The organism is Micromonospora sp. NPDC049282, assembly GCF_043197045.1.
In the GTDB taxonomy this organism is placed as follows: Bacteria; Actinomycetota; Actinomycetes; order Mycobacteriales; family Micromonosporaceae; genus Micromonospora.
Genome location: NZ_JBICSL010000008.1, coordinates 222,632 through 278,911, shown reverse-complemented (window position 1 = coordinate 278,911; position 56,280 = coordinate 222,632). Strand labels below are relative to the sequence as shown.

Below are 56,280 nucleotides of genomic sequence, written 5' to 3'. Positions count from 1 at the left end.
AGGCTCGATCTTCCCGTACCGCAACGGCTTCGCCGCGTACGTCTGGGTCACCAAGCCTGACGGCAAGCGGACCCGCAAGTACGTCTACGGCCAGACCCGGGAGGCCGTCCACGACAAGTGGATCAAGCTGCACCAGCAGGCCAAGGCCGGGCCGGTCGCCACCCGGGTCCCGACCCTCGGCGACTACCTGACCTACTGGCACCGGGAGGTCGTGCGCCCCAACCTCGCGCCGCTGACCTGCGCCACCTACGAGACGATCCTCCGGCTGTACGTCATCCCCGGGCTCGGCGGGAAGCGGCTCGACCGGCTCCAGGTGCGCGACGTGCAGACCTGGATCAACGAGGTGGCCCGCACCTGCCAGTGCTGCGCCCAGGGAAAGGACGCCCGCCGCCCGGAACTCAGGCGGCGCTGCTGCGCGCTCGGTCGGTGCTGCGGTGACACGCCGTCCGCCCGCACCGTCAAGGACATCCGGGGTGTGCTGCGCTCGGCGCTCAACCACGCCGCCACCGAGGAACTGGTCACCCGCAACGCCGCCGCCCTGGTCAAGCTCCCACCGGTCCGTCGCCGCAGGGGCAGGGCGTGGACCAGTGACGAGGCGCGTCGCTTCCTGGAGTCCGCGCGGGCCGACCGCGATCCGTTCTATGCCGCGTACGTGCTGATCCTGGTGCTCGGCCTGCGCAAGGGTGAGGTGCTCGGCCTCACCGGGGACGCCGTGGACCTGGCGGCGGGGGAGTTGTCGATCGGCTGGCAGTTGCAGCGGGTCGGCGGCCAACTGCTGCACCGCGAAACCAAGACGCAGACCTCGGACGCCACCCTCCCGCTGCCGGACATCTGCGCGGCGGCACTCGACCTCCGTCAGAGCGCGAGGAAGGCCGACCGTGACGAGGCGGGCATCGCCTGGCAGGGCTCGCCGCTGTTGTTCACCACCCGCTACGGAACCCCCGTCGAGCCGCGCAACTTCAACCGCTCCTGGGACGCCCGCTGTGTCCGGGCCGGGGTCCGGAAGATCACCGTGCACGACGCCCGGCGTACCTGCGCCACCCTGCTCGTCGACCTGGACGTGCACCCGCGCGTCATCATGCAGGTGCTCCGGCACGCCGAGGTGTCGGTGACGATGGAGATCTATTCGCAGGCGTCCTCGGACGCCACCCGCGACGCCCTCAAGCGCCTGGGCGAGAGCCTGCGCTGACCGCTGCTGCTGTACTCCACTGCTGTACAGAAGCACCAGAGGGCACATCCATGGCTCGGATGTGCCCTCTGACCTCTGTCGGGGTGGCCGGATTCGAACCGACGACCTCTTCGTCCCGAACGAAGCGCGCTACCAAGCTGCGCCACACCCCGAGGCGTGCCGACAAATAGTAGCCCACCCGTCTCCGGGGTCAAACTCGGTACCCCCTGCGCTGCCGGGCGGTCGGTTCAGCGGGAGATCAGGGTCAGGATGCTCGCCTCGGGTGGGCAGGCGAAGCGGACCGGGGCGGTCGGGTGGGTGCCCAGTCCGGCGGAGACGTGCAGCCAGGAGTCCGAGCCGGGCCAGCGGTGCAGGCCACGGGCCATCGACCGGGGCAGCCCGCAGTTGGTCACCAGGGCGCCGTATCCGGGCACGCAGACCTGCCCGCCGTGGGTGTGCCCGGCCAGCAGCAGCCCGAAGCCGTCGGCGGCCATCCGGTCCAGCACGGCCGGCTCCGGGGAGTGGGCCAGGGCGATCGACAGCGCGGCGGAGTCACCGACCGGCCCGGCCACCGCCTCGTAGTCGTCCCGTTCGATGTGCGGGTCGTCCACCCCGACCAGTTCGATCTCCCGGCCGCCGGCCTTGAGCGTGGTGCGGGCGTTGTTCAGGTCCACCCAGCCCGCGCCGGTGAGGATGCCGCGCAGCTCCTCGTACGGCAGCGGCACGCCCTCGGTGTACTCCCGGTCGGGCAGGAAGTAGGCGAACGGGTTCTTCAGCACCGGCCCGGTGTAGTCGTTGGAGCCGAACACGAACGCGCCGGGCACATCGAGCAGCGGCTGGAGGGCCCGCAGCACGGCGGGCACCGCCTCCGGGTCGGCCATGTTGTCGCCGGTGACCACCACCAGGTCCGGGTCGAGCGCCGCCAGCGAGGCCACCCAGTCCTGCTTGCGCCGCTGGTTGGGCATCATGTGCAGGTCCGACAGGTGGAGCACCCGCAGCGGCTCGGCGTCGGTCGGGAGCACCGGCACGTCGTACCGGCGGAGGGTGAACAGGTTGCGTTCGACGAGCGACGCGTAGGCCAGGGTCGCCGCGCCGGCGGCGACGGTCCCGGCCGTGAGCCGGAATAGTGTGCGCTTTCGCATGGTGTTCAGGGTAGTTTCACCGTCCATGAGCACGCTGAAGGACCGTCTCACCACCGACATGCGCGCCGCTCTCAAGGCGCGCGACGAGCTGACCACCTCCACGCTGCGGATGGCCCTGGCGGCCGTCGGCAACGCGGAGGTCGCCGGCCGCGAGAAGCGCGAGCTCAGCGACGACGAGGTGCTCGCGGTGCTGGCCAAGGAGGCGAAGAAGCGGCGCGAGGCGGCCACCGCCTTCGCCGACGCCGGGCGCGCCGAGCAGGCCGGCAAGGAGACCGCCGAGGGCGAGGTGCTGGAGCGCTACCTGCCGAAGCAGCTCTCCGACGACGAGGTGGCCGAGCTGGTCTCGGGGGCGCTCGCCGCGGGTGGCTTCACCGGTAAGGCGCAGATGGGCCCGGCCATGAAGGCGGCCCAGGCCGCGGTGGCCGGCCGGGCCGAGGGGGGCCGCGTCGCCGCCGAGGTACGCCGCCAGCTCGGCCTCTGACCGTACGTCGGGAAACGGAACGGGCGGGCCCCCGCTCGGGGTGCCCGCCCGTCGTCGTCGTTACCGGTCAGCGTCGTCCCGGCCGGCCGTTGCCGGGGTTCGGTGGCACCGCCGGCCCGGTGGCATCGCCCGGTTTCGGCGCGCCCTGGCCGGAGCTGACCTCGATCAGGACCACGCCGCCCTTGATGGTGCGCCCGTCCGGGCTGGTGCCGGCCGCGGTGCCCGCCGGGCACTCCGACGGCACCTTGTTGCTGGAGACGACCGGCTCGAAGCCGGCGCCGCTGATCCGCGACTTGGCGGCGTCCACGGACTGGCACTTCACGCCGGGGATCGAGCGCTGGTCACCCATGACGATCTTGCCGCTCGGCGGGGTGAAGTTCTTCCGTTCCTTGCCCTTCATGGCGTCCCGCAGCGTCTCGTAGACGGCGGGGTTGATGCCGTCCTTGACGTCGTGGCCCATCTTCTGGTTGGTCTGCGCCCAGTCCGGGTCGGCCATGATGCCGGCCACCGCGTACTGCTTGGTCATGGCGACCAGGGCCGACGTCTTCTCCGAGTCGGTGGTGCCGGACTTGCCGGCCACCGGCGCCTTGACGATCCCGCGGACGTTGCCGGCGGTGGGGGTGCCGCACTTCGAGGTGGAGGAGTGGTCACCGACCGGGCAGCGGGCCGCGTCCACGGCGGCGCGCGCCACCTCGGTGCTGACCCGCTGCTCGCAGTGCGGGTTGGCGATGTCGAGCTTGTCGCCGTCCGGCCCGCGGATCTCCTGCACCGGGATCGGCTCGCAGTACTTGCCGTCGGCGGCCAACGTGGCGTACGCGTTGGCCAGCTCGAGCGGGGTGGTCTGCGAGACGCCGAGGCTGAACGCGCCCCACTGGTGCGGGTTGGCGGCGAACTGCGCGTCGCTCGACGAGCGGAAGTTGATGCCGAGCTTCTGCGCCGCCTTGACCACGTTCTCCGCGCCGACCCGCTGCTGGAGGTCGATGAAGAACGTGTTCACCGAGAAGCCGAAGCCGCTCCACATGGTGTGCAGGCCGGCCATCGAGGGGTTGGCGTTCTTCGGGCAGTACTTGTTCGTGCCCGGGCAGGCGGCCGGTGAGTTGAACTCGACCGGGTAGTCGGACTTGAACATCGGCTGGGCGTTGATGCTGTAGCTGAGCGGGTAGCCCTTCTCCAGCGCGGCCACCAGCGTGAAGATCTTGAAGGTCGAGCCGGCCTGGTAGCCGGCGATGCCCGGACCGCCGGTGACCAGCGGGTTCACCGTGTTCGGGTAGTTGCCCCGGATCTTCTTCTTGGCCTTCTTCGGATCGCTGGAGATCTTGTTCTGCGGGTTCTTCGGGTCGTCGATCTTGAACTTGCGGTTCACCGCCACGGCCCGGACCCGGCCGGTGCCGGGTTCGATCACGGCCACCATCCGGGCCGCCTTGCTGCTGTTGCTCAGGTGGTTGCGGACGGCCTTGTCGGCGGCCGCCTGCGCCTGCACGTCCAGGCTGGTGACGATGGTGTAGCCGCCGCTCTTCAGCCGCCGCTCCCGGTCGTACGTGGTGGCGCCGAACGTCTCCTGCTGGAGCCACCAGCGGTAGAAGAAGTCGCAGAAGAAGCCCCAGGAGTTGGTGTTGGCCTGCACGCAGCCGTTCGGGGTGCGCTTGTCCTTCACCACCAGCTTGATCTTCTTGGCGGCGTCCGCCTCCTGCTGGCTGATCGCGCCGATCTGCACCATGTTCTGGATGACGTAGTCGCGCCGGCCGACCGCCTCCGGGTAACCGGACTTGGTGGTCGGGTCGAACGAGGTCGGCGCCTTGACCAGGCCGGCGAGCATCGCCGACTCCTGGATGTCGAGCTTGCTGGGCAGCTTGCCGAAGTAGACCTGACTGGCGGCGAAGATGCCGTACGCGCCGTTGCCGAACGCGGCGATGTTCAGGTAGCGCTCCAGGATCTCGTCCTTGGAGAGCTCCTTGTCGACCTGGAGCGCGAGGCTCATCTCGCGCAGCTTTCGGGTGCTGGTGTCCTCGGTGGCGGCGACCACGTCGGCCGGGTGGGTGGCCGAGTAGGAGATGGCCAGCCGGACGTACTGCATGGTGAGCGTGGACGCGCCCTGCCGCGAGGAGCCGGCGGACTGGTTGTTGACGAACGCCCGGGCGACGCCGTTGAGGTCCACGCCGTTGTGCTTGTAGAAGTCGTGGTCCTCGGCCGCGATGATGGCCTTCCGCATGTACGGCGAGATGTCCTTGAGCTTGACGTCCTTGCGGTTCTCGTCGTACATCGTGGCCAGCGGCGTCTTGCCGTCCGAGGCGAGCACGTTGGTGATCTGCGGGGCCCGGGCCACCGTCAGCTCCTTGGGCAGCGCGCCGAATGTCTCGGCGCCCGCCTTGGCGGCAAGTCCGGACATCGCTACCGCGGGGAAGGCCGCCGCGGCGACCACCACGCCGGCCAACAGGCCACAGATCAGCAGCGATGCGGCGTTGGTAAACACATTGTGGTCACGTTTCCGCATCCAGGTCACCTCGACAGGGTACGCGAGCAGGGATCGGCGGGCGCACGGGGAACTTTCCCCATTTCCATCACGCGCCGGCCTCGTTGTGCTAAACGCACGACCCCCGGGGCGAGGTTGCGTGAGATCCGCAGAAGTCTCCTCCGAACGGGGAAGTGGGGGTGGCGTTTTCCCGTACCGGGGCCGGGTAGACGGCGGATGAAGGCCCGGGAAGCCGGGAATGTCCGGAACGATGGATTTCGCCGACAACGTTGCGTAATCGGGCGACTACACAGCATGATGGTGGCGGCGATCGCAGCCACGCGTCGTCCGTGCCGCCCTGGGGAGGCCGGCCGGACGACCAGGGGGAAGTTCGGGGGCTGCTCGCGCGAAGTCGGTAGGTACTGCAAGGGGGGACGTGTACAGATGGGCATGATCACTGACTGGCCGTCGCTGGCGGCGTGTCAGAACGGGGACCCGGACGCGTTGTTCGTACAGGGCGCCGAACAGAACGTGGCGAAGAGGATCTGCCGGAGCTGCCCAGTTCGGTACGAGTGCCTGGCCGACGCGCTCGACAACCGGATCGAGTTCGGGGTGTGGGGAGGCATGACCGAACGCGAACGCCGGGCGCTGCTGCGCCGCCACCCGCAGGTGACCAGCTGGCGCAAGATGTTCGAGGCGGCCATGAAGAAGAACGCCAAGGAGAAGGCCGGCAAGGACAAGGTGCTCGTCACCACCGCCACCTGACCGGCGCGCCGGTAGGCCCGTTCACCGCCGGCTGATCGCCTCGCCGATCGTCCGCAGCCCGTCGACGTCGTGCACGTCGGCGGGCTGCGCCGTCACCGACACCGCCGGCACCGCCGGGAACGCCTCGGTGAACCGGGCAGCCACCCGCTGCTCACGGTCTGCCTGCTGGGCCAGCGCGGCGTGGGCACGCAGCACCTCGACGGTGCCCTCGTGCCCGCCGGAGCCCGCCAGCCGCTCCGCGGCGGCCAGGCTCCGCTCCGCGGACAGCCCCGGCGCGGCCGGCCGGTGCACCCGGTTGAGCACCAGCCCGGCCAGCGGCATCCGCTCGTCACGCAGCCGGCCGGCGAAGTAGGCGGCCTCCCGGACCGCGTCCGGCTCCGGCGCCGCGACCAGCAGGAACGCCGTCTCGCCGGCCTGCAGGATCCGGTACGTCTGCTCGGCCCGCTGCCGGAACCCGCCGAACATCGAGTCGAGCGCGGCGACGAAGCCGGACAGGTCGGTGAGCAGTTGCGCGCCGAGCACCTTCTGCACCACCTTGGAGAACATCCCGAAGCTCGCCGTGACCAGGCTGAACATGCTCCGCCCACCACTGCGCGCCGGGGCCAGCAGCAGCCGCAGCATCCGGCCGTCGAGGAACCGCGACAGCCGGGCCGGCGCGTCGAGGAAGTCGAGCGCGGAACGCGACGGCGGGGTGTCCACCACGATCAGGTCCCAGTCGCCCCGGGCGTGCAGCTGGCCCAGCTTCTCCATCGCCATGTATTCCTGCGTGCCGGCGAAGGTGGAACTCATCGCCTGGTAGAACGGGTTGGCGAAGATCTCCGCCGCCTTCGCCGGGTCGGTGTGCTGGAGCACCACGTCGTCGAACGTGCGCTTCATGTCGAGCATCATGGCGTGCAGCTCGCCGCCGCTGGCCTCGACGTCGAGGCCCTTGACCTGGCGGGGCGTGTTGTCCAGCTCGGTCAGGCCGAGCGACTGGGCCAACCGGCGGGCCGGGTCGATGGTGAGCACCACCGTCCGCCGGCCGTGCCGCTCGGCCGCCCGCAGCGCCAGCGCCGCGGCGGTGGTCGTCTTGCCCACGCCGCCCGCACCGCAGCAGACCACGATCCGCACGCCCGGGTCGGCGAGGATCTGGTCGACGTCCAGCGGAGGCGCCGCGTCTTCGGAAGGCACCAATCGAGCGTATCGGTCCCGAGGGGCTCTCTGCTCCGTGCCGGCCGCAGGTGTGAGTCAATCCGCCCGGACGAGCGCCTCGGCCAGCGTCGCCAACCCCGCCCGGTCGACCCCGTCGGGCAGCAGCGGCAGCTCGGTCAGGGGCAGCCCCAGCTCCACCAGGTCACCCCGGAGCGAGTCCTCCAGCTCCCGGCGTACCCGCTGGTCGCGTGCCTCTTCGGCGAGGCCGGCCACGGTCCGGGCGTCGGTGGGCAGGCCGGCGGCGGCCAACCCCCGCTTCAGCTCGGCCGCGGTCACCGGCCGGCCGGCCGGCACCGGCGGGCGGACGCCGTTCACGATCACCCGGCCGACCGGGAAGCCCAGCTGGGTCAGGTCGGCCACCGCGTCGAGCGTCTCCTGGACCGGCATCTCCTCCAGGAGCGTGACCACGTGCACGGAGGTCATCGGCGAGCGGAGCAGCGCGGAGACGCCCTCGCTCTGGGTCTTGATCGGGCCGACCTTGGCCAGCCGCGCGGTCTCCGCCGTGACGTTGAGGAAGCGGCCGATCCGCCCGGTCGGCGGGGCGTCCAGCACCACCGCGTCGTACGCCCGGCGTGACCCGACGGTGCGGGTGGTGGCCTCCTTGACCTTGCCGGTGAGCAGCACGTCGCGCAGGCCCGGGGCGATCGTGGTGGCGAAGTCGATCGCGCCGAGCTTGCGCAGCGCCCGACCCGCCGCGCCGAGCTTGTAGAACATGTCCAGGTATTCGAGGAGCGCCTCCTCGGCGTCGACCGCCAGGGCCCGCACCTCACCGCCGCCGGGGGCGTCGGTGAGGTGCCGCTCCTCGTAGGGCAGCGGGTCGGTGTCGAAGAGTTGGGCGATGCCCTGCCGCCCCTCGACCTCGACCAGCAGGGTGCGCCGACCCCCGGCGGCCAGCCCGAGGGCCAGCGCGGCGGCCACGCTGGTCTTGCCCGTGCCGCCCTTGCCGGTCACCACGTGCAGGCGGCCCCGCCATCTGCCGGCGGACTCGGCCGGCTGCTCACTCGCTGCCACCCGTCGAGCCTAACCAGCCGCCGGGATCAGGCGACCTCGCAGACCCACCAACCCGCCTTCCGCACCACGGTGAAGCGCAGCTCCTGGTCGGCGACCTTCTCGTCGGCGGTGGTCATGGTGACCCGGGTGGAGACCGTGGCCCGGTCCCCGGTCTGGTTGTCGACCGTCGGGTTGGTCCAGCGGAACCGCGGGTTCTGGTATTGGCCGGCGTACTTCTGCACCTCGGCGACCTTGGCGGCGATCTTCTCCTCGTCGCGGGCCGCGGCGCAGACGAACGTGGCCGCCTTCTCGACGTCCCGGTCCTGGTAGACGGCCTTGACGAAGCCGTCCACCGCCACCTGCGGCTCCTTCGCGCCGTGGCCGTCCTCGCCGTTGCGGAGGGCGAGGAAGGCGACCGTGCCGCCACCGCCGCAGAGCAGCACCGCCGCGGCCAGCACGATCGAGGCGATCAGCAGGGTCGGGCGTTTGCGCTGCGGCGTGCCGGACGGATACGGCGGATGGCCGGACGCGGGCCCCGGCGGCGGGGTGGCGCCGAGCGGTGGTTGGCCGGCGCCGGCCGGCGTGGCCCCGGCGGACACCGGCCGTGGGGTGGGTTCGCCGGGCGTGCCACCGGCGGGTGGTTGGGTCATCGATCTCCCCCGGGTTGCGGCGCGCCCGTCGCCGCCCCAGGCGACGGGCACGGGGTCGAGGTGGTGGGCGAGCGACCGCGCGCGCCCAGTCCGGAAGGGTAGCGGTCGGCGGGCCGCTTGCCAGCCCCGCGTGGGCGGCGTGCCGAACGCGATAAAGCCATCGCGTTCCCGACCAGCGTTGTGTCGCATATGTGACTTAAAGTGATCAGTCATGCGCGTCCCGTTGTCGGGACGGACGCCGCGTCCTACGTTCGTCGCGACGCGGTGGCCGGATCGGGGGACTCCGGGCCGCCCGGTGGTGTTCGTGAGCAGGTATGACGCCCGGAGGCAGCGGATGCGCGACGCGGAGAACATTCCCCGAGCCCAGTTCCCCCCCGGCGACCGGGCCGCGCGGCCCGGTGACGCCGACGGCCCCGGCGCCGGCACGCCGTTCAACGAGCGCTCCTACCGGCCCCCGGTCGAGGTGGTGCGGACACTGGTCCGTCCGGCCGGCCGCGGCCGGGACGAGGAGGAGCCCGGCTACGTCATCCACCTGCCGGTGCGGGTGCCCGACCTGGCGGCGGCCACCGCGCTCGCCAGCATCGTGGCCACGTCGCTGGGCTTCCTGGCCGAACTGGACGCCGGCGAGACGACCGTCTCCACCGCGGACGACCAGAACAACCGGCACCGGGTCTTCTGCGACCTGCTGCTGGCCGACCGCAGCCGCTGCCCCCAGCGCTACGAGCACCCGGGCCCCTGCGGCGAGCCGCCCGCGCCGGAGCAGCGTCCCGCGACTGGCTGAGGTCGCCGGACCGTAGGCTGTGCCTGACCGAAGTCCAAGCCAGGCAAGGGAGCCTTCCTCCGATGCAGAAGTGGGAATACGCCACGGTTCCGCTGCTGGTCCACGCGACCAAGCAGATCCTCGACAACTGGGGCGAGGACGGCTGGGAGCTGGTCTCCGTGGTGCCCGGCCCGAACCCGGAACAGCTCGTCGCGTACCTGAAGCGCCCGAAGGGCTAGACCACATGAGCAACGGACCCCACGCGAAGCTCGCCGAGCTCGGGCTCGAACTGCCCGAGGTGGTGCCGCCGGTGGCCAGCTACGTGCCGGCCGTCCAGTCCGGGCAGCACGTCTACGTCTCGGGTCAGCTCCCGATGGCCGACGGCAAGCTGCTCGCCACCGGCAAGGTAGGCAACGGTGTCTCCGCCGAGCAGGCCAAGGACCTGGCGCAGCGGTGCGCGCTGAACGCGCTCGCCGCGATCGACGCGCTGGTCGGCCTGGAGAACGTGGTCAAGATCGTGAAGCTGACCGGCTTCGTGGCCAGCGCGACCGGCTTCACCGGCCAGCCCGCCGTGATCAACGGCGCCTCGGACCTGCTCGGCGCCGTCTTCGGCGAGGCCGGCCGGCACGCCCGCAGCGCCGTCGGCGTGGCCGAGCTCCCCCTCGACGCCCCCGTCGAGGTCGAACTCATCGTCGAGGTCGCGTAACTCGCCGTTCCCGCGATCATGCAGGTTCCGCCCCGGCACAAGCCCCGAACGAGGACAAACCCCGGGCCGGACCTGCAAGATCGCGGGGGATGGCGGGTGGGGTCGTACGATCGCTGCCATGGGTGGGCGTGTGACCGGGGCCGCAGGGGCACTCGCGGAGGAACTGCCGGGGTGGGTCTCGCTGCTGCGTGCGCCCAACCCGGGGCCGATGACGCTCGACGGGACCAACACCTGGGTGCTGCGGGCCGCCCCGGACGCGCCGGCCGTGGTGGTCGACCCGGGACCGGCCGACGAGACGCACCTGGCCGCGATCGCCGCGCACGGGCCGGTCGGGCTCGTGCTGATCACCCACGGGCACCCGGACCACACCGAGGGGGCGCCCCGGCTCAGCGAGCTGCTCGGCGGCGTGCCGGTGCGCGCCGCGGACCCGGCGCACGCCCTCGGCGCTGCGCCGCTGACCGGCGACGCCCCGCTCGACGAGAGTCTCGGCATCCGGCTGCTGACGACCCCCGGGCACACCGCCGACTCGGTCTGCTTCCTGGTCGAGCACGACGGCGAGCGGGTCGTGCTGACCGGCGACACCATCCTCGGCCGGGGCACCACCGTGGTCGCCCACCCGGACGGGCACCTCGGGGACTATCTGTCGAGCCTGGAACTGCTCTCGACGTACCGGGGAGTCCCGGCGCTGCCCGGCCACGGCCCGGCGCTGGCCGACTGCGGCGCGGCGGCCGAGTTCTACCTGGCCCACCGGCGGGCCCGGCTCGACCAGGTGCGCGCCGCCGTGGCCGCCGGCGCCACCACCGCGCCCGAGGTGGTCGCCGTGGTCTACGCCGACGTCGACCGGTCGCTGTGGTGGGCCGCCGAGTGGTCGGTCCGCGCCCAGCTCGAACACCTCGGGGTGGAGCAGCCGTGACCTGTCCGGTGTGCGGGACCGTCGCCGTGCCGGGCGCGAGGTTCTGCCACAACTGCGGCGCGGCGCTGCCGGCCGCCGCCACGCTGCCGGCCGCCGAGCGCCGGGTGGTCACCGTGCTCTTCGGCGACCTCTCCGAATTCACCTCCTGGTCGGAGGACCTGGACCCGGAGCGGGTCGGCGCGGTCACCGACCGGGTGCTCGCCGCGCTGGCCGGCGCGGTCAAGACGTTCGGCGGGCACGTCGACAAGCTCACCGGCGACGGGATCATGGCGGTCTTCGGCGCGCCGGTCGCGCACGAGGACGACGCCGAGCGGGCGGTGCGCGCGGCGCTGTCCATGCAGCGGGCCGTCCGCCGGGTGCTCGACGACGAGCGGGGCGGCGGCGCGCCGCTGGGCCTGCGGGTCGGGCTCAACACCGGGGACGTCATCGCCGGCATCCAGGCCGCCATCGAATACACGGTCATCGGCGACACGGTGAACACCGCCGCGCGGCTCGCCGACGCCGCCGCGGTCGGCGCGATCTACGCCGGCGCGCGAACCTCCACGGCCACCCGGCACGTCGCCTCCTGGCGGGCGCTGCGCCCGCTGCGGCTCAAGGGCAAGCGCGAGCCGGTCGAGGCGTACGAGCTGCTGGGCCTGCTGGACGCGCCGGGCACCCGGTCCGGTCTCGGCGACGAGGCGCCCTACGTGGGCCGGGAGACCGAGATCGGCCGGATGGCCGGCCGGCTCGCCGAGGTGATCGACCGGGGTGAGCCCAGGGTGCTGCTGATGACCGCCGAGGCGGGCATCGGCAAGTCCCGGTTCGCGGCCGAGGTGGAGCGTCTCGCCGCCGGCTACGACGTCGGCGCCGGCCGGTACGCGGCGCACACCGGCGCGCGGGTGCTCTCGGTCCGCTGCGCCGCCTTCGGTGAGCGGCGCCGGCTGGCGCCCCTGGCCGACCTCGTCCGCGCCGCGGTCGGCCTGCCCAACGACGCGGCGACCGCGGTCACCCGGCCGGCCGTCGAGGAGCGGCTGCGCCGGCTCGGCCAACGCCTCGCCCGGCTCCCCGGCGCCCCGCCGCCGATCGCCGTGGACCAGCTCCTGGCCCTGCTCGGGTACGCCGAGCTGCCGCCCGCCGCGGAGAGCGTCGAGTGGAACGCCGCCACCCCGCCACCGGACGTCGAGGCGGTGCCGAACGCGGTCGCGGACCTGCTCAGCGCGCTCGCCGGCGAGGCGCCGATGGTGATCGTGGTGGACGACCTGCACGACGCCACCGCCGAGACGGTCAAGGCGCTCGCGCTGGCCCTCAACCGGCTCGCCGGGCCGGTGCTGGTGCTGCTGCTCGGCCGCCCCGAACTGGTGCGGACCGCCGGCGCGCTGACCCGGCTCGCGGACGCCGAGGTGCACGCGCTGCCGCCGTTGCGCGGCGCGGACGCGGCCCGGCTGCTCACCAGCTACCTGGCCGGGGGCCGGCTGCCCCAGGCCGACGCCGACCGGCTGCTCGCCACCGCCCAGGGCAACCCGTTCTACCTGGCCGAACTGGTCACGCTGCTGATGGAACGCGGGGCGCTGACCGCCGGGCCGGGCCGCGGCGCGGACGTGTCCTGGCGCCTGGCCCCCGGCTCGCTGGGCAGCCGGCTGCTCTCCCGGGACCTGGCCGCCGTCCTCGCGGCGCGGATCGACGCGTTGCCACCGGACGCCCGCTCGGTGCTGCGCGACGCCGCGGTCGTCGGCGACACGGTGGCCGCGGGCGCGCTGGAGGCGCTGCGCGAGCAGCGGGTCGGGCGGGACGGTCGCCCGGCCGCGGTGGCCGCGGTCGAGCTGGACCGGGCCGTCGAGGAACTGCTGCAACGGCGGATGCTGCACCGCACCCGCACCGGGTTCGCCTTCGCCACCCCGCTGATGCGGGAGGCCGCGTACACCGGGGTGAGCAAGGCCGAGCTGGCCGAGCGGCACGCCGCACTGGCCCGCTGGGCCGCGCCGGAGAGCGTGGTCGAGGCGGGCGCCCCGGCGGGCGGGTTCACCGAGCCGGCCCGGGACGACTTCGTCGCCGAGCACGCCGAGCGGGCGACCGCGCTGGCCGACGCGGTGAAGCTCCGCCCGGACGCGCCGGCCCGGGCGGTGGCCCCGCTGGGCGTGGCCGCACTGGGCCGGGCCGCCCGCCGGTCGCTGCGGCTCGGCGAGCCGGCGCTTGCCGTCGAGTACGCGGAGCGCGCGGCCGACCTGGCCCGGGGCGCGGTGCCCCCGGCCGACCGGGTGGTGCACGCCCGGGCGCTGCTGCAGATCGGCCGCCCGGCCGACGCGCTCGCCTCGGCCGAGAAGATCGCCGCGAACGCCGGCGAACCGGCCATCCGGGCCGCCGCGCTGCTGCTGGCCGGGCAGGCCCAGCAGACGCTGGGCGACGCCGAGCGGGCCGAGCGCAGCTATCAGGAGGCGTTGCAGGTGGCCACCGACGCCGACCTGCCGACCGTGCGGGGCTCGGCGATGCGCCGGCTCGGCATGGCCGACTTCATCGCCGGCCGACTGGGGCAGGCGAGCAGCCGACTCGCCGCCTCCTACCAGGTCAGCCTCGCGGCGCGGGATCCACGCGGGCAGGCGTGGTCGTTGCAGAACCTGGCCTGGGTGACCACCACCCGGGGTGACTTCGCCGGCACCGACGCGGTGCTCGGCCGGGCCGCCCGGCTCTTCGCCGAGCTGAAGGACCCGTACGGGCGGGCGTGGCTGCGCGGCACCACCGCGTTCGCCCGGCTGCTCGCCGGCCGGCTGCGGGAGGCGTGCCGGCTGGCCCAGGTGTTCCTGCCGTTCGGGGAGCGGGTCGGCGAGGCGTGGGCGGTGGGCACGCTGCGGGCGGTCGAGGCGTACGCCACCGCCGAGCTGGGCGACCTGGCCGAGGCGGACCAGGCGGCGCGGCGCGCGTACCGGGACTTCGCCGAGGTGGGGGACGACTGGGGGCAGGGCTTCGCGCTCGTGGTGCGCGGCGTGGTGGCCCGCGGGCTGGGCGAGCCGGAGCACGCCGCCGACCTGTTCACCGACGCGCTCGAGTACGCCGACCGCACCACCCACCCCCTGCTCACCGGGATGGTCGGCACGCTGCGCGGCTTCGTCGCGCTGGACATGGGCGACTGCGAGACCGCCGAGCGGGAGGCGCGCACGGTGCTGACCAGCGTGGAACCGCACAACCCGCAGGCGCCGGCCCAGGTCGCGCCGCGGGTGCTGCTGGCCATGGCCCGGGTCGCGGCCGGTGACGCGGGGACCGCGGTGGGGTTGCTCGCCCCGGTGGCCACCGGGGCGGCCGACGCGCCCTCGTTGCTGTTCTCCCGGCGCCAGACGATGGCCCGCTACGCCTACGCGCTGCTCGCACACGGCCAGCGCGAGCAGGCGCTGGACTGGGCGCAGCGGGCGATCTCCGCCCCGGCCGAGGACGTCCGCAGCCAGGTGGTGGCGCGACTGGTGCTGGCGGAGACGCTGGATGCCTGCGGCCGTCCGGCCGAGGCGCGGGCCAGCGCCGAGGAGGCGGTGCGCCTGGCGTACGCCACCGAGCAGCGCAGCGAGCGGGCCGCCGCCGACGCGCTGCGGGCCCGCCTCGTCGCGGGCTGAGCACTTCCGGTTCTGCCGTTTCCGGTGATGTGTTCGTCGGTGGAGCCGGTTAGCGTGGGGCGGCGGTGCGCATGGGCGATCACCGTCACCGGCGTGCATGGGGAGGAATGATGAGGCTGCCGCGCTCCGGCGCCGGCTGGACGATCGCGGTCTTCGGGCTGCTGGCGCTGCTGCTCGGCGCGCTGGGCCTGATCTGGCCGGAGACGCAGCTGCGCCTGCTCGGCTTCGAGGTGCCGGCCGAGCGTGCGCCGGGCGACTACACCGGCACGTTCCTCACCGCCTCCTCGATGGCCTCGTTCAACATGGGCGTCTACTACCTGCTCGCGGTCGCCACCGAGTGGCGGCCGTTCTACCGCTTCACGGTCTGGTTCCGGCTGGTCACGTTCACCGTGTTCACCATCGCGGTGCTCTCCGACGTGGCGCCGGGGCGGTTCTTCGGGGTGGCCGCGTGGGAGGGGCTGGGCGCACTGGCGACCGCCGCCGGCCTGTGGTGGGACGCGCGTCGGGCGACCGCCGATCCGGCCGGTCCGGTCGGGCCGGGCGACTCCGTGCCGACACCGGCCTCCGACGCGGCGCGCTGACCGACCGGGACCGTTGGGTATTTTCGAGCCGTGACCGAGACCCCGCCCGGCGCCCTGCGGCTGCCCATCGTGCCCGGTCTGACCGATCTGGAGGTCTTCGCCCGGGGTGGCTACGCCACCGTCTACCGGGCGACCCAGATCTCGGTGGGGCGGGAGGTGGCCGTCAAGGTCGAGAACCGGACGCTGGACAGCGAGCGCGACCAGGCCCGGTTCCTGCGCGAGGCCCGGGCCGCCGGCCGGATGTCGTCGCACCCGCACGTGGTCGACCTCTTCGACGTCGGGGTCACCGTCGACCAGCACCCCTACCTGATCATGGAGCTGTGCGACGGCTCGTACGCGGAGCGGATGCGCACCTCGCCGCTGGGCCCGCTGGAGACGCGCGACCTCGGCGTGAAGATCGCCGACGCGCTGGCCCACTCGCACGCGGCCGGCGTGCTGCACCGCGACGTCAAGCCGGCCAACATCCTGCACTCCGAGTTCAACTCGGCGGTGCTGGCCGACTTCGGGCTGGCGGTGCTGGCCGAGGTGCGCGACGCCTCGGTCACGCTGGAGGTCCTCACCCCGGCGTACGCGCCGCCGGAAATGTTCAGCCACAGCCCGCCCAGCCCGGCCGTCGACGTCTACGCGCTCTGCGCCACGCTCTACGCGGTGATGCACGGCCGGCCGCCCCGCTGGCAGTCCGAACGCAACCCGAGCCTGGTCACCGTGCTGGAGATGTTCCAGCACCCGATCCCCGGCCTGCCCGGGGCGCCCGAGGAACTGATCGACGTGCTGCGCCTGGGCATGTCCAACGATCCGGGTGAGCGGCCCTCCGCGGTGGAACTGCGCGGCATGCTCGCGGCGCTCCCGCTCGACCCGGGCGCCCCGGCGCACCCGTTCGTCGGCACCGGCGGCCCGTACGGCCGCACCGGCGGGCCGAGCCCGCGGCCGCCCGCGGAGGACGACCACCCGACCGTGCCGGCGCGGAGCCGGCGCTGGCCGCGGCGCTGGTTCCTCGGCGGGGCCGGCGTGCTCGCGTTGGCCGCCTCCGCCGGCGCCGGCGCCTGGCTGGCCGGCGGGCCGCCGCCGACGGTGTCGCCGACCGTGCTGGCCACCGGCGTGGCCGGGGCGACGCCGCTGCCCGGCTGCGCGTCCGCCGACGTCCGGCTACCGGCCGGTGCGCGCTGCGGGTCCGAGTTGGAGTGCTACGGCCCGGTGCGGCTGCGCCGCGACCGGGCCGAGGCGAGCCGGGTGCCGTGCGACGGGCGGCACACCTGGGAGACGTACGCCGCGGGTGACCTGCCGGCCGCGCTCGCCGGGGCGGCGCACGACGCGGTGACCGCCGACCCGGCCGTCCGCAAGGTCTGCAACACCGGCACGTTCCGGCTGGTCAGCGGCGTCGAGCCGGCGAGCGGGTGGAACCTGGAGGTGCTGCCGCCGGCCGCGACCGAGCCCGACCGCACCTACCGCTGCCTGGCCGGGCAGGGCGTGAACGGGCTCGCCGGCCCCACCCTCACCGGTCGCTGATCCCGTTCCCGGCCCGCTGCCGCACCGACCTCGGGTCGAGCGTCTCCAGCGTGTCCGCGTCGACCGGGTGGCCGCCCGGGGTGCGCAGGTTCCGCACCGCGCGCGGGTCGATCGCCTCCAGCGTGTCGGCGTCCACCCCGTACCCCGGATCGGGGACCGGCCAGCCCTCGGCCGGCGGGGCCTCGGCGCCGCCGGCCGACTGCCGGGCGGCGGTGATCGTCACTCCGGCGACCATGCCGAGTACGACGCAGACCAGGGCCAGCGCGACCGACAGGATGCCGGGCGGCCGCCAGACCGCCAGCGTGACCAGCGCGGCCAGCGTCGCCACGGACGCGACGACGGCCTTCGTCCGCGCATTCGACCTCGGGAACGAACTCACCCGACAAGCATGGCCCAGCACGTCGACCTGTCAACCGGCGACTCGGGACGGCTTCCCGTCACCGACGCGCTCCACATCGGATCGCGAAAAGCGTCGATCGAGAAAAAATCGTTACATCCGTTGGCCTTTTGCCTGGTTCGGTCCGTGTTTGGGGGGGGCACCTCCGATGGTCGCCGATCCCTAGAGTGACGGGGGTCGAGGTTTCCTCGACGGATCTGTTCCCCACCGGAAGGCAGCCACATGCCCCGAGTAGTCCGGTCCCTCGCCGCAACAGGGATCGCCGGGATCCTCCTCGCCGGATCGGCCGTCGCGCCCGCCGCGGCCGCCGCGCCGGTGTCGCAACCGCCGACGTACGACCGCACCAGTGCGGCCGAGGCGCGCCGGGTGGACCGCGTGCCGACGCCGAAGCTCGACTGGTACGCCTGCTACGACTACGCCGAGTGCGCCACGGTCCGGCTGCCGCTGGACTACGACAACCCGAAGGGCGCCACCACCGAGGTCGCGCTGCTCCGGGTCAAGGCCCGCGATCAGCAGCACAAGGTGGGCAGCCTCTTCCTCAACCCGGGTGGCCCGGGCGGCTCCGGCACGGACATCGCGCTCGCCGCGCCCTACTTCCTCGGCGACGACCTGCTCGACCGCTTCGACGTCGTCGGCGTCGACCCGCGCGGCGTGGCGGCCAGCGACAACATCAAGTGCTTCCCGTCGGTGAAGGACCAGACCCGGGCGTACGCCGGGCTGAACGTCGCGTTCCCGTGGACGAAGGCCGAGGAGAAGGCGTACGTCGCCTCGTCGAAGGCGGTCGGCAAGGCGTGCTCGACCACCGGCAAGCCGCTGACCGGCGCGGCGTCCACCGCCGAGGTGGCCCGCGACCTGGACGTGCTGCGCCGGGCGGTCGGCGACAAGAAGCTGAGCTACCTGGGCTTCAGCTACGGCACCGCGCTGGGCCAGTACTACGCCAACATGTTCCCGGACCGGTTCCGCGCGCTCGTCGTCGACGGCGTGCTCAACCCGAACGCCTGGGTCGGCCAGGGCAAGGCCCGCGACCAGGTCCAGGAGGCCCGACTGCGCAGCGCCGACGGCGCCTACAAGGCGCTGCACGAGATCCTGGTCCGGTGCGGCAGGGTCGGGCCCGAGCAGTGCGCGCTGGCCTCCACCGGCAACCCGGTCGCCGCCTACGAGACGGTGGCGAAGCGACTGCGCAAGAAGCCGGTGGTGATCGACGACCCGGAATACGGCTCGTACACCGTCAGCTACGCCGACTTCGTCGGCGCCACGCTCGGCTCGCTCTACGACCCGTACGGCTGGTCGTCCGTCGTGGAGATCACCGTCCAGCTGCTGGCCGCGACCGACCCGGCCGCCGGCAAGGCCGCCACCGCGGCGGCCCGCAAGGCGCTCGCCGCCCGCGCCGCGCAGGCCCGGCAGCAGCGGGGGTACGACTTCCCGTACAACAACGGGCTGGAGACGTTCCTGACCGTGGACTGCACCGACGCGTACCACCCGAAGAGCGCGGACGCCTGGCCGGCGCTGTCGGCCAGGGAGGACCAGCGGGCGCCGTACTTCGGTCGGGCCTGGGCCTGGGCCACCTCGCCGTGCGCCCGCAACACCTGGACGGTGCGCGACGAGGACGCCTACACCGGCCCGTTCAACCGCACCACCGCCGCCCCGGTGCTGGTGGTCGGCAACTACTGGGACCCGGCGACCAACTACCAGGGCGCGGTCAGCTCGGCCAGGCTGCTGCCGAACAGCCGGCTGCTGAGCAGCGACAGCTGGGGGCACACCGCGTACGGCACCTCGGCGTGCGTGACCGGCCGGATCGACGCGTACCTGCTCACCGGCAAGCTGCCGGCCAACGGCACGCTCTGCGTCGGTGACTCCCAGCCGTTCCAGGAGGAGTCGGCGCCCGACCGGGCGGACTCGTCCAAGAGCGAGTTGGCCCGCGCCGGCGAGCCGGGCCGGGGCGAGCCGAAGCGGCTGCCGCCGGTGGCCACGCCGCGGCCCGCGGTCGGCACGCTGACCGTCCGCTGACGGACCCCCGGGGTACGGCAGATGATCGGGCACTCGCCGTACCCCGGGCCCGTCGGAACGCAGCACATTGTGTGGTGGCAGCTACTCTGAGTGCCCTGTCGTCGTGTCCGTGATCGAGGTGCCCGATGCCCGAGGTCTCTCCCCGTCACCGGCTCCGCTCGCTCGCCACCACGCTGGCCGTGGCGCTGACGCTCACCCTGGCCGCCGCCGCCGGCTGCGACAACCGTCGCGAGCCCCCACTGCCCTCGGTCCTCGACAAGCTGCACGAGTCGCACGTCGACGGTCAGGCGAAGATCAAGATCGGGGTGTCCGAGACCGAGCCGCTGATGGGCGAGCTGCGCGACGGCGCGCACGTCGGCTTCGACGTCGAGATCGCCCGCTACATCGCCGCGTCGCTCGGCTTCCAGGGCGAGCAGCGCATCCAGTGGGTGGCGCTGGCCACCGAGGACCGCATCCCCGCGCTCCAGGGCGGCACCGTCGACCTGGTGGTGTCCAGCTTCTCGATGACCGAGGAGCGGGAGAAGCTGATCAGCTTCGCCGGGCCGTACTTCGTCACCACCCAGGAGGTGATGGTGCCGACGCGGCTGCGTGACCGCGTCCGCACCATCGAGGACCTGCGCCGGCCGGACCTGAAGATCTGCACCAGCGGCGGCTCCACCACGGAGGCGGAGCTGGAGAAGCACCAGGTCCAGGCGAAGGTGGTGAAGACCGTCGGGGACTGCGTGCGGGGCATCCGGGAAGGGCGCTACGACGCGGTCAGCTCCGACGAGACCATCCTGGCCGGCTTCCTCTCCCAGTACCCGACCGAGTTCGAGATCGTCGACATGCCCTTCGGCACCAGCGAGCTGCTCGGCGTCGGCGTGCCGATCGGTGACCCGGCGCTGCGCGACCTCGTCGCGTTCGCTCTCCAGAAGAGCTATCTGGAGGGGCGGGACGGCATCAGCAGCCCATGGCTGACCGCCTACAACCGCACGCTCGGGCCGTGGCTGAAGGCCGACAAGTCCCAGCCGCAGCCGCTGCACGTGCCGAAGCTCGTCGACTTCGACGACAAGGCGCCCCGGCGATGACCGCCCCGGCCGCCCCACCGGACAGCGCCCCACCGGACGCCGTCGCGCCGGACAGCGTCGCGCCAGCCCGGCCCGTACCCCCACCGGCCGACCCGGCCGCGCGCCGCGCCCGGGCCACCCAGTCCTTCTGGACCGCGGTGGTCGGGGTGCCGGCGGTCTTCTCGGTGCTCCGGCTCGGTGTCGAGGCGGGCGGCGAGTTGCAGACCACGCTGCTGCTGGTGGCCAACGTCGGCACGGTGAACCTGCTGGCCGGCTTCCTCACCACGGCCGCCGCGCTGCTCTCCACCGCCCTGGTCGCGGTCTTCGCGCTCGGCGCGGTGCTGCGCGTCAGCGTGGACCGGATGCCGACGGGCATGCGCCGCCCGCTCTTCGCCCGCTGGGTGGACAGCACGCCCGCCTGGTTCGCCGTGGCCAGCTTCCTGCTCGCGTTGGTCACCTGGCCGCTGCTCTACCTGCCGCTGCTGCTCCCGGCGTTCGTGGCGGCGTTCCAGCTCAGCCCGGAGCGGCTGCACGAGCAGCGGGCACCCCGCCTGCTGCTGCTCGCCGCCGGCTTCGCCGGGTACCTCTGGCTGCTCGGGCCCACCCTGCTCGACGCCGTCCGGCAGGGGGAGACGCTCGCCCTGGTGCTGTTGGTCGTACCCCCGGTGCTGGCGCTGTTCGTCACCGGCCCGCTGCCGGCGGCGGTGATCCGGCCGCTCGCCTCGATCACCGAGGCGGCGGTGCTGGCCATGCTGGTCTGGGCCGCGCTGCCGGTGATCACCACGCCGGTGCTGCCGCTGACCGTCACCACCGTCGAGTCGTCGCCCGGCGTCATGGAGGACGTCCGTGGTCACGTGGTCACCGTGGACGACGTCGACGTGGTGCTGCTCCAGGAGCGCGGTGGCGTCCGCTACCTGCCGGTCGGCCTGGTACGCGCGCAGGTGCTCTGCCCGAGCGAGGACGAGCTGCCCCGACGGCAGCTGCGGGTACGTGACTTCCACGTGGAGGACTCGCTGCTGGAGGGCCTGGGCCGCCGGGTCCGCCCGGTGCACCGGATAGACGCCGCCTGTCGCACGGCCGACTGACCGTCGCGCGCTGTTGGGGGCGTAGTGCGGTCCTGAGGACGAAGATGGATCGGCGGGCGGTCGCGTCGCCGCGCTCGTCGACCTGGTAACCGTCCAGCCAGACCCATCCGTCGTAGGTGGTCCAGTCGAGTTCGCGGATCAGCCGGAAGAGGATCGGCGTGACGAACTGCGGGCTGGCCGCACGGGTCACGAGGAGCAGGTCACCGGCCTTCACGCCAGCCAACCGAAGAACCGGCGATGGAGCGTGGCCGGCGCGGCCCAGCTCAGATCCTCCGACGCGGCGGCGAGGTGCGACGCCATGAGGAGCGCCAGGTCGCCGGGCGCGTGCGCGTACTCACCGAGCAGTTCCCAGCGGCGGGTGGGGCAGGGCCAGGGCCGCTGGCAGGCCGAGCAGATCCAGAGCGGCACGACCGGACCGTGCGCGGTCACCAGTGACCTCGGTTGATCAGGACGCGCTGCCTGACCCGGCAGGGCAGCGGTGACCCGCATGAACACATCCGCCTGGCCCGTCGCAGCGACCACACCGGACGGTGTTTGCGCGCCAGGTTCTCGGCCAGGGCGAGCAAGTAGTCGGCGTAGCTGAAGTGCCTGTTCATCCGCCACTCCTCAGGTGAGGGGCATGGCGGCCGGGCCATGCACGGTCATCCGACCACCACACTCGGTGTCATCGTTTACTCACTGGCCGTCAGATGCAATATTACATTTTGGATGAAGCGCGAGAGGGTCTTTCACATCGACGATCCCGATTGCTCAGCGTGGTCGACAGGTGTTACATATCGAGCGCAGGTTTCGTCTGGTATGTAGTCACGGAGGAGGAGTGCTTGGTGACGACAGATGCCGGCTCGACCGTCCCGAGGCGACAACTGGGGCGGTACCTACGAAAGCTGCGCGAGGAAGCGCGGATGACAGTCAAGGCGGCCGCGGACGCACTGGAATGGTCGACTCCGAAGATCTGGCGGATCGAGACCGGAGCTACGTCGATGCGATCACTCGACGTGGAAGCGATGTGCAAAATTTACCGAGCTTCACCGGACCTGACCGAGGCGCTGATGGGCCTCGCCAAGGAGACGAAGGGGCGTGGCTGGTGGCACTCCTACGGAGATGCCATCCCGGAGTGGTTCGAGTTGTACGTGGGACTAGAGGCCGCCGCCGCCCGCCTCCGCACCTACGAGGCGCAGCTCGTCCCCGGCCTGTTGCAGACCGAGGCATACGCCACCCGCGTTTTGGAGGTGGCACGTCCAGACATGAGCCACGGCGAGATCGAACGGCGCGTAGCCGTGCGTCGAGGTCGTCAGGCGCTTCTGACCCGGGCCTCACCGCGTGCGCCGCAGTTCGACGTCCTGCTGGATGAGGCTGTCCTGCAACGAGGGGTGGACGGGGAGCAGTTGGAACGCCTGATCATGGTTAGTCGGCAGCCAAACGTCTCGCTGCGGGTAATCCCCTCGGCCGTGGGTCTGCACCAAGGCAACATGACCAGCGGCACGTTCACCATCCTCGACTTCGAGGGAGGAGTGGAGCCGTCACTCGTGTACTCCGACAGCCTGACGGGTGCGCTCTACCTCGACAAGCCCGGCGAGGTGGCCACCTACGGGGAGGCGTGGGTCGCCATGGAGAAGCTGGCGCTGACCGCAGTGCAGTCCCGCAAACTCATCGCATCGATCGCGGAGGAACGGATATGACCACCCTCATCTGGAAGAAGAGCACGCGCAGCAACGAGGGAAACTGTGTGGAAGTTGCCACGCCCTCCCAGGCCGTGCTGGTCCGCGACAGCAAGGATCGGCAGGGTTCGACGCTGTCCTTCGCGACGGATCGGTGGACTGGCTTCGTCCAGGGGATCAAGTCGGGCACCTTCGACGCCTGAGGCGTCCTCGGCCCAGATCTCGGAAGCGGAGGGCCCTCTGGGGGCCGTTTGCTTCTGCCCGGCACCCGACGCCGACGCGAGCCCGCTCCGGAGTCGGCAAGCGGTCTGGTCAGCGCGTGCTCCAGAGCAGGTCGGCCAGGTCCGCCGCCCGACCAAGGGCGCCGCTCCACCGCCGTGACAGCCGTGGCGTTCCACTCATCGCGGGAGACGAGCGGGAGTGGAACGCCATGGCTGTCGCCGGCCCGATTTGACCTCCATGGCGTTCCACTCGCCGCCGAGAACGGCGGTCAGTAGGACTTGTCCTGGCCCAGGACGTGCTGGGCGACGAAGTTGAGGATCATCTCGCGGCTGACCGGGGCGATCCGGCCGGCCCGGACCGCGCCTAGCAGCGTCGCCACGCCGTACTCGGTGGTCATGCCGGCCCCGCCGAGCGCCTGGACGGCGGTGTCCACGGCGAGCGCGGCGGCCTCGCCGGCCGCGTACTTGGCCATGTTGCCGGAGACGCCGGCTTCCAGGTCACGGCCGGCGTCGTACAGCGCCGCCGCCTTCTGGATCATCAGGCGGGCCAGTTCCACCTGCACGGCCGCGTGCGCCAGCGGATGCGCCACGCCCTGGTGGGAGCCGATCGCGCGCCCGCCCCAGACCTTGCGGGTGGCGGTGTAGTCGGACGCCTTCTCGATCGCGTACCGGCCGGTGCCGGCGCCCATCGCGGCCACCGTGATCCGCTCCGGGTTGAGCCCGGCGAACAGCGCCGGCAGGCCGGCGTCCAGCGACTCGCCGACCAGCGCGTCGGCGGGCAGCCGGACGTCGTCCAGGTAGAGCAGGAACTGCTTCTCCGGGGACAGGATCTCCATGTCCAGTTTGGACTTCTCCAGGCCGGGCGCGTCGGTCGGCACGATGAACAGCGCCGGCTTCAGTTTCCCGGTGGAAGCATCCTCGGTCCTGGCCACCACCAGCACATGGTCGGCCTCGTCCACGCCGGAGATGTAGACCTTGCGGCCGGAGAGCAGCCAGTCGTCGCCGTCGCGGCGGGCCACCGTGCCGAGCCGGTGGAAGTTCGAGCCGGCGTCCGGCTCGGTGATCGCGAAGACGATCTTCTGGGAGCCGTCGGCGAGGCCGGGCAGGTGCCGCTTGCGCTGCTCCTCCGTACCGTGCTTGTTGATCACGGTGGCGGCGATCGCGGGGGAGACGACGAGCAGCAGCAGCGGGCAGCCCGCCGCGGCCAGTTCCTCGCAGACCAGCGCCAGCTCGGTGATGCCGCCGCCCCCGCCGCCGTACTCGGTCGGGATGTTGACGCCGAGGTAGCCGAGCCGGCCGGCCTCGTGCCACAGCTCGGTGGTGTGTTCCCCGGCCTTGGCCTTGGACACGAAGTAGGAGTGGCCGTACCTGCGGCCCAGCGCGCGCACGGCGTCGCGGAGCTGGTCCTGCTCTTCGGTGAGGTCGAAGTTCACTGCGGGTCCTCCTCGGGGTCGACCACGGCCAGTACCGCGCCCGTCTCCACCTGGCCGCCGGGCGGCACCGGCAGTTCCGCCACCACGCCGTCGGCCGGGGCGAGCACGGGATGTTCGAGCTTCATCGCCTCCAGCGTCAGCAGCAGGTCACCGGCGGCGACCCGCTGGCCGACCTCGACGTGCACCCTGGTCACCGCGCCGGGCAGCGGCGCGAGCAGCGACCCGGCGGCCAGCTCCACGGTGGGCGGGGGCAGCCGTGGCAGCTCGGTGAGGCTCGCCGCCCCGTCCGGGCCGTCCACGAAGACCGACGAACCCACCCGGTGTACGCGGAACGCGCGCCGAACCCCGTCGACGTCGAGCACCACCCGGTCCGGGGCGGCGGTCACCAGCTCCACCTGCGGCTCCGGCTGCGGCTGCGGCTCGGTGTCAAGCGGAGCCCCCTCCTCTGCCGAATGCGTCAAGAAGGGGCCCGCCCTTTCCCAAGCGGCGAGGGTGTTGGCGCGGGTGAGGCGGTAGCGGACCTCCAGGTCGCCGTCGGCGGTGGCGAAGCGGGTCACCTGCGGGACGGCCGGCACGTTGCGCCAACCCCACGGCAGCCCGGCGAGCACCGGCGCGGCGGCCCGGCGCGCCGCCGCACCGGCCAGCGCCGCCGCCAACGCGGCCAGCGGAAGCTGGTCGGCCGGCAGCAGCGGCTCGAAGACCTCGGGATGGCGGTCCAGGAAGCCGGTGTCGGCGTCGGCGGCGGCGAACTCCGGGCTGCGCAGCACCCGGACCAGCAGGTCCCGGTTGGTGGCCACGCCGTGCAGCTCGGCCCGGGCCAGCGCGCCGGCCAGGGCGCGGGCCGCCTCGGCGCGGGTGGGCGCCCACGCGACCAGCTTCGCCAGCATCGAGTCGTAGTGCACGCTCACCGTCGAGCCGTCCACCACGCCCGAGTCCAGGCGCAGCCCGCGTGCCGGCCCGAACTCCGCGGCGACCCCGGGGATCGCGAACCGGTGCAGCGTGCCGGTGGCCGGGCGGAAGCCCTGGGCCGGTTCCTCGGCGCAGAGCCGCACCTCGATCGCGTGCCCCTCGGCGGCCGGCGTCGCCGGGACCGGCAACGGCTCGCCCTCGGCCACCAGCAGCTGCAGCCGGACCAGGTCCAGCCCGGTGGTCAGCTCGGTGACCGGGTGCTCCACCTGGAGGCGGGTGTTCATCTCCAGGAAGTGGACCCGGCCGTCCGGCGCGAGCAGGAACTCCACCGTGCCGGCGCCGACGTAGTCGACCGCCCGGCCGGCCGCCACCGCCGCCTCGTGCAGCCGCTCGCGCACGTCGTCGGGGAGCACCCCCGGCGCCTCCTCGACGATCTTCTGGTGGCGGCGCTGGACGGAGCAGTCGCGCACCCCGAGCGCCAGCACCGTGCCGTGGCTGTCGCCGAAGATCTGCACCTCGACGTGCCGGCCGCGCTCGACGTACCGCTCGATGAAGACGGTGCCGTCGCCGAACGCCGCCGCCGCCTCGCGGCGCGCCCCCGCGACGGCCTCGGCCAGCCCGGCGGCGTCGCGGACCACCCGCATGCCCCGGCCGCCGCCGCCCGCGCTGGCCTTGACCAGCACCGGGAAGTCGGTGACCTGGCCGGGATCGGTCCAGGTGGGCAGCATCGGCACGCCCGCGTCGGCGAGCAGCGCCTTGGCGGCCATCTTGTCGCCCATCACGGCGATCGCCTTGGCCGGCGGACCGACCCAGGTCAGGCCGGCGTCGGTCACCGCGGCCGCGAACTCGGCGTTCTCGGCGAGGAAGCCGTAGCCGGGGTGGACGGCGTCCGCGCCGGACCGGCGGGCCGCGTCCAGGATCAGGTCGATGCGCAGGTACGTCTCGGCCGGCGTGTTCCCCGGCAGCCGGACCGCCTGGTCGGCCTCGGCCACGAACGGCGCGTCGGCGTCCGCGTCGGAGTGCACGGCCACGGTCGCCACGCCGAGCGCCCGGCAGGTGGCGAGGACCCGGCGGGCGATCTCCCCCCGATTGGCGATCAAAAGCCTCGTAATCATTCGCGCTGGGCCTGCCTCTCGTTCGCGACTGCGGGACTCCGCTTCGCTGCGTTCCTCGCGCTCACGGGGTGCCTGCCTCTCGTTCGCGACTGCGGGACTCCGCTTCGCTGCGTTCCTCGCGCTCACGGGTCACATCCGGAAGACGCCGAAACCGTCGGCGCCCCTCACCGGTCCGCTGTGGATCGCCGACAGGCAGAGCCCGAGGACGGTACGGGTGTCGCGGGGGTCGATCACCCCGTCGTCGTAGAGCCGGCCGGAGAGGAACAGCGCCCCGGACTGCGACTCGATCTGCTGCTCGACCATCATCCGCATGGCGGCGTCGGTGTCCTCGTCGTAGTCCCGGCCCCGGGCCGCGGCGGCCTGCCGGGCCACGATCGACAGCACGCCGGCCAGCTGCGCCGGCCCCATCACCGCCGACTTCGAGTTCGGCCAGGTGAACAGGAACCTCGGCTCGTACGCCCGGCCGCACATGCCGTAGTTGCCGGCGCCGTAGGAGGCGCCCAGGTTCACGGTCAGGTGCGGAACCGTCGAGTTCGACACCGCGTTGATCATCAGGGCGCCGTGCTTGATGATGCCGCGCTGCTCGTACTCGGTGCCGACCATGTAGCCGGTGGTGTTCTGGAGGAAGACCAGCGGGGTGTCGGCCGCGTTGGCGAGCTGGATGAACTGCGCCGCCTTCTGCGCCTCCTCGCTGAACAGCACCCCCCGGGCGTTGGCGAGCACGCCGACCGGCCAGCCGTGCAGCTCGCCCCAGCCGGTCACCAGCGCCGTGCCGTAGCCGGGCTTGAACTCGTCGAACGCGCTGTCGTCGAGCACCCGGGCCAGCACCTCGCGCGGGTCGAACGGCACCTTGAGGTCGGCGCTGGCGATGCCGAGCAGCTCCTCCGGGTCGTACCGGGGTGGCAGCGGGGACAAGGTGCGCGGCGGCGGGCCGCCCTTGCGCCAGTTGAGCCGGCGGACGCACTGCCGGGCCAGCCGGATCCCGTCCCGCTCGTCCTCGGCGAGGAAGTCGGCCAGGCCGGACGTGCTGGCGTGCATCCTCGCCCCGCCCAGCGACTCGTCGTCGGTCACCTCACCGGTGGCCATCTTCACCAGCGGTGGCCCGGCCAGGTAGACCTGCGACCGCTCTCGGATCATGATGGTGAAGTCGGACATGCCGGGCACGTACGCGCCGCCGGCGGTCGCGTTGCCGAAGACCACGCTGACCGTGGGGATCCGCGCCGCGGAGAGCCGGGTCAGGTCGCGGAACACCCGCCCGCCGGGGATGAAGATCTCCGCCTGGGTGGGCAGGTCGGCGCCGGCCGACTCGACCAGGTTCACCATCGGCAGCCGGTTCGCCAGCGCGATCTCGCCCGCCCGGCGGGTTTTCGCCAGCGACCACGGGTTGATCGCGCCGCCGCGTACCGTCGGGTCATTCGCCACGATCAGGCACTCCACGCCCTCGACCACGCCGATGCCGGTCACCGTGCTGGCGCCCACCGGGAAGTCCGTGCCGTACGCGGCCACCGGCGACAGCTCCAGGAACGGGCTGTCCTGGTCGAGCAGCAGCTCGATCCGCTCCCGGGGGAGCAGCTTGCCGCGCCCGTGGTGCCGGGTCACGTACTTCTCCCCGCCCCCGGCCCGGGCCTGGTCGAGCGCCGCGTCAAGCTCGGCGAGGCGCTCCAGCAGCGCCTCCCGGTTGGCTCGGAACACGGGAGAGGCGGTGTCGATGGCGGTGTCGAGTGTGCTCAAAGGCCCATGCCCTTCGCGATGATCTCGTTCATGATCTCGGTGGTGCCGCCGCCGATGCCGAGGATGCGGGCGTCCCGGTAGTGCCGCTCCACCTCGGCGTCACGCAGGTAGCCGAAGCCGCCGTGCAGTTGCAGCGCCGCGTCGACCACCTGATCGCAGGCGGCCACCGCCACGTTCTTCGCCATCGCCACCTCGGTCACCACCGGCTGCTTCGCGGCCACTCGCTCGGCCACCTCGTGCACGTACGCCCGGGCCGCCTCGGCGCGGGTGTGCATCTCGGCCAGCCGGTGCCGGACGAGCTGCCGGCTCGCGAGCGGACGGCCGAACGTGGAACGGTCCCGGCACCACCGCACGGCCAGGTCGACGCAGCGCTGCGCGGTCGCGTACGCCTGGGTGGCGAGCGAGAGCCGCTCGGCGGCGAACTGCTGCATGATGGCCAGGAAGGCGGTGTCCTCCGGGCCGACCCGGTTCGCCACCGGCACCCGGACGTCGGCGAAGGACAGCTCGGCGGTGTCCGAGCAGTGCCAGCCCAGCTTCTCCAGCCGCCGGCCCACGGTGAACCCGGGCGAGCCCTTGTCGATCACCAGCAGGCTCAGCGAGCCGGAGCCGGGAAAGTCGGTGCAGACCGCCGTGGTCACGAAGTCGGCCCGGACGCCGCTGGTGATGTAGGTCTTCGACCCGTTCACCACGTAGTGATCGCCGTCGCGTACCGCGCAGGTGCGGATGGCGGCCACGTCCGAGCCGCCGTCCGGCTCGGTGATCGCCAGCGCGCCGATCATCGTTCCGGCCAGCGTCGGCCGGACGTACTTCTCGACGAGATGCTGCGGGCCGCCGGCGCCTGAGCCGGCGGTGTCGCCGCAGGCGGCGACGATGTGCGGCAGCGCGATGCCGTGCGTGAACAGGGCGGCGATCAGCCCGGACGAGCCACCCGAGCGGATGATCTCCTCGGTGACCACGATCGAGTCGAGCAGGTCGCCCCCGCTGCCGCCCACCGACTCGGGGAAGCCGATGCCGAGCAGCCCGATCTTCGCGGCGGTCTCGTGCAGCGACCGGGGCACCTCGCCGGCCCGCTCCCAGTCCGCCAGGTGCGGCAGCACCTCCCGGGTGACGAAGGCGCGGGTCAGCTCGCGCAGTTGGCGGCGCTCCGGGGTGTCCACGATGGTCACGCCGACACCTCCGCCGGCAGGTCGACCACCCGGGCGCGGAGCAGCTCGCCGAGCGCCTTGGCCTGCGGGTCGAACCGGGTGGACGCGGCCACGCCCGGACCGAGCAGCCCGCGGATCACGAAGTTGACCGCGCGCAGGTTCGGCAGCTCGTACCGCTCGACGGTAAGTGTCGCCGTCTCCGGCAGCAGGTCCGCCAACCGCTCCACCGTGAGCCAGCCGCGCAGCCAGGCCCAGGTGGCGTCGGTGCGCGCCCAGACGCCGAGGTTGGCGTCGCCGGCCTTGTCGCCGGAGCGGGCGCCCACCACCTCACCCAGCGCCCCCCGCCGGGTGAGGTGCAAGGAGGGGCCCCCTGTCAACGCCTGGTGCATACCAGGGGGCCCCTGCAAACCACCACTCACCACGGGCGGCGGCGGGATCGGCACCCGCTCGCCGGAGGGGAGCACCGCGACGTGCGGCACCGCGTCCTGCGCGACGGTGTCGGCGGTGAACACCCCGTACGGCGCCGCGTCGCCGGGCAGCGTGGTCAACGTGCAGCCCGGGTAGGAGGCGAGCGCCAGCTCCACCGCGGCCGCCGAGAACGCCCGCCCGGCCCGCGCCTTGTCGCCGTCGCGCAGGTGTACGTGCAGCAGTGCGCTCGCCGTCTCGGTGTCGGCGGCGTCCGGGTGGTCGGTGCGGGCCAGCGTGAACTCCAGCCCGTCCTTGCCGACCGCCTCCTCCAACTGCCCCCGGACCAGGGCCGCCTTGGCCGGGATGTCCAGCCCGCACAGGACGAACGTCATCGAGTTGCGGAAGCCGCCCAGGTTGTTGACGCCGACCTTGAGCGTGGCCGGCGGCGGCGTGCCGCGCACCCCGGAGACCCGGACCCGGTCCGGGCCCGCCTGTTCCAGCCGCACCGTGTCCAGCCGCGTCACCACGTCCGGCCCGAGGTAGTCCGGCCCGCCCACCTCGTACAGGAGCTGGGCGGTGACCGTCTCGACGGTGACCGCGCCGCCGGTGCCCGGGTGCTTGGTCAGCACCGACGACCCGTCCGGGTGCAGCTCGGCGATCGGGAAGCCGGGACGGTGGCCGCCGTCCGGCAACTCGGTGAAGAAACTGAAGTTGCCGCCGGTGACCTGCGCCCCGCACTCGATCAGATGCCCGGCCACGGTCGCTCCGGCCAGCGCGTCCAGGTCGTCCCGGGTCCAGCCGAAGCGGGCGATCGCCGGCCCGACCGCCAACGACGCGTCGGTGACCCGGCCGGTGACCACCACGTCGGCGCCGGCGTCGAGGCAGGCCGCGATCCCGAACGCGCCCAGGTACGCGTTCGCGGTCAGCGCGTCCGGCCGCTGGAGCGCGTCGCCCTCGACGTACCCGACGCGCACGTCGAGGCCGAGCCGCGCGGCGAGTGACCGGACCGCGTCGGCCAGGCCGGCCGGGTTGACGCCGCCGGCGTTGGTGACCAGCGTGACCCCGCGTTCCAGCGCGGTGCCGAGCACGCCCTCCAGTTGCCGCAGGAAGGTCTTCGCGTAGCCGAGCGACGGGTCGCGCATCCGGTCCCGACCGAGGATCAGCATGGTCAGCTCGGCCAGGTAGTCGCCGGTCAACACGTCCAGCTCGCCACCGTCGAGCATCTCCCGCCAGGCGGCGGAGCGGTCGCCGTAGAAACCGGACGCGTTGCCCACCCGCAGCACGCTCATGGGTGCGCTCCGCCCGCCGGCTCCCGCTTGCCGCCGGGCGGGCCGGCGAACGCCTGGGCGACGTCCAGCCACTCGTCCGCGACCGGCCCGGTGGCGACCAGGGCCAGGTCGGCTCGGTTCCGGCGCTGGGTGACCAGCAGGCAGAAGTCGAGCGCCGGCCCGGTCACCCGGTCCGCCGCGTCCGCCGGCCCGAACGCCCAGACCTCGTCGCCCGCGGGTGCGGTCAGCTCGACCCGGACCGGGTCCGTCGGCACCGCGCGGCCGTGCGCGGCGAAACCGTGCCCGAGGGTACGGAAGCCGAGGTGGGCGACGTGCCGAAGTCGGGCGGTCGGGGTGCGGGTGACGCCGAGCGCGTCGGCGACGTCCTCGCCGTGCGCCCAGGTCTCCATCATTCGGGCGGTGGCCATCGAGGTGGGCGACATTCGGGTCCCGTACCAGGGCAGCTTCTCGCCGGCCGGGGTGGCGGCCAGGGCCGTCACGAGCGCGGCCCGGCCGTCCCGCCATCGGGCCAGCAGCGCGGGCGGCGGGGCGAGGAAGGACTCCGTCCCGTCCTCGACCAGGCGGGACAGGTCCGGCGCGGCGGTGACCGAGGCGAAGAACGCCGACTCGTCGGTGGCGGCCAGGTGGGCTACGTGGTCGGTCCAGGCCAGGTGCGCGATCTGGTGCGAGACGGTCCAACCCGGTGCGGGTGTCGGGCGCTCCCATCCGTCCGCCGGCAGTTCCGCGACGAGCGCGTCGAGCTGCTCGGACTCGGCGGCCAGGTCCGCGAGCAGGGCGGTCAGGTCGACCATGGTGCCTCCGGGCGAGTTGTGCCGGTCAGGGGCTTCGGGTCAGGGCGGCTTCGCCGCCCGACGGGCCGGCGGTGGGCGGGCCGGTGTCGGCCGGCCCGGGTCCGGCCGAGCGAGCGCCGAGCGGGCCGGTGGTGGTGACGGGGGTGAGCAGGGCGGCGAGCTGGCGTTTCCAGGTGTGCAGCAGGGCGGTGCGGCGGGCCGAGTCGTCGTTGAGCAGGTTGGCCACGCCCAGCCCGCGCAGCAGGTCGAGGGTGGCCTGCACCGCCTCGCGGACGCCGGGGCGGCTCTCGTCGACGCCGAGCAGCTCGACGGTGAGCCGGTGCATCTCCCGGCCCACCGTGGCCTCCAACGGCACGAGCGCTTCGCGCAGCTCGGCGTCGGTGCGGGCGGCGACCCAGAGTTCGAGGGCGGCGACGAAGAGCGGCCCGGTGAAGGCCGCGCCGAGCAGGTCGATCACCCGGTCCAGCCGACGCGGGCCGGCCGGCAGCGCGGCCGCCTCGGTGCGCAGCTCCGCCGCCCGGCGGTCGGCGAGGTGGGCGACGGCGGCGGTGACCAGGGCGGCCTTGGTGGGGTAGTGGTGCAGTTGCGCGCCCCGGGAGACGCCGGCCCGGGCGGCCACCACCGTGGTCGTGGTGCCGGACCAGCCGTGCTCCACCAGGCACTCGACGGTCGCCTCCAGCAGCCGGGCCTGGGTGGCGCGGCTGCGTTCCTGCTGCGGGACGCGGGTCGGTGCGGTGGGCACGGGGACAGCGTCCCGTCCCGGAAACAAACAGTCAAGACTGACTTTTTCTGCGGCCGACATCCGACACCGCCGGCGGCCGGATTCGGCGATACTGTGCTCCGTCCACGGGGAGGCACGACATGGATGAATTCGTGCTGGTCGGCGGCTCCGGGTTCCTCGGCACCGCGACCGCCGAGGCGCTGCTGGCCGCCGGCGCGCGGGTGACCACCGTGGACCGCCACCCGCCGGCCGAGCCGAACACCGCCGCCGGCCTCGACTGGATCCGGGTGGACCTGCTCACCGACGACCCGCCCGAGCTGCCGCCCGGCGTCGTCGTGGTGCTGCTCGGCGCGAGCGAGCCGCGCCCCCGCCGCCCCTGGACGCTACCGCTGGACAACGCCGTCAGCACCGCCCGGCTGCTGCCCCGGCTGGCCGGCCGCCGGGTGGTGCTCACCTCGTCCGTCGAGGTCTACGGCGCGGCTGCCGGGCCGCTGTCCGAGGACACCACGCCCGAGCTGCCGTGGACCGTCGAGGAGATCGACGACTGGTGCGCGCTCGCCCGCGAGTTGGCCCGGACGCCCTGCCCGCCCTGGCGGGCCGCCCCGCTGGCCCGCGCCATGGCCGACGCCGACCCCACCGGCCGCTGGACGTACGCGATGGCGAAGCTCGCCCAGGAACGGCTCGTCGCCGGCGCGGTCGATCCCGACCGGCTCACCGTGCTCCGGCTCGCGAACGTGGTCGGCGCGGGACAGCAGCGGGTCGCCACCAGACTGATCCGCCGGGCCCGCCAGGGACTGCCGCTGCCGGTCACCGCCGACGCCGTGCGCAGCTTCCTGCCCGCCGGCGCCCTCGCCCGGCTGCTGCTCGACGGGACCGGTCCCGGCGTCTGGAACGTCGGCGGAGAGCCGGTGCCGCTGGCCGACCTCGCCACCTGGATCCGGGACCTGTGCGGCTCGTCGGCGCCGCTGCTGACCGTGCCCCGCCGGACGCCGGACAGCTCCGGCCTGGTCGTCACCGACAAGCTGACCGCCGCCGGTCACCGGATCGGTCCGCTCCGGACACACCTGGCGGCGCTGGTCGCCGAGGTGGACGACGACCGGGCGCCCCTGTTCCGGCCGCCGTTGCCGGTCGTCGTACCGCCCCCGCCGGCCTACCCCGAGCTGGTGGCCGCCCGCCAGCAGGAGGCGCTCGCCAGTGGCGAGGTCAAGCACGGCAACCGGTGGACCCGGGAGCTGACCGAGCGGCTGGGCAAGGAGCTGGAACTCGACGACGACCACCGGGTGCTTGTCACCGCGTCGGGCACGGCCGCGCTGCGGATCATGGTGGCCGCCACCGTCGGCCCGGCCCGGCCCGGCGACGTGGCGGTGCTGCCGTCGTACACGTTTCCCGCGACCGCGGAGATCCTCGTCCAGCTCGGGTACGCGCTGCGCTTCGTCGACGTGGACGCCGCGACCTGGACGCTTGCCCCGGCGGCGGTCGCCACCGCGATCGGGCGGGGTGGCGTACGAGTGGTGCTCTGCGTCGACACCTTCGGCAACCCGTGCGACTACCCGGCCCTGCGGGCGGTCTGCGACCCGGCCGGGGTGGCGCTGCTGGCCGACTCCGCAGCCGCCCTCGGCAGCCTGCACCAAGGGCGCCCGGTGGCGCAGCAGGCGCTGGCCCACTCGTACTCGATGAGCTTCGCCAAGGTGGTCTCGGCCGGCGGGGCCGGCGGCGCCCTCGTGCTGCCCGCCGACGCCGCCGAGGCGGTGCTCGCCTCGCCGGCCGGCTGGACCCGCTCCGAGCTGATGAACGAACTGCACGCCGTGGTCGCGGTCGACCAGCTCGCGGAGCTGGACACGCTGGTCCGCCGCCGGGCCGAGGTGGCCGAGGTGTACGCGGCCGCCGCCCGCACCCTGCCGGTGGAGTTCCAGCAGGTCCGCCCCGGAGACCGGCACTGCTGGGTGCACTGGGTGGCCCGGATCGCCCACCGGGACCGGGTGGCGGCGGAACTGGCCGCCCTCGGCGTGCAGACCAAGCCCTACTTCGCGGCGATCCACCACGGCCCGCTCGGCGGCGGCGAGCGACTGCCGGTGACCGACCGGCTGGACGCCGAGGCGCTGGCCCTGCCCATGTCGTCGGAACTCACCGTGGAACAGGCGGAACGGGTCGTCGCCGCGCTGCGCCGCTGCCTGGGCTGAACCGACGCGTCGGTCAGGCCGGGGAGCGGCGGCCGGTCACCAGCAACTGCTTGCCCGCGTCGGCGAGGACCGGGTCGTCGCCCAGCCGGCGCTCCAGCGCCAGCAGCGCGTCCCGGTCGGCGGCGAGCCGCTCGGCCAGCCCCGCCCGGCCCAGCGGCCCGGCGCTGACCAGCAGGCCGGCGCTGCGGACCTCGACCAGGCCGGCGGCGGTGAACGCGGCCTCCAGCCGGGCGCGGTCCAGCAGGTGCAGGTCGGCGGCGTGCCCGTCGGAACGCCAGACGCCCCGGCGCCGGGCCAGTCGGTCCACCGCCTCGTCGCCCCGGCCGGCACCGACCAGCTCCAGCACCAGGCCCACCAGCGAGTCGACAAGCACGGCCAGCACCCCGCCCGGACGCAGCCAGCCGGCCAGGCGCCGGACCGCGTCCTCGGGATCGGCGGTGTACTGCAAAGAACCCATCGCCAGCACCGCGCCGGCCGTGGCGGGCAGCGTGACGTCCGTCATCGAGCCCTCGACCAGGGTGAAGCCGGGGCCGGGCGGGCGGCGGCGCAGCTCGGCGATCATCCCCGGCGCCTGCTCGACGCCGGTCACCTGATGGCCCAGGTCGAGCAGCCGCCGGGCCCAGCGGCCCACGCCGCAGCCGGCGTCCACCACCGGCCCGTCCGGCGGCAGCAGCGCCCGCACCCGCTCCCACGCCAGGTCGTCGTAGGCGCGCCGGTGCGGCACCGCGAAATGCTCGTCGTACCCGGGGGCCAGCGCGTCGTACAGCGGCTGGCTCGGGCGCATCGGCTCAGACAAGGCTGCGCCGCCCGCGCCGCCACTGCCGGTCGGCCAGATAGGTGCCCGGTCGCCAGCGCAGGTTGAGGCTGTAGTTGCTGCCGCACCCGACGCACTCCTTGCGGAACAGCCGCGCGTGCTCGGCGCGGTATTCCGGGGCGTCGACGATCTCGGCGATCGGACGCTGCCGGACCGAGGCGGTCGGGTCGTGCGCCCAGCAGCCGCCGATCTCCCCCCGGGAGTGCACCATCAGCTTGAGCTGCGACTCGGCGCAGGGCAGGTCACGTTGCACCAGGTCGTCGAAGTGCCCGCGCAGGTAGCGCAGCTCCGAGTAGCGCGGCAGCCACCGCCGATCGAGCCGGGCCATCGCCTCCAGCTCGGCCAGCGCCGCGTCGAGCCGGTCGCCGGCCACGTCGGTCTGCCCGGTGACCGCGTCGGTGCGGAACAGGAACGTCCGGTCGGTGACCAGGTTGAGATAGAGCGCCACGCCCAGTTCCTGGGCCAGCGCCGCGATGCCCGGCAGGCTGTCCACGTTGTCCCGCATCACGGTGAAGTTCATCCGCACCTTCAGGCCGAGCCGGTCGCGCTCCGCGATCAGGTTCCGCAGGTGCCGGGTCGTCGTCTCGAACGCGCCGAGCCGGCCCCGGATCCGGTCGTGCACCAACGCCGTCGGGCCGTCGACGGAAACGTTGAAGCTGCGTACGCCGGCGGCGAGCACCTCCGCCAGGACCGGTGGGGTGAGCCGGATGCCGTTCGTGTTCAGATGCAGGTGGCGGACCCCCACCTCGCGGGCGTACGCCATCAGGGCCAGCGCGTCCGGCCGGATCAACGGCTCGCCGCCGGTGAAGTTCACCTTGTGGATGCGCAGCGCGACGAGTTGGCGCAGCACGTCCCGCCACTCCTCGGTGGACAGCTCGCCCCTGGTGTTGGTGGTCCAACAGCCGCAGCTCGTGCAGCGCAGGTTGCAGTTGTCGGTGAGGAACAGCTCGGCGACCAGCGGCCGTACGTGCAAGCCGGGCGCGACCCGCTCCTTGACCGCGAGCCGGCCGAAGAACCACGCCAGCCGGGCGGTGTCGGCCATGCTCACGGGCGCCTCCGGGCGGTGTCGGCGTTGCTCACGGGCGCCTCCGGGCGACGACGAAGAGGTTGGCCGAGCGGAACAGCCGGCCGTCGAGGTGGATGCCGCGCTCCAGCAGGCGGCGTACCGGCCCGCCGGTGAGCAGCGCCGGGATCTGCAACCACCGCCAGAACAGGTTGGCGCCGGTCACCGTGGTCGGCGCGAAACCCGCCGCGTCCAGCAGGCGGAGCAGGTCCGGCGTGCGGTAGTTGGTGTGCCGGTCCCGCCCGACCGACATGTCGCCGCGCAGGTCGTCGGAGAGGTCGGCGAACCGGCTGTGCCACACCCGCGACCCGAACCGCCACGAGTAGACCAGGCGGTGCAGCCGGGGGAAGTCGAACTTCGCGTTGTCGGGGTCGAGGAAGCTGAAGACGTGCCGGCGCGGCACGGTGAGCACCAGCAGCCCACCGGGGGTGAGCACCCGGTGCGTCTCGGCGAGCAACGCGGCCTCGTCGGGCACGTGCTCCAGCACGTCGAGCAGGCTGACCGAGTCGAAACGGCCGTCGGCGAACGGCAGCGGCCCGCCGACCCGGAGCCGGTGCAGCGGCAGGCCCGGCCGGCGGGCGGCCAGCTCGGCCAGGTAGCCCGGGTGCGGGTCGGCGCCCTCGCAGGCCACGGTGCCGTGCTCGTGCAGCACGCCGAGGAAGTCACCGGGACCGCAGCCCAGGTCGAGGTGGCGGCCGGTGCGGCCGGCCAGCGCCGCCCAGGCGAACGCGTACCGGCGCAGCGGGTGGGTGGCGAACGGCGGGGCGCCCGGCCGGCGGGTCACCTCGTCGGCCCGGCTCATCGGACCAGCCGGGCGCAGAGCGCGTCCAGCGTGGCGGCCAGCCGTTCGCCGTCGACCGCGCCGGGCAGCGGCCGCTCGGCGACCAACCGCCGCTGCCGTTCCGGGTGCGCGGCCACCACGGCCGGCAGGTCGGCCACGTCCCACACCGCGACCACCCGGCCCGAGGTTTCCTCCTCGCGCAGGTAGGCGACCTGGTGGTCGTTGCCCATCTCGCCCCGCGCCGCCTCCCGGGCCACCGCGACCGGCACCCGGCCGAGCCGCTGGACCAGGCGGACGGTGTTCCCCGCGTGGGTGATCACCACGTCGGCCGCGGCCAGCCGCTCCCGCAGGTCGTCCAGGGGCAGGAGCGGGGCGTGGGGGCACGGCGGGATCACCGTCGAGGTGCCGGTCTGGACGAACACCTGGTGTGCGGCGCAGAGCGGCGCGACGGCGCCGACCAGGCGGTCGAACGGCCAGGGGCCCATGCCGACGGTGACCAGGAGACGGGCCATCGTCAGTAGAGCTCTCCGATGAGCACCGCGCGGGGGCGGGACGCCAGCAGCGCGGGGCGCTGCACCAGCACGGCGGCGGCGAGCCGGGAGCAGAGCCGGGCGGCGGCGCCGGCGGGCCCGGTCATGTTGAACGTCTCCAGCCACAGCGACGGCACCCGGAGCAGGCGGGCGGCGAGGAAGACGCCGACGGCCACCCCGGTGCCGGCCGACACCACCACGTCGGGTCGTTCCCGGCGCAGCAGCCGCAGGGCCCGCCAGGTCGCCGGCAGCACCCGGAGCCGGGTGCGGGTGGACAGCTCGGGCCGCCAGTGCACCCGCTGGCCGGCCAGCGCCACCTCGGTGTCGGGGGCGCGGACCGCCACCCAGACCGGGTCGTGCCGCTCCCACCAGGGGCGCAGGGCGAGCAGGTCCAGCAGGACGCCGCCGCTGCTGGAGACGAGGAGTATCCGGTACCGCCGGCCCATCACGTCACGCTATCGCAGAGCGACGGATCAGGACTGCCCGTCCACCCTGGACGGCAGTCGGCGGCGTACGGGTCAGCGGCCGTCCCGGGGCCCGAAGACGGTCAGGGCGTCGAGGTCGGAGTATCGCCCGCGCAGGTACTCGTCGACCCACTGCACCGCCTCCGGGAAGCCGGATCCGGCGGCCACCCGGTCGGCGGCGGCGTCCACGTCGAACCGGGTGCGGCGCAGCTGCACGCCGGGGCCGAGCAGGGCCCACCAGGCGCCCGCGCCCCCGTACGGCATGCCGACGCTGCCCGGGTTGACCACCAGACGGCGGTCGACCAACCGGGCGAACGGCATGTGGGTGTGCCCGCAGACCACGGTGCCGACCTCGGGCGGCAGGCCGGCGAAGACCTCGGCCCAGCGCTCCGGCCGCGAGTCGACCAGCACGACCTCCTCGTCGTCGCGAGGCGTCGCGTGGCAGAACAGCACCTCACCGAGGCCGGTCACCGGCAGCGTGACGTGCGGTGGCAGCGCGGCCAGCCGGGCCACCTGGTCGTCGCGGAGCTGCCCGGCGGCCCAGTTGGCGACCTCGAATTCCGACGGCTTCCCGGCCCGCGCCTCGACCAGCTCCCGCTCGCCGTTCCCGCCGACCCAGCGGGCGCGGTCGCCGAGCGCGGCGAGCCGGTCCAGCACCTCGACCGGCTGCGGGCCGGCGGCCAGGTCGCCGGTGAGCACGATCAGGTCGGCGGCGGCCACGTCCGGCTCGGCCAGGACGGCGTCCAGCGCCGGCAGCACACCGTGGATGTCGGAGAGGACGGCGACGTGATCGACCATCGCCCCAGCCTGCGCGGCCGGCGACGGGACGTCCAGCGATTCTGCGCCCGGCAGAGACTCCCGGCCGCCGGGCCGGTCCACCCGTCGGAATCGGCTCGGTCGGGTTCGGCCCGGTCGGGATCGGCCCGGTCGGGATCGGCCCGGTCGGGTTCGGCCCGGTCGGGATCGGCCCGGTCGGGATCGGCCCGGGTGGTACCGGCCGCCGTCCGGACGGCCCGGGACGGAACCGGCCTGGCCGGCGAGGGTCCGGACGTAACACGGCTATGGTCGTGGGTCCGGACGGAAGGCGGCCATGGTCGGCGATGGTCCCGACGGAACCCGGCCATGGCCGGTGAGGGTCCGGACGGAACGCGGCCCGGACCGCGCGGGGCGGGTCCGGGCCGGAACGGAGCCGGGAGCGACCCGGCGGTGAGCTGTCAGACGCGCGCGCGGCGGGCCAGACGCTCCGGGTCGAGGATGATGATGCTCTTGCCGTCCAGTCGCAGCCAGCCGCGGGAGGCGAAGTCGGCGAGCGCCTTGTTGACCGTCTCCCGGGAGGCGCCGACGAGCTGGGCGATCTCCTCCTGGGTGAGGTCGTGGGTCACCCGCAGCACGCCGCCGTCGCGGGTGCCGAACCGGCCGGCCATCTGGAGCAGGTTCTTGGCGACGCGGCCCGGCACGTCCGTGAAGATCAGGTCGGCGAGTGAGTCGTTCGTCCGGCGCAGCCTGCGGGCCAGCACCCGGAGCAGCTGCTCGGCGATCTCGGGCCGGTTGTTGAGCCACGGCCGCAGGGCCTGCTTGCGCAGCCGGACCAGCCGGGTGTCGGTGACCGCGGTGGCGGTAGCCGTCCGCGGGCCGGGGTCGAACAGCGACAACTCGCCGACCATGTCCGACGGGCCCATCACGGCGATCAGGTTCTGCCGGCCGTCCGCGGCGCGGCGGCCGACCTTGATCTTGCCGGACAGGAGGATGTAGAGACTGTCGCCGGGCTCGCCCTCGTTGAAGACGACCTCGCCCTTGCGGACGTCGATCGTCTCCATCTCCTTGGCGAGCGCCTCGGCAGCCTCCGGGTCGACACCCTGGAAGATCCCGCTGCGGGCCAGTACCTCGTCCATCGCGCACCTCCGCCTGCGCGTGCCGTCCGTCGGCCCGGGTCCGCCGTCCGCTGATCCCTCGCGCGCCGCCAGTCTAGGCGCACATGAGCAGGAATCGGAGGTGCACCCCTGGATCCCCGCCCTCCGGGCCGGGTCGGCACCACCCGTTCCCACCTGTGATCGTAGGGTGACCGGCGTGCTGAGCGAGCCGACCCTGACCAGCCGATCCGAATCCGGCTCGGACATCCCGCTGCTGTTCTGGCGGGCCGAGGCGCCGCTGCTGACGGTCGGCTCCGCCCCGCTGGGCGGGGGGATCGGCGTCCGCCGGTGGGTGGTGAACGCGACCGTGCCGATGTCGTACGACCGGGACGACCCGGCAGCCCACCTGGCCGAGCTGGCCCACGGCCTCGACCTGGTCGGGCCGGGGGTCGGGCTGCTGACCGGGGTGGACGTGACCGAGGTGGTGCGCCGGACGGACAGCGGCGTGCGGGTCTGGGCGACCGTCGGCCTGGGCACCCCGGTGTGGGCCGCCGCGCCCGCGCCCGCGACGCCCGCCCAGCGCGTCGGCACGGTAAACATCGTCGTGCACGTGCCGGCCCGCCTCGGCGACGCGGCGCTGGTCAACGCGGTGGCCACCGCCACCGAGGCGAAGGCGCAGGCGATCTGGGAGCTGGGACTGCCGGCCACCGGCACCCCCACCGACGCGGTCACCGTGCTCTGCCCGGCCGACGGCGAGCCGGCCCCGTACGGCGGTCCGCGCTCGACCTGGGGCGCCCCGCTGGCCCGCGCCGTGCACGCCGCCGTCCGCGTCGGCGGCGCCGGCACCGTCGTGCCCTGGTCCGACCGGCCGGCCCGCTGACGTGCCCCGGCCGACGGGCCAACCGTCTGACGTGCCCGCGCCGTCGTGCTCGGCCGACCGGCGGGTGGGCTCGGGTGCCCGCCGACAACCGGCGGACCGGGGATTGAGGCCATTCGGCCCTCGTCGCGGCGTTCCCGGCACGGTAGCGTCGCCGACGATGTACGCTCCCGCCCGCTCTCTGTCCCGTTCCCGCCGCGCCGCCGGCCCGCACCCGACCGGTTCCGGCCCGCACCGTGCCGTCCCTGGACGGCGGGCCCCCGCCTCGCGCCTCGCCGCGCTCGTCGCGCTCTTCGCCGTCCTGCTCGCCGCCGGCTGCTCGGATTCCGGCGGCGACGACCCGCTCTGGCAGACCGGGCAGGGCGGGGGGTCGACCGGCTCGGCCGGGCCCGCGACGGGCGACCAGCCGGCGGTGTCCGACGAGACGACCGAGGCGTCGATCTCGCTCACCGCGACCGGTGACGTGATCATGGGTAACGCGCCCAACCGGCTGCCCCCCAACGGCGGCAAGGGCTTCTTCGACGACGTGAAGTCCGCGCTCAAGGGCGACCTGGTGATGGGCAACCTGGAGGAGCCGCTCACCGACGACACGGGGGCCGGCAAGTGCGGCCCGCAGCCGAAGAACTGCTACCAGTTCCGAGCGCCGCCCGGCTACGCGGCGCACCTGCGCTCGGCCGGGTTCCAGCTGCTCAACCAGGCCAACAACCACGGCAACGACTACGGCCAGCAGGGCTACGAGAACACCCAGTCGGCGCTGGAGGCGCACGGGCTCAAGCACACCGGGGCGCCGGGCGAGATCACCGTGGTCGACGTCAAGGGCGTCAAGGTGGCCGTGGTCGGCTTCTCGTCGTACCCCTGGTCGAACAGCCTGATCGACCTCGACGCCGCCAAGCAGGTCATCGAGATGGCCAAGGGGATGGCCAAGCTCGTGGTGGTGCAGGTGCACATGGGCGCCGAGGGCGCCGACCGGACCAGGGTGAAGCCGGGCACCGAGACGTACGTCGGCGAGAACCGGGGCGACCCGATGCGCTTCGCCCGCGCCGTGATCGACGCGGGCGCCGACCTGGTGATCGGGCACGGCCCGCACGTACTGCGCGGCTTGGAGTTCTACCAGGGGCGGCTGATCGCCTACAGCCTGGGCAATTTCGCCGGCGGCGGGAAGTCGCTGAACAGCTCCGGCCGGCTCGGGTGGGGTGGCGTGCTCAAGGTGTCGCTCACCGCCGAGGGCCGCTTCGTCGGCGGCACGTTCACCTCGACCGCGATGAACGGTGTCGGCCGGCCGGCCGTCGACCGGCAGGACCGCGGCCTCGGGCTGGTCCGCGAGGTGACCCGGGCGGACTTCCCGGACACCGGCGCGAAGATCGACGGGTCCGGGAAGATCAGCGCGCCGAAGGGTGGCTGAACGCACGCCGCCCGCGTCGACCCACCGGAGCGTCGGCCCCGCGACGTAGGCTGGCCGGCGTGACCACGCGCTCCCCCGAGACCGACCTCGGCCGTACGCGTCGCGCCCGCCGCATCGGGCGGGTGCTGACCGAGACCCACCCCGACGCGCACTGTGAACTCGACCACTCCGACGCGTTGGAGCTGGCGGTCGCCACGATCCTGTCCGCCCAGTGCACCGACAAGAAGGTCAACGAGGTCACGCCGAAGCTCTTCGCCCGCTACCGCAACGCCGCCGACTACGCCGGGGCCGACCGCGGCGAGCTGGAGGAGCTGATCCGGCCCACCGGTTTCTACCGCAACAAGACCAGCTCACTGATCAACCTGGGCCGCGCGCTCTGTGAGCGTTACGACGGCGAGGTGCCCGGCAAGCTGGCCGACCTGGTCACCCTGCCGGGGATCGGACGCAAGACCGCCAACGTCATCCTCGGCAACGCCTTCGACGTCCCGGGCATCACGGTCGACACCCACTTCCAGCGGCTGGTGCAGCGTTGGCAGCTGACCGCCGAGACCGACCCGGTCAAGATCGAGCACGCGATCGGCGCGCTCTTCCCGAAGCGCGACTGGACGATGCTGTCGCACCGGACCATCTTCCACGGCCGCCGGGTCTGCCACGCCCGCAAGCCGGCCTGCGGCGCGTGCACGCTGGCGAAGCTCTGTCCCGCCTACGGCACCGGGCCGACCGAACCGGCCGTGGCGGCGAAGCTGCTGAAGGGCCCTCGCGCGCGGGACCTCGCCGCCGCCGTCGGCCTCGACCCCGACCTGGTGCCGCAACAGGCGGCCGTGGCGGACGCGCCGTGACCCGCCGGCTCGCCCACCTGCTCGTCCCGCTGGTGCTGCTGGCGGCGGCCGGTTGCACCGCCACGGCCGAGGAACCGGCCGGCCCGGCGCCGGCCACCCGCGCGGAACGCCCGTCCCCGTTCGCCGACTGCGCCCCGCTGACCGTGGCCCCGGCCTCGGCCGCGCCCGCGTCGAACGGCGCCGCCGGCGACCCGCTGCCCGACCTGACCCTGAACTGCTTCACCGGTGGCACGCCGGTCAAGCTGCGCGAGGTCAAGGGCCCCGCGGTGCTCAACGTGTGGGCGTCCTGGTGCCAGCCCTGCCGCAAGGAGCTGCCCGCCTTCCAACGACTCAGCGAACGGGCCGACGGCCGGTTCCAGGTGATCGGCGTCAACAGCCGGGACAGCCGTGGCGGCGCGCAGTCCATCGGTGAGGACTTCGGCGTCGGTTTCCCGATGCTCGTCGACCAGGGCGACGCCTTCGAGCGCGCGCTCGAACGCAGCGCGTTCCCGCTCACCGTCCTGGTCGGCGCCGACGGGCGGATCCGGCACATCGAGGGCACCGGCGCGCTGGACGACGCCCGCCTCGCGAAGCTCGTGCAGACCCACCTCGGGGTGCGGGTGTGACCCGACGGCCGCCGGGATGGTTCGACCCGCTGCTGGGCCGCCTCGGCACCGCACGGGCGGAGGACTTCACCCGGCTCACCACGCCGGAGACCGGCGGCCGGGAGAGCGCCGTGCTGGTGCTGCTCGGCGAGGAGCCCGGCGCCGGGCCGGACGTGCTGGTCCTCCAGCGCGCCGCGACGCTGCGCAACCACGCAGGTCAGCCGGCCTTCCCCGGCGGCGCCGCCGACCCGGAGGACGCCGACGCCCGGGCCACCGCCCTGCGCGAGGCGAACGAGGAGGTCGACCTCGACCCGGGCACCGTCACCGTGCTGGCCGAGCTGCCCCGGCTCTGGATCCCGGTCAGCGACTTCGTGGTCACCCCGGTGCTCGCCTGGTGGCACGACCCGCACCCGGTGCACCCGCGCGCGCCGGCCGAGGTCGCGCACGTCGCCCGGCTGCCGGTCGCCGAGCTGGTCGACCCGGACAACCGGATGCGGGTACGCCATCCCAGCGGCTGGGTCGGGCCGGCCTTCTCGGCGCGCGGCATGCTGGTGTGGGGCTTCACCGCCGGCGTGATCGACACACTGCTGGAGATGGGCGGTTGGGCCCGGCCCTGGCCGCGTTCGCGGGTGGTGGAGTTGCCGCCCGTCGCCGCCCCCGCCCCGTCGGCCGGCACCGACGCCGCCGACGAGAGCCCGGTGCGCTGATCACCCGCACGCATCCTCAGGTCACGTTCAGCGAGCGCTGAGCCGGCCCCGAGCCCGGTGCCCGTACCCTTGGGGCGTGTCCGCCGTGGATCTCGTACTGCTCCTGCTCATGCTCGTGTTCGCGATCAGCGGATACCGTCAGGGCTTCGTCATCGGCGCCCTGTCGTTCTCCGGGTTCTTCCTGGGCGCGTTGCTCGGCCTCCAGATCGGCCCGCTGATCGCCCAGCAGTTCGCGGCCAGCGGCACCCGAGTGTTGATCTCCCTGGTGGCCATCTTCGGGCTCGCCGTGCTGGGGCAGGCGTTGGCCGGCTGGCTCGGCTCCAACCTGCGCGCGGCCATCACCGGGCCGGCCGGCAAGAAGGTCGACGACGTCGGCGGCGCGTTCATCTCGGTCGTCGCCGTCATGCTGGTGGCCTGGCTGGTCGCGGTGCCGCTGGGCTCCTCCTCGGTGCCCTGGCTGGCCGCCTCGGTCAAGGACAGCGCGCTGCTCACCGTGGTGGACCGGGTGCTGCCCGACCGGGCCCAGGACCTCTCCACCGCCCTGCGGGACACCGTCGACACCAACGGCTTCCCCGACGTGTTCAACGGGCTGGGCAGCACCAACGCACGTCAGGTCTCCCCGCCCGACCCGGCGTTGGCGAACTCCCAGGTGGTGCAGAACAGCAAGCGGTCCGTGGTGAAGGTGCTCGGCTCCGCGCCGAGCTGCTCCCGCCGGATCGAGGGCTCCGGCTTCGTCTACGCCGACGACCGGGTGATGACCAACGCGCACGTGGTGGCCGGCACCCGCTCGGTGGCGGTGGAGCTGCGCGGTGAGCGCTACGACGGCGAGGTGGTGGTCTACGACCCGGAGCGGGACCTGGCCGTGCTCTACGTGCCAGGGCTGCCCGGGCCGTCGCTGCGCTTCGCCGCCGGGGCGGCCGCCAGCGGCGCGGACGCGATCGTGCTCGGCTTCCCCCTCGACGGCCCGTACGACGCCCGGCCGGCCCGGGTGCGGGACGTCGACCGGATCACCGGGCCGGACATCTACTCGTCGGGTGACGTGACGCGGGAGATCTACACGATCCGGGCGCTGGTGCGCAGCGGCAACTCCGGCGGTCCGCTGGTCTCCTCGAACGGCCTGGTGCTCGGGGTGATCTTCGCGGCCGCCGCGGACGACCCGAACACCGGCTTCGCGGTGACCGCGACCGAGGCGCGATCGGTGGCGCTGACCGGCGCGGAGCGTACCCGGGGAGTCGCCACCGGCGACTGCACCTGAACAGCCACCGGCGGCCGGTTTCCTGAACGGCCACCGGCGGCCGGTTTCCTGAACGGCCACCGGCGGCCGGTTTGCTGAACCGGCCGGCTCCAGGCCGGTCGGCCGCGGCGGTCAGCCGCCCGCCGACGCTCCGGCCGGCGTCACGTCGTCGCCCGGCCGGATCGGCGACAACTTCGCGCGGCCCCAGGTGAGCGTCTTGTCGAGCACCGCCCGCGCCATGATCGCCACGCAGGTGCCGCCGTTGAGGAACGAGGCCATCACGTCGCTGGGGTGGTGCATGCCCCGGTACATCCGGGTGAGCGCCACGCCGACCGGCACCAGCACCAGCAGCGTCCACCAGGCGACCTTGGCCGGGGTGCTGCGCGCCCGCAGCGCCAGCAGCACGGCCAGGCCGACGTAGAGCGCGGTCGCCGCCGAGGTGTGCCCGGAGGGGAAGCTGGAGGTCGGCGGGGAGGCGTCCATGTGCTCCACCGCCGGACGCTGCCGGTCGATCACCATGGTGGTGAACAGGAAGATCAGCGCCTGGGCGGTCACCGCCGCGCAGAGGAAGATCGGCTCCCGCCAGCGGTGCAGGACCAGCCGTAACACCAGCGCGGCCAGCACCGTCACCACGACGATCATCTGGGTGCTGGCCAGTGTGCTGAAGACCAGCGACACGTCGTTCCAGCCGGGCGTCCGGTCGCCCGCGAACTCGCGGTTCACCCCGTCCTCCACGGTGAACGGCCAGGTGTGCGTGAACACCCGGGTGACCAGGAGACCCAGCCCCACCATGACGGCGAAGAGCAGGGACACCGGCAGCAGCACGCGCCGAGCGATCTGGACCGCGACATCGGACATGAGCCGCCCTTTACCCCGGCGCGCGCGTCGCTACGCCCGCCGGTCCTCCGGCCCCGGGTCGGCCAGCTCCGGCTCGACCCCCTCACGCAGCGGGCGGGCCGGTCGACGCCCGGCCCCGGTACGCCAGGTGGCGAACCCGGCCGCGGTGGCGGCGACCGTGGCCACCCCCAGCACCCAGCCGCCCACCACGTCACTGGTCCAGTGCACGCCCAGCGCGATCCGGCTCAACCCGGTCACCACCGTGAGCAGGATCGCCGTGATCCAGAGCGCGATCCGGCCGGCCCGGTTGTGCCGGGCGAACGGCAGGAAGACCAGCAGCAGCACCCCGGCGGCCAGCGCCGCGTTCAGCGCGTGCCCGGACGGGAAGGAGTAACCGGCGGCCCGGGCCACCGGCTCCAGCAGGTCCGGCCGGTTCCGGCCGACCAGCAGCTTGAGCAACGCGCCGAGCAGCCCGCCGACAAGCATCGTGGTGACCACCCAGACGGCCAGCCGCGGCGCCCGGCGGCGCAGCAACCAGACCACCACCACCGCGGCGGCCACCCGCAGCGGACCCGGCCCGAAGACGTGCGTCCACACGGCCATCGCCCGCACCCAGGCCGGGTGCTCCAGCGCGTAGCCGTGGAACGCGCCGGTGACCGACGCGTCCAGCCGGAGCAACGGCGGCCACGCGCCCAGGATCAGCAGCGCGAGCAGGGCGAACGGCACCAGCACCAGGACCGCCGCGGCGGCGGCCAGGGTGAGCCGCAGGCCCAGCGAATGGTCGGGGTCCAGGCGGCGCCTCCGCCAGGACCGAACGCGGGTGGACGGGGGGCCGATCGTGTTCATGCGCCGTTCACTACCCCGGTCGGGGCTTGGTCAGACCGGTCAGCGACGCGCCCGCCGGAACCGGCGCACCATCAGCGCGGCACCGGTGAGCAGGGCGACGAACAGGGCCACCCCGGTCCAGAACCGCTCCGGCGCGGAAACTTCGGCCTGACCAGCCGGGCGGGCCGACCAACCGGTCTTCCCCGGGCCGCCGAACGGGTCGCCGCCCTGCCCCGCGACCGCGGCCCGGGTGTCCGGGCCCTCGCCCGGCGCCGGCCCGAAGCCCACCACCCCGGGGGAGGCGTTGTCGTCGAGCGGGTTCTGCCCCACCGGGGCCACGTCGGCGGTGAGCGCGGCCACCGGGTCGACCATGCCGTAGCCGAACCGGTCGTCCCGGCCGGTCGGGCCGAGATCCCGCGCCGTGCTGATCAGCCGGTTGACCACGTCCCCGGCGGTCATCTTCGGATACCTGGCCCGCACCAGGGCGGCCGTCGCGGCGACCAGCGGCGCCGCGAAGCTCGTGCCCTGCACCCGCCAGTAGCCGCCCCGGGACCGGGCGCCGTACAGGGCGGTGGCCGGGGCGCTGAGGACGGTCTCGTGGCCGGTGATCGAACCGGACCAGAGGTTCCCGCTGTCGCGGTCCAGGCCGGTGACCGCCAGCACGCCCGGCTCACGGGCCGGGTACCAGACCTTCGTGGTGGTCGAGGTGGCCAGGTTGCCGGTGCAGGCGATCACCACCACGTCCCGGGCGAAGGCGTAGTCGAGCGCCGCGGCCAGGGCCGGGCTGTCCCCGCTGCCGCCGAGCGACAGGTTGATCACCCGGGCGCCGTTGTCCACCGCCCAGCGCACCGCCTTCGCGATGACCAGGGCGTCGTCGTAGCGGTTCTCGGCGTCGAGCACCCGGATCGGCAGGATCCTGGCGTCCGGCGCCAACCCCGCCACGCCCCGGTCGTCGTCGGCCCGCCCGGCGATCAGACCGGCCACCGTGGTGCCGTGCCCGACCGGGTCCGGCTCCTCCCGGCCGCCGGTCGGGTCGACCAGGTCGAGGCCGGGCAGGACCTGACCGGCCAGGTCGGGATGGGAACCGTCCACCCCGGAGTCGATCACCGCGACCACCACGCCCCGGCCGGTGGAGGTCCGCCAGGCGGTCTTCGCCCGCAGCTCCTTCAACTGCCACTGCTCGTCGCGGACCTGATCGGTGCGGAGCGCGGCGACGGGGGCGGCCGGCGCGGCGTTCGCCGGCGGCGCCAGCGGACCGGCCGTGACGGTCAGCGCCGCCGTGGCGGCGAGCAACGCCCGCCCGGCGAGACGCCGGGGCGGCACGTCGGGAACTCCCTGCCGATCCCTGGTCACATTCCCCAGCCATTCCGTCGCTTCCGAAACATGCTGCTCGGAGATTACCGGTTGTCCCGGCCGTCACGGGGCAACTCCGCGTACCCGCCTCACCCGGGCGGGAGATGAGCCAACTGCACCAGACGTACGCCCTCACGGCGGGTGACCAGGCGGGCCCGGCCCGGGGGCAGCGGCCCGGCCTTCACCTGACCGACGAGCGGTCCCTCCTCCGGACCGCCCGACATCACCAGACCGGCCGTGGACAACTCCCGCAGCCGCTGGATGATCGGCTCGTACGCGGTCCGGCCGGCGCCGCCGGAGCGCCGCGCCAGCACCAGGTGCAGGCCGACGTCCCGGGCGTGCGGGAGATGCTCCTCCAGCGCACGCAACGGGTTCGTCGGCCCGCCGGCCACCAGGTCGTAGTCGTCCACCAGCACGAACAGCTCCGGCCCGGTCCACCAGGACCGGGTGCGCAGCTCGGCCGGGGTCACCTCGGGGCCGGGTTGCCGTCCCTGCAGGTAGCCGGCCGCCGACTCGATCAGCTCGGTGGTGTGCGGCGCGGCCGTGCCGTAGCCGATCAGGTGCGGCGTCTCGATCGTGCCCATCAGGCTGCGCCGGTAGTCGACCAGGATGACCCGGGCCTGCTCCGGGGTGAACCGGCCGACGATCGAGGTGGCCAGCGCACGCAGGAACGACGACTTGCCGCACTCGGCGTCACCGAAGACCACGAAGTTCGGCTCGGTGGCGAAGTCCAGCACCACCGGGGACAGGTCCGCCTCGGCCACCCCCACCGGGAACGCCAGCCCGGTGGCCCCGCTCTGGTCCAGCTCGGCGTACGGCAACACCGGTGGGAGCAGCCGCACCCGGGGCGCCACCGGACCGGTCCACCCGCCGGCCACCGCCTTGACCAGGTCACCGGTCTCGCCGCCCAGGGCGGCCACCCGGGACTGGGCGGTGAGGAAGTGCAGCCCGCCGGCGGTGATCCCGCGCCCCGGCCGCTCGTCCGGCACGGTCGCCGCCAGCGCGCGCTTGACCACCACCGAGTCGGACGGGTCACCGAGGCGCAGCTCCAGCCGGGAGCCGAACAGGTCGCGGATCGCCGGCCGGAAGTCCGACCAACGCAGCGCGCTCGCCACCACGTGCACCCCGTACGCCAGGCCCCGGGTGGCCAGCTCGGTGACCAGCGGCTCCAGATCCTCGTACTCGCCGCGCAGCGTGTTCCAGCCGTCGACGACCAGGAACACGTCCCCGAACGGGTCGGCCCCGGCCGCGCCGCCCGCCGGTGTCGCGGCCCGCCGCCGGCGCCAGGCCGCCATGGACTCCACCCCGGACTCGGTGAACCGCCGCTCCCGCTCGGCGAGCAGGCCGGCGACCTCGCCGACGGTACGGCGGACCGCGGTGCCGTCGGTCCGCCCGCTGACGCCGCCGACGTGCGGCAGGTCGCGCAGCGCGCCGAGCGTCCCGCCGCCGAAGTCGAGGCAGTAGACCTGCACCTCGGCCGGCGTGTGGGTGAGCGCCAGCGCGCAGACCAGCGTGCGCAGCAGCCCGGACCGGCCGCTGCGGGTGGTGCCGACCACCGCGACGTGCCCGGCCGCCCCGTCCAGGGCCAGCCACAGCAGGTCCCGCCGCTGCTCGAACGGCTTGTCCACCACGGCCACCGGCACCTGCAACGCGCCGTGCAGCTCGGGGTTGGCCACGGTGAGCCCGCGGGTCGGGTCGGCGCCGACCGGGCCGAGCAGCTCGTCGAGCGTGGGTGAGGCGTCCAGCGGGGGCAGCCACACCTGGTGTGCCGGCGGCCCCTGCCCGGCCAGCCGGTCGACCATCTTCTCGAGCAGCGTCTCGCCGCTCTCCTCCTCGGCCGGGAGCGCGGCCGGCGCGGCCGGCCGGGGCACCGGCGCCAGGTGGGTGGAGAACGCGAGCACTCGCGCGGCGCCGCCGCCGGCCGCGCCCGCCGGGCCGGTGCGGCGGCGGACCGCCCCGGAGACGTACGCGGCCTTGAAACGGACCAGCGGGTCGGTGCCGGAGCGCAGGTAGCCGTGCCCCGGGCTGCGGGGCAACTCGTGCGCGTCCGGCACGCCGAGCACCGTCCGGGACTCCAGCGCCGAGAACGTGCGCAACCCGATCCGGTACGACAGGTGGGTGTCCAAGCCGCGCAGCCGCCCCTCCTCCAGCCGCTGGCTGGCCAGCAGCAGGTGCACCCCGAGCGACCGGCCCAGCCGACCGATCTGCACGAACAGGTCGATGAAGTCGGGCTTGGCGGAGAGCAGCTCGGAGAACTCGTCGCAGATCAGCAGCAGCGACGGCAGCGGGGCGAGCGGGCTGCCGGCCGCGCGCGCCCGCTCGTAGTCGCGGACGCTCGCGAAGTTGCCCGCCCGGCGCAGCAGCTCCTGCCGCCGCATCAGCTCGCCGTTGATCGCGTCGACCATCCGGTCGACCAGGGGCAGCGCGTCGGCCAGGTTGGTGATCACGGCGGCGGTGTGCGGCAGCCGGTCGAACGGCGCGAAGGTGGCGCCGCCCTTGAAGTCGACGAGCACGAAGTTGAGCTGCGCCGAGCTGTGCGTGGCGGCCAGTCCGAGCACCAGCGTGCGGAGCAGCTCGGACTTGCCCGAGCCGGTGGCGCCGATCAGCAGCCCGTGCGGGCCCATGCCGTCCAGCGCCGACTCCTTCAGGTCGAGGTCGATCGCCCCGCCGTCGGCGCCCACCCCGATCGGCACCCGCAGCCGGTCCCGGGCGGCGCGGGGCGCCCAGCCCTGCTCGGCGGTGAAACCCTCCGGGTCGCCGAGGCCGAGCAGCTCCGGCAGGCCCGGCTCGGCGCCGGCCGGCGCGTCCGGGCCGCGTACCGTGCCGGCCAGCCGCAGCGGCGCGAGCCGCCGGGCGACCGCCTCCGCGTCGGTCGGCGCCAGCGCGTCGGCGGCGCCCACCTCGGCGTGCCCCTCCGACGAGTGCGAGTGCAGCCGGCCGTCGACCAGGTCGAGCAGCAGGGCGTACCGGTCGAGCAGCCGGGGCGGCGGGGTGTCCAGGTCGAGCACGGTGACCGCGTCGATGCCCCCGTCGCCGGCCAGGTCGGCCGCGCCGGTCAGATCACCGCCGTCGAGCACCACCACCACGTGCGGCCCGTCGGTCGCCGGGCCGTGCGGGCTGAACCGGGACCGGCTGGCGAGCACGTCGCCGAGGAGCCGTTCCAGGTCCGCGGCGGAGCTGGTGACCAGGCGCACCGGCCCGAGCGCGTCGGTGCGGCCCGGATGGTGGGCGTGCGGCAGCCACTTCACCCACTCCCACCCGGCCCGGCGCTCCGGCCCGGCGCAGACCGCGATCAGCAGCTCGTCCGGGGCGTGGAAGACGGCGAGCTGGGTGAGCACCGCCCGGGCCAGCGCCTGTGCGGCCGGCGAGCCGGACCCGCGCTCCGCGCCGACCGGACCGCGCACGAAGACCCGGGCGAAGCTGCGCAGTGACAGCGCCACCGGCAGGTCCGGCACCACCGAGTACGCGTCCAGGAAGCGCCGCAGCGCCCCGGCGGTCATCGGCTCCAGCTCCTCCAGCGGCCGGGTGACCGGCGGGACCAGCGGAGTGGCCAGCGTCTGCGGCCCGATGCCGACCCGGACCACGGCGAAGTCCGGGTCGCCCGGGCGGCGCTCCCACACCCGGTGGCTGTCGACTGTGGACCAGAGTCGCCCCGGCTCCGGATGGCGGTAGGAGAGGCCGACGCGCTGGGCGCCGGCGGTCTCCCGGACCCGGCGGCGCAGCGTGGCCAGGTGGCGCAGGTACTCCCGGCGGGCGGCCATCAGCTCGGACTTCTTCGGGCCGGCGTTGCCCCAGGTGGTCACCAGCATCGCCAGCGAAGAGAGCCCGAACATGCCGCCCACCACGTACGAGTAGGCGCCGCCGCCCCGGCCGAACATCATCGCCATGGCCACCGTGCCGCCGAGCATCGGCAGCACCAGCAGCGCCTGCTGCCAGCGCCCACCGGCCGCCGCGGGGATCTCCGGCGGCGCCTCGACGGGCAGCTCGCCGGCCGGGATCTCCGGTGCCGGGCGGCGCGGCGGCCGCTTGATGACGACAGTGGACACTCACCCTCCCCGACATGGCTCTGGGTAACCCGAGCCTGGCTCATCGTAGGTAAAGTCCTCTCGTCCGTCAGCCCACAGTTCCGGTTCGATGATGGAGATACGTCGATGACAAGCGGGCTCGCCCGGGTCACGATCAGCGCGCCCCGGCGCCGCGTCGACGTGGCCCTGCCGGAGCAGGTTCCCCTGGCCGAGCTGCTGCCGGAGGTGCTCCGGCACGCCGGGGAAGGGCTCGCCGACGACGGCGAACGGCACGGCGGGTGGGTGCTGCGGCGCACCGACGGCGCGGTGCTGGCCACCGCCCAGGCGCTGCTGCCGCAGGGCGTCCGCGACGGCGAGGTGCTGCATCTCGTGCCGGCCCGCGCCGAGTGGCCCGAGCTGGAGTACGACGACGTGGTCGAGGCGATCGTCGACGGGGCCCGCCGCCGGGGGACCGCCTGGTCGGCCGGTGCGACCCGGGCCGCCGCGCTGGCCGGCGCCGGCGTGCCGCTGGCCGTCGGCCTGGTCGCGGTGCTGTCGACCGGTCCCGGCGAGGGTGGCTGGCCGGTCGCCACGGCGGTCGCCCTGATCCTGGTGCTCGCCGCCACCGCGGCCTCGCGCGCCTACGGCGACGGCCCGGCCGGCGCCACCCTCGGCGGATACGCGCTGCCCTGGGCGGCGACGGCCGGCGCGCTCGCGGTGGGTTCGGGTGACCCGGTCGGCCCGATCCCCGGCCTGCGCTGGGTCGGCGCCCCCGAGCTGCTCGTCGGCTCGGTGGCGCTGCTGCTGGTGGCGGTGCTCGGCCTGCTCGGCGTGGCGCACCGGTCCCGGGTTCCGGTGGCCGGCGTGACGGTCGGCGCGGTCGGCGCGGCGGCCGCCCTCGGCGCGTTGCCGCTCGACCCGGCCGGCGCGGCGGCCGTGCTGCTCGGTGTCCTGGTCTTCGCGCTCGGCGGGCTGCCGCTGCTGGCCATCCGGGTCGGCAAGCTGCCGCTGCCGCCGCTCACCCTGCCCACCCCGGCCGGCACCCGCGACCTGCCCGACCGGGGGCGGGTGCACGCGGCGGTGGCCCGGGCCGAGGAGGCGCTGACCGGGATGCTGCTCGGGCACGCGGTGCTGACGGTGGGCACCGTCGTGGTCCTCGTCGCCACCGGCGGGACGGCCGGGCGGCTGCTGGTCGCCGTCGGCTGCGCGGTGCTGCTGCTGCGCTCCCGGCTCTTCGTGGCGGTCCGGCACCGGGTGCCGGCGGTCGCCGCCGGGCTGGCCGGTTACGCCCTGCTCGGGGCGGTGCTCGCGGAACGGGCCGGGCCGGGCGGACGGCTCGCGCTGACCGTCGGCGGGCTGGCCCTGGCCCTGGTGGCGGTCACCGCCGGCGCCACGTACGCCCGCCGGCCGCTGTCGCCGTACCTCGGCCGGCTGGCCGACCTGACCGACACCGCGCTGGTGGTCGCGGTGGTCCCGGTGGCCTGCGCGGTGCTCGACCTCTACGACCGGGCCCGCGGCCTGCTCGCCTGAACACGGCAGGGCCCGGGCCGCGTGTGCGACCCGGGCCCGGAAGTCTCGCCGTCAGTGCAGCGTCTCGCCGCGCTCCGCGGCCTCCTTGGCCCGCCGGTACGAGTTGACGATCTCCGCCTCCGCCTCGACCCGGCCCACCCAGGTCGCGCCCTCGACCGACTTGCCCGGCTCCAGGTCCTTGTAGACCTCGAAGAAGTGCTGGATCTCCAGCCGGTCGAACTCGCCCAGGTGGTGGATGTCGCGCAGGTGCTCCTGGCGCGGGTCCTCGTAGGGCACGCAGAGGACCTTGTCGTCGCCGCCCTTCTCGTCGGTCATCCGGAACATGCCAATGGTGCGGCAGCGGATCAGGCAGCCCGGGAAGGTCGGTTCGGGGACCAGCACCAGCGCGTCCAGCGGGTCGCCGTCCTCGCCCAGGGTGCCCTCGATGAAGCCGTAGTCGGCGGGGTACTGCGTGGAGGTGAAGAGGGTGCGGTCCAGCCGGATCCGGCCGGTCGCGTGGTCCACCTCGTACTTGTTGCGGTGACCCTTGGGGATCTCAACCGTGACGTCGAAATCCATCTTCCACGCTCCCTCGTTTGCCCACGCTGGCTAACGGAAACCAGCGGTTCGCCGCCCGCGCGGGAGGAACGCCCCCGCCGGCTCCGGCCGCCGCATAGTGTTCGGACCGAAGTAGTGTCACCCAAGGCGATTTCGAGCGGGGGAGGAGGGGGCCGTGGGGAGGGAAGATTCACACTACCGCCCCGAGGGGGTTGACGGGCGACGGTCCGCCGGATCCGGTTCCGGCTCGGCCGGCGCCACCGGCCGGGTGTCCGTCCCCGGCGCCAACCTCGCCCACCGTGGGACCCCCGCCACCGGGTCGGCCCGCGTGGGCCGCCCGGACGGCCGGGCGGTCCCGGGCGACTGGCCGGCCCCGATCCCGGTGAGCCCGCCGGTCCCGCCGGCCGGGACCGTCCCGCCCCCGCCCGTCCCGCCGCCCCCCGGCCGGCGTCGCCGGGTCCGGCTGGTCGTGGCGCTCGCCGGGGTGCTGGTGCTGGTCCTCGCCGTGGCAGGGCTGGCCGTGCTCCGTCCCGGCCCGGTCGCCGGCTGGCTGGGCGGCGAGGGCACCCCGTCCGGCGTGGCCGCCGCGCCGCCCGAGCCCGACCCGCCGGCGGTGCTCGCCGGCCCGGACGCCAACGCGCCGCTGCCCACCGGGGCCGGCATCCGCGCCGCCCTGGATCCGCTGGTGCGCGCCGCCGCGCTCGGTGACCGGGTGAACGTGTCGGTGGCGGACGTGACCACCGGCAAGGCGCTCTACGGCAGCGGGCCGGACACCCCGACCGTGCCCGCCTCGGTGACCAAGCTGGCCACCGGCGTCGCGGTGCTGTCCGCGCGCGGCCCGGCCCATCGGATCCCCACCCGGGCGGTGGCCGGCGCGAACCCGGGCGAGGTGGTCCTGGTCGGCGGCGGTGACCCCACCCTCGCGGTGGACCGGAAGAACGCCTTCTACCCGGGCGCGGCCCGGCTGGACGACCTCGCCGCCCAGGTGCGCGCCGCGCTCGGCGGCACCGCCCCGACGAAGGTGGTCGTCGACTCG

The 56,280-nt window shown here is 74.0% G+C and carries 48 protein-coding genes, 1 tRNA gene and 3 pseudogenes (2 of these 52 only partly in view); 24 read left to right on the top strand and 28 right to left on the bottom strand.

The annotated features are described in order from the left end of the window. On the top strand, positions 1-1,189 hold the 3' portion of the coding sequence (locus ACGFI2_RS16120; protein ID WP_393516906.1) for a tyrosine-type recombinase/integrase. 29 nt of this gene lie to the left of the window's left edge; the window shows 1,189 of its 1,218 coding nt (coding positions 30-1,218); the start codon falls outside the window, past its left edge; it ends in the stop codon at positions 1,187-1,189. A 78-nt stretch (positions 1,190-1,267) separates the two neighbouring features. Here the strand turns inward: ACGFI2_RS16120 and ACGFI2_RS16115 are convergent. Beyond that, positions 1,268-1,341 (bottom strand) — tRNA-Pro (locus ACGFI2_RS16115). A 75-nt stretch (positions 1,342-1,416) separates the two neighbouring features. Next, entirely contained in the window at positions 1,417-2,310 is an 894-nt protein-coding gene (locus tag ACGFI2_RS16110; RefSeq protein ID WP_393516903.1) for a metallophosphoesterase, read from the bottom strand. Positions 2,311-2,335: 25 nt separating this feature from the next. Here ACGFI2_RS16110 and ACGFI2_RS16105 point away from each other — a divergent pair, with 25 nt between their 5' ends. After that, positions 2,336-2,791: a GatB/YqeY domain-containing protein gene (locus ACGFI2_RS16105; protein WP_393516901.1), complete on the top strand. Its 456-nt coding sequence runs from the start codon at positions 2,336-2,338 to the stop codon at positions 2,789-2,791. 544 nt (positions 2,792-3,335) lie between these two features. On the opposite strand, the pseudogene ACGFI2_RS16100 reads toward ACGFI2_RS16105, so the two are convergent. Continuing rightward, positions 3,336-5,051, bottom strand: a pseudogene (locus tag ACGFI2_RS16100) (transglycosylase domain-containing protein); the annotation flags it as partial. A gap of 633 nt (positions 5,052-5,684) precedes the next feature. Between ACGFI2_RS16100 and ACGFI2_RS16095 the strand changes: the two are divergent. Then, positions 5,685-6,005: a WhiB family transcriptional regulator gene (locus ACGFI2_RS16095; RefSeq protein ID WP_043327856.1), complete on the top strand. Its 321-nt coding sequence runs from the start codon at positions 5,685-5,687 to the stop codon at positions 6,003-6,005. A gap of 21 nt (positions 6,006-6,026) precedes the next feature. Here the strand turns inward: ACGFI2_RS16095 and ACGFI2_RS16090 are convergent, their stop codons facing one another. The 3 genes from ACGFI2_RS16090 to ACGFI2_RS16080 are packed head-to-tail and all read right to left on the bottom strand — an operon-like array spanning position 6,027 to position 8,836. Then, complete coding sequence (locus ACGFI2_RS16090; RefSeq protein WP_393516898.1) at positions 6,027-7,178, bottom strand: ArsA family ATPase; 1,152 nt, start codon at positions 7,176-7,178, stop codon at positions 6,027-6,029. Positions 7,179-7,232: 54 nt separating this feature from the next. After that, complete coding sequence (locus ACGFI2_RS16085) at positions 7,233-8,207, bottom strand: ArsA-related P-loop ATPase (protein ID WP_393516895.1); 975 nt, start codon at positions 8,205-8,207, stop codon at positions 7,233-7,235. Positions 8,208-8,233: 26 nt separating this feature from the next. Beyond that, positions 8,234-8,836 (bottom strand): hypothetical protein, encoded by a 603-nt coding sequence (locus ACGFI2_RS16080; protein ID WP_393516893.1) that lies wholly within the window; start codon positions 8,834-8,836, stop codon positions 8,234-8,236. Between the two features lie 334 nt (positions 8,837-9,170). On the opposite strand from ACGFI2_RS16080, the gene ACGFI2_RS16075 reads away from it, so the two are divergent. The 7 genes from ACGFI2_RS16075 (at position 9,171) to ACGFI2_RS16045 (ending at position 16,877) form a co-directional block, all read left to right on the top strand. Next, positions 9,171-9,617 carry a hypothetical protein gene (locus tag ACGFI2_RS16075; RefSeq protein ID WP_393516960.1) on the top strand — a complete coding sequence of 149 codons (447 nt, stop codon included), beginning with the start codon at positions 9,171-9,173 and terminating at the stop codon, positions 9,615-9,617. A 62-nt stretch (positions 9,618-9,679) separates the two neighbouring features. Further along, positions 9,680-9,835 (top strand): DUF4177 domain-containing protein, encoded by a 156-nt coding sequence (locus ACGFI2_RS16070; protein WP_013289021.1) that lies wholly within the window; start codon positions 9,680-9,682, stop codon positions 9,833-9,835. A gap of 5 nt (positions 9,836-9,840) precedes the next feature. Further along, on the top strand, positions 9,841-10,302 hold the full coding sequence (locus ACGFI2_RS16065; RefSeq protein ID WP_393516890.1) for a RidA family protein: 462 nt from the start codon (positions 9,841-9,843) through the stop codon (positions 10,300-10,302). A 118-nt stretch (positions 10,303-10,420) separates the two neighbouring features. Next, positions 10,421-11,215, top strand: coding sequence for an MBL fold metallo-hydrolase (locus ACGFI2_RS16060; RefSeq protein WP_393516887.1), 795 nt, complete (start codon positions 10,421-10,423; stop codon positions 11,213-11,215). Beyond that, positions 11,212-14,790 (top strand): adenylate/guanylate cyclase domain-containing protein, encoded by a 3,579-nt coding sequence (locus ACGFI2_RS16055; protein WP_393516884.1) that lies wholly within the window; start codon positions 11,212-11,214, stop codon positions 14,788-14,790. The genes ACGFI2_RS16060 and ACGFI2_RS16055 overlap by 4 nt, the downstream gene beginning before the upstream one ends. Positions 14,791-14,900: 110 nt before the next feature. Further along, positions 14,901-15,371 (top strand): hypothetical protein, encoded by a 471-nt coding sequence (locus ACGFI2_RS16050; protein ID WP_393516881.1) that lies wholly within the window; start codon positions 14,901-14,903, stop codon positions 15,369-15,371. A 30-nt stretch (positions 15,372-15,401) separates the two neighbouring features. Next, positions 15,402-16,877 (top strand): serine/threonine-protein kinase, encoded by a 1,476-nt coding sequence (locus ACGFI2_RS16045; protein WP_393516878.1) that lies wholly within the window; start codon positions 15,402-15,404, stop codon positions 16,875-16,877. Here the strand turns inward: ACGFI2_RS16045 and ACGFI2_RS16040 are convergent. Beyond that, a complete protein-coding gene (locus ACGFI2_RS16040) occupies positions 16,864-17,256 on the bottom strand; it encodes a hypothetical protein (RefSeq protein WP_393516875.1) in 393 nt (130 codons plus the stop codon). The two genes, ACGFI2_RS16045 and ACGFI2_RS16040, sit on opposite strands and share 14 nt — an antisense overlap. Positions 17,257-17,496: 240 nt before the next feature. On the opposite strand from ACGFI2_RS16040, the gene ACGFI2_RS16035 reads away from it, so the two are divergent. The 3 genes from ACGFI2_RS16035 to ACGFI2_RS16025 all read left to right on the top strand — a co-directional run bounded on the left by ACGFI2_RS16035 (position 17,497) and on the right by ACGFI2_RS16025 (position 21,412). Beyond that, positions 17,497-19,281, top strand: a complete 1,785-nt coding sequence (locus ACGFI2_RS16035; RefSeq protein ID WP_393516872.1) for an alpha/beta hydrolase — start codon at positions 17,497-17,499, stop codon at positions 19,279-19,281. A gap of 125 nt (positions 19,282-19,406) precedes the next feature. Next, positions 19,407-20,348, top strand: coding sequence for a transporter substrate-binding domain-containing protein (locus tag ACGFI2_RS16030; RefSeq protein ID WP_393516869.1), 942 nt, complete (start codon positions 19,407-19,409; stop codon positions 20,346-20,348). Then, the gene (locus ACGFI2_RS16025) at positions 20,345-21,412 is read left to right on the top strand and encodes a hypothetical protein (RefSeq protein ID WP_393516866.1); all 1,068 of its coding nucleotides are present in this window, start codon (positions 20,345-20,347) and stop codon (positions 21,410-21,412) included. The genes ACGFI2_RS16030 and ACGFI2_RS16025 overlap by 4 nt, the downstream gene beginning before the upstream one ends. Here ACGFI2_RS16025 and ACGFI2_RS16020 read toward each other — a convergent pair. Both ACGFI2_RS16020 and ACGFI2_RS16015 read right to left on the bottom strand, forming a co-directional pair. Beyond that, positions 21,372-21,635: pseudogene (locus tag ACGFI2_RS16020) on the bottom strand (hypothetical protein); the annotation flags it as partial. The gene ACGFI2_RS16025 and the pseudogene ACGFI2_RS16020 overlap by 41 nt on opposite strands. Continuing rightward, entirely contained in the window at positions 21,623-21,820 is a 198-nt protein-coding gene (locus tag ACGFI2_RS16015; protein ID WP_393516863.1) for a hypothetical protein, read from the bottom strand. The pseudogene ACGFI2_RS16020 and the gene ACGFI2_RS16015, both read right to left, overlap by 13 nt. Positions 21,821-22,236: 416 nt before the next feature. Between ACGFI2_RS16015 and ACGFI2_RS16010 the strand changes: the two genes are divergently transcribed. Both ACGFI2_RS16010 and ACGFI2_RS16005 read left to right on the top strand, forming a co-directional pair. Further along, the gene (locus ACGFI2_RS16010) at positions 22,237-23,091 is read left to right on the top strand and encodes a helix-turn-helix domain-containing protein (RefSeq protein ID WP_393516860.1); all 855 of its coding nucleotides are present in this window, start codon (positions 22,237-22,239) and stop codon (positions 23,089-23,091) included. Beyond that, entirely contained in the window at positions 23,088-23,273 is a 186-nt protein-coding gene (locus tag ACGFI2_RS16005; RefSeq protein WP_393516857.1) for a DUF397 domain-containing protein, read from the top strand. The genes ACGFI2_RS16010 and ACGFI2_RS16005 overlap by 4 nt, the downstream gene beginning before the upstream one ends. Positions 23,274-23,560: 287 nt before the next feature. Here ACGFI2_RS16005 and ACGFI2_RS16000 read toward each other — a convergent pair whose 3' ends face one another. The 7 genes and pseudogenes from ACGFI2_RS16000 to ACGFI2_RS15970 all read right to left on the bottom strand — a co-directional run. Then, on the bottom strand, positions 23,561-24,724 hold the full coding sequence (locus ACGFI2_RS16000) for an acyl-CoA dehydrogenase family protein (RefSeq protein ID WP_393516854.1): 1,164 nt from the start codon (positions 24,722-24,724) through the stop codon (positions 23,561-23,563). After that, a complete protein-coding gene (locus ACGFI2_RS15995; RefSeq protein ID WP_393516851.1) occupies positions 24,721-26,748 on the bottom strand; it encodes a biotin carboxylase N-terminal domain-containing protein in 2,028 nt (675 codons plus the stop codon). The genes ACGFI2_RS16000 and ACGFI2_RS15995 overlap by 4 nt, the downstream gene beginning before the upstream one ends. Before the next feature lie 129 nt (positions 26,749-26,877). Then, positions 26,878-28,479 (bottom strand): acyl-CoA carboxylase subunit beta, encoded by a 1,602-nt coding sequence (locus ACGFI2_RS15990; RefSeq protein WP_393516848.1) that lies wholly within the window; start codon positions 28,477-28,479, stop codon positions 26,878-26,880. Then, a complete protein-coding gene (locus ACGFI2_RS15985; protein WP_393516845.1) occupies positions 28,476-29,645 on the bottom strand; it encodes an acyl-CoA dehydrogenase family protein in 1,170 nt (389 codons plus the stop codon). The genes ACGFI2_RS15990 and ACGFI2_RS15985 overlap by 4 nt, the downstream gene beginning before the upstream one ends. After that, complete coding sequence (locus tag ACGFI2_RS15980; protein ID WP_393516842.1) at positions 29,642-31,321, bottom strand: acyclic terpene utilization AtuA family protein; 1,680 nt, start codon at positions 31,319-31,321, stop codon at positions 29,642-29,644. Before ACGFI2_RS15980 ends, ACGFI2_RS15985 begins: the two co-directional genes overlap by 4 nt. Next, positions 31,318-32,112, bottom strand: coding sequence for a TIGR03084 family metal-binding protein (locus ACGFI2_RS15975; protein WP_393516839.1), 795 nt, complete (start codon positions 32,110-32,112; stop codon positions 31,318-31,320). Before ACGFI2_RS15975 ends, ACGFI2_RS15980 begins: the two co-directional genes overlap by 4 nt. Positions 32,113-32,251: 139 nt before the next feature. Beyond that, positions 32,252-32,854 (bottom strand): annotated as a pseudogene (locus tag ACGFI2_RS15970) (TetR/AcrR family transcriptional regulator); the annotation flags it as partial. Positions 32,855-32,973: 119 nt separating this feature from the next. On the opposite strand from ACGFI2_RS15970, the gene ACGFI2_RS15965 reads away from it, so the two are divergent. Next, complete coding sequence (locus ACGFI2_RS15965; protein ID WP_393516836.1) at positions 32,974-35,013, top strand: aminotransferase class I/II-fold pyridoxal phosphate-dependent enzyme; 2,040 nt, start codon at positions 32,974-32,976, stop codon at positions 35,011-35,013. Positions 35,014-35,026: 13 nt separating this feature from the next. Here ACGFI2_RS15965 and ACGFI2_RS15960 read toward each other — a convergent pair whose 3' ends face one another. From ACGFI2_RS15960 to ACGFI2_RS15930, 7 genes are all read right to left on the bottom strand, one after another. After that, on the bottom strand, positions 35,027-35,797 hold the full coding sequence (locus tag ACGFI2_RS15960) for a class I SAM-dependent methyltransferase (RefSeq protein WP_393516833.1): 771 nt from the start codon (positions 35,795-35,797) through the stop codon (positions 35,027-35,029). A 4-nt stretch (positions 35,798-35,801) separates the two neighbouring features. Beyond that, positions 35,802-36,869, bottom strand: coding sequence for a radical SAM protein (locus tag ACGFI2_RS15955; protein ID WP_393516957.1), 1,068 nt, complete (start codon positions 36,867-36,869; stop codon positions 35,802-35,804). A 34-nt stretch (positions 36,870-36,903) separates the two neighbouring features. After that, complete coding sequence (locus ACGFI2_RS15950) at positions 36,904-37,692, bottom strand: class I SAM-dependent methyltransferase (protein ID WP_393516830.1); 789 nt, start codon at positions 37,690-37,692, stop codon at positions 36,904-36,906. Then, positions 37,689-38,183, bottom strand: coding sequence for a hypothetical protein (locus ACGFI2_RS15945; protein WP_393516827.1), 495 nt, complete (start codon positions 38,181-38,183; stop codon positions 37,689-37,691). Before ACGFI2_RS15945 ends, ACGFI2_RS15950 begins: the two co-directional genes overlap by 4 nt. Before the next feature lie 2 nt (positions 38,184-38,185). After that, the gene (locus ACGFI2_RS15940) at positions 38,186-38,647 is read right to left on the bottom strand and encodes a glycosyltransferase (protein WP_181570765.1); all 462 of its coding nucleotides are present in this window, start codon (positions 38,645-38,647) and stop codon (positions 38,186-38,188) included. 72 nt (positions 38,648-38,719) lie between these two features. Continuing rightward, positions 38,720-39,463, bottom strand: a complete 744-nt coding sequence (locus ACGFI2_RS15935) for a metallophosphoesterase family protein (RefSeq protein ID WP_393516824.1) — start codon at positions 39,461-39,463, stop codon at positions 38,720-38,722. A 416-nt stretch (positions 39,464-39,879) separates the two neighbouring features. Beyond that, positions 39,880-40,557: a Crp/Fnr family transcriptional regulator gene (locus ACGFI2_RS15930; RefSeq protein WP_088976469.1), complete on the bottom strand. Its 678-nt coding sequence runs from the start codon at positions 40,555-40,557 to the stop codon at positions 39,880-39,882. A gap of 175 nt (positions 40,558-40,732) precedes the next feature. Between ACGFI2_RS15930 and ACGFI2_RS15925 the strand changes: the two genes are divergently transcribed. The 6 genes from ACGFI2_RS15925 to ACGFI2_RS15900 all read left to right on the top strand — a co-directional run bounded on the left by ACGFI2_RS15925 (position 40,733) and on the right by ACGFI2_RS15900 (position 46,179). Beyond that, on the top strand, positions 40,733-41,395 hold the full coding sequence (locus ACGFI2_RS15925) for an adenosylcobinamide amidohydrolase (protein WP_393516821.1): 663 nt from the start codon (positions 40,733-40,735) through the stop codon (positions 41,393-41,395). 157 nt (positions 41,396-41,552) lie between these two features. Further along, positions 41,553-42,794 carry a CapA family protein gene (locus ACGFI2_RS15920; RefSeq protein ID WP_393516819.1) on the top strand — a complete coding sequence of 414 codons (1,242 nt, stop codon included), beginning with the start codon at positions 41,553-41,555 and terminating at the stop codon, positions 42,792-42,794. A gap of 59 nt (positions 42,795-42,853) precedes the next feature. Further along, positions 42,854-43,633, top strand: coding sequence for an endonuclease III (gene nth, locus ACGFI2_RS15915; RefSeq protein WP_393516816.1), 780 nt, complete (start codon positions 42,854-42,856; stop codon positions 43,631-43,633). Further along, entirely contained in the window at positions 43,630-44,238 is a 609-nt protein-coding gene (locus tag ACGFI2_RS15910; protein WP_393516813.1) for a TlpA family protein disulfide reductase, read from the top strand. Before nth ends, ACGFI2_RS15910 begins: the two co-directional genes overlap by 4 nt. Continuing rightward, positions 44,235-44,924, top strand: a complete 690-nt coding sequence (locus ACGFI2_RS15905) for an NUDIX hydrolase (protein WP_393516810.1) — start codon at positions 44,235-44,237, stop codon at positions 44,922-44,924. The genes ACGFI2_RS15910 and ACGFI2_RS15905 overlap by 4 nt, the downstream gene beginning before the upstream one ends. A gap of 76 nt (positions 44,925-45,000) precedes the next feature. Next, complete coding sequence (locus ACGFI2_RS15900; protein ID WP_393516807.1) at positions 45,001-46,179, top strand: MarP family serine protease; 1,179 nt, start codon at positions 45,001-45,003, stop codon at positions 46,177-46,179. A gap of 111 nt (positions 46,180-46,290) precedes the next feature. On the opposite strand, the gene ACGFI2_RS15895 is transcribed toward ACGFI2_RS15900, so the two are convergent. The 4 genes from ACGFI2_RS15895 to eccCa form a co-directional block, all read right to left on the bottom strand. Beyond that, positions 46,291-47,016, bottom strand: a complete 726-nt coding sequence (locus ACGFI2_RS15895; RefSeq protein WP_393516804.1) for a phosphatase PAP2 family protein — start codon at positions 47,014-47,016, stop codon at positions 46,291-46,293. Between the two features lie 30 nt (positions 47,017-47,046). Continuing rightward, positions 47,047-47,841 carry a phosphatase PAP2 family protein gene (locus tag ACGFI2_RS15890; protein WP_393516801.1) on the bottom strand — a complete coding sequence of 265 codons (795 nt, stop codon included), beginning with the start codon at positions 47,839-47,841 and terminating at the stop codon, positions 47,047-47,049. 39 nt (positions 47,842-47,880) lie between these two features. Beyond that, positions 47,881-49,143: a type VII secretion-associated serine protease mycosin gene (mycP, locus tag ACGFI2_RS15885; protein ID WP_393516798.1), complete on the bottom strand. Its 1,263-nt coding sequence runs from the start codon at positions 49,141-49,143 to the stop codon at positions 47,881-47,883. Positions 49,144-49,262: 119 nt separating this feature from the next. Beyond that, complete coding sequence (eccCa, locus tag ACGFI2_RS15880; protein WP_393516795.1) at positions 49,263-53,219, bottom strand: type VII secretion protein EccCa; 3,957 nt, start codon at positions 53,217-53,219, stop codon at positions 49,263-49,265. A 105-nt stretch (positions 53,220-53,324) separates the two neighbouring features. Between eccCa and eccD the strand changes: the two genes are divergently transcribed. Next, positions 53,325-54,707, top strand: coding sequence for a type VII secretion integral membrane protein EccD (gene eccD / locus ACGFI2_RS15875; protein ID WP_393516792.1), 1,383 nt, complete (start codon positions 53,325-53,327; stop codon positions 54,705-54,707). Between the two features lie 51 nt (positions 54,708-54,758). Here eccD and ACGFI2_RS15870 read toward each other — a convergent pair whose 3' ends face one another. Next, positions 54,759-55,265, bottom strand: a complete 507-nt coding sequence (locus ACGFI2_RS15870; protein WP_091070192.1) for an inorganic diphosphatase — start codon at positions 55,263-55,265, stop codon at positions 54,759-54,761. A gap of 448 nt (positions 55,266-55,713) precedes the next feature. Here ACGFI2_RS15870 and dacB point away from each other — a divergent pair, with 448 nt between their 5' ends. Beyond that, positions 55,714-56,280, top strand: the 5' portion of a protein-coding gene (dacB, locus tag ACGFI2_RS15865) for a D-alanyl-D-alanine carboxypeptidase/D-alanyl-D-alanine-endopeptidase (RefSeq protein WP_393516954.1). 849 nt of this gene lie beyond the right edge of the window; the window shows 567 of its 1,416 coding nt (coding positions 1-567); the start codon lies at positions 55,714-55,716; the stop codon falls past the right edge of the window.

What these genes read in the sequence shown, in the direction of transcription:
- ACGFI2_RS16110 (WP_393516903.1), bottom strand. Translation starts at nt 2,310, where the DNA reads ATGCGAAAGCGCACACTATTCCGGCTCACGGCCGGGACCGTCGCCGCC.
- ACGFI2_RS16105 (WP_393516901.1), top strand. Translation starts at nt 2,336, where the DNA reads ATGAGCACGCTGAAGGACCGTCTCACCACCGACATGCGCGCCGCTCTC.
- ACGFI2_RS16095 (WP_043327856.1), top strand. Translation starts at nt 5,685, where the DNA reads ATGGGCATGATCACTGACTGGCCGTCGCTGGCGGCGTGTCAGAACGGG.
- ACGFI2_RS16080 (WP_393516893.1), bottom strand. Translation starts at nt 8,836, where the DNA reads ATGACCCAACCACCCGCCGGTGGCACGCCCGGCGAACCCACCCCACGG.
- ACGFI2_RS16075 (WP_393516960.1), top strand. Translation starts at nt 9,171, where the DNA reads ATGCGCGACGCGGAGAACATTCCCCGAGCCCAGTTCCCCCCCGGCGAC.
- ACGFI2_RS16070 (WP_013289021.1), top strand. Translation starts at nt 9,680, where the DNA reads ATGCAGAAGTGGGAATACGCCACGGTTCCGCTGCTGGTCCACGCGACC.
- ACGFI2_RS16065 (WP_393516890.1), top strand. Translation starts at nt 9,841, where the DNA reads ATGAGCAACGGACCCCACGCGAAGCTCGCCGAGCTCGGGCTCGAACTG.
- ACGFI2_RS16060 (WP_393516887.1), top strand. Translation starts at nt 10,421, where the DNA reads ATGGGTGGGCGTGTGACCGGGGCCGCAGGGGCACTCGCGGAGGAACTG.
- ACGFI2_RS16050 (WP_393516881.1), top strand. Translation starts at nt 14,901, where the DNA reads ATGAGGCTGCCGCGCTCCGGCGCCGGCTGGACGATCGCGGTCTTCGGG.
- ACGFI2_RS16035 (WP_393516872.1), top strand. Translation starts at nt 17,497, where the DNA reads ATGCCCCGAGTAGTCCGGTCCCTCGCCGCAACAGGGATCGCCGGGATC.
- ACGFI2_RS16030 (WP_393516869.1), top strand. Translation starts at nt 19,407, where the DNA reads ATGCCCGAGGTCTCTCCCCGTCACCGGCTCCGCTCGCTCGCCACCACG.
- ACGFI2_RS16025 (WP_393516866.1), top strand. Translation starts at nt 20,345, where the DNA reads ATGACCGCCCCGGCCGCCCCACCGGACAGCGCCCCACCGGACGCCGTC.
- ACGFI2_RS16005 (WP_393516857.1), top strand. Translation starts at nt 23,088, where the DNA reads ATGACCACCCTCATCTGGAAGAAGAGCACGCGCAGCAACGAGGGAAAC.
- ACGFI2_RS15995 (WP_393516851.1), bottom strand. Translation starts at nt 26,748, where the DNA reads ATGATTACGAGGCTTTTGATCGCCAATCGGGGGGAGATCGCCCGCCGG.
- ACGFI2_RS15980 (WP_393516842.1), bottom strand. Translation starts at nt 31,321, where the DNA reads ATGAGCGTGCTGCGGGTGGGCAACGCGTCCGGTTTCTACGGCGACCGC.
- ACGFI2_RS15975 (WP_393516839.1), bottom strand. Translation starts at nt 32,112, where the DNA reads ATGGTCGACCTGACCGCCCTGCTCGCGGACCTGGCCGCCGAGTCCGAG.
- ACGFI2_RS15965 (WP_393516836.1), top strand. Translation starts at nt 32,974, where the DNA reads ATGGATGAATTCGTGCTGGTCGGCGGCTCCGGGTTCCTCGGCACCGCG.
- ACGFI2_RS15960 (WP_393516833.1), bottom strand. Translation starts at nt 35,797, where the DNA reads ATGCGCCCGAGCCAGCCGCTGTACGACGCGCTGGCCCCCGGGTACGAC.
- ACGFI2_RS15955 (WP_393516957.1), bottom strand. Translation starts at nt 36,869, where the DNA reads ATGGCCGACACCGCCCGGCTGGCGTGGTTCTTCGGCCGGCTCGCGGTC.
- ACGFI2_RS15950 (WP_393516830.1), bottom strand. Translation starts at nt 37,692, where the DNA reads ATGAGCCGGGCCGACGAGGTGACCCGCCGGCCGGGCGCCCCGCCGTTC.
- ACGFI2_RS15945 (WP_393516827.1), bottom strand. Translation starts at nt 38,183, where the DNA reads ATGGCCCGTCTCCTGGTCACCGTCGGCATGGGCCCCTGGCCGTTCGAC.
- ACGFI2_RS15940 (WP_181570765.1), bottom strand. Translation starts at nt 38,647, where the DNA reads ATGGGCCGGCGGTACCGGATACTCCTCGTCTCCAGCAGCGGCGGCGTC.
- ACGFI2_RS15935 (WP_393516824.1), bottom strand. Translation starts at nt 39,463, where the DNA reads ATGGTCGATCACGTCGCCGTCCTCTCCGACATCCACGGTGTGCTGCCG.
- ACGFI2_RS15930 (WP_088976469.1), bottom strand. Translation starts at nt 40,557, where the DNA reads ATGGACGAGGTACTGGCCCGCAGCGGGATCTTCCAGGGTGTCGACCCG.
- ACGFI2_RS15920 (WP_393516819.1), top strand. Translation starts at nt 41,553, where the DNA reads ATGTACGCTCCCGCCCGCTCTCTGTCCCGTTCCCGCCGCGCCGCCGGC.
- ACGFI2_RS15895 (WP_393516804.1), bottom strand. Translation starts at nt 47,016, where the DNA reads ATGTCCGATGTCGCGGTCCAGATCGCTCGGCGCGTGCTGCTGCCGGTG.
- ACGFI2_RS15890 (WP_393516801.1), bottom strand. Translation starts at nt 47,841, where the DNA reads ATGAACACGATCGGCCCCCCGTCCACCCGCGTTCGGTCCTGGCGGAGG.
- eccD (WP_393516792.1), top strand. Translation starts at nt 53,325, where the DNA reads ATGACAAGCGGGCTCGCCCGGGTCACGATCAGCGCGCCCCGGCGCCGC.
- ACGFI2_RS15870 (WP_091070192.1), bottom strand. Translation starts at nt 55,265, where the DNA reads ATGGATTTCGACGTCACGGTTGAGATCCCCAAGGGTCACCGCAACAAG.